Raw genomic sequence first — 57,671 nt, 5'->3', positions numbered from 1 at the left:
GACCGCCATCTGTTGGACTTCCCTTCCGCAGAACACACTTCAATATCCTACAAGTTTGTATTACGGACTATAAGCCAGCGAAGTGGTTGCGTTATTACCTATTTATCATTCCCGGATGTTTGCGCTTCTTCTGACGGCACTGTGAAATTTGAGTTGCCACAGAGACAGGTGCCGTCGGTCCCAATCGGACGTACTTCGTTGGTTGCTGTTTTCTCGATGGGGTATACCTTGCCACAGACGGTACACTGACCAACTGTCCGGGTATTCGTTTCACCAGCGGATGACTCTGTGACGGTGGGCCGCCATCTCATACGAAGACGATTTCCTCATACCGAGAATTAGATTGCTGCCGCTCTCCTGCAATTCTGTATCGTTGCAGTTGAGATCGCCTCGTATGGTCCCACAGTAGAGAGAGCACTGAGTTACCCAGATGGACGCTCTGTACAATCACTATAACGTCATGTACGTCCAGAAAGTGGGTGGGTACGGAGTGTTGAGAGGGACGTGGAGCTTATGGGTGAAGCACGGAAGAGACATCCTCAAGCCATCTGAGTGCTGTGTGTGCTGGTATGGGTGTACCAGCCTATCCACCCTTGTTCTCTTCCGCACATAGCCATTCTCCGGCCCTGGTATTGGTAATACAGCCCATTGGGTCACGTAGTGACTGAATTCGTACTACCTGGATTCCATGCCTTCCTACACGAACGGCACCCGGAGAAGAGACCACGACACAGACTCGGTCTGTCCCATAGAGTTCTCAGAGCTGTCAGCGTAACCAATATTTTCGGTGTGTGGTGGCCCCTCTGGTTTATTTCTCTACCGACTCATGCGACACAACCGCTTACAAGTGGCAGTCTCATCGTCCTCGACGTCAACATCCAAGTCGCACCTGTGGTGAGTTCGCTACTCGCCTGCGGAATCGTCGGTCACGCGCTAATCATCAACCTTCCAATGAGAAATTAACCAACATCAGGCCGATCCGACGTGCTATGTTGGTTACAAATTAGCAGCCGGCCGTTTGTGTGCCCCCAGCTAGTGAGGATGCAGTCAACAAGTGAGGCAGATACCGGTCAGCGCATTGCCCTCGAAGACACCGACCACCTAGAGTTCAACGCAGGCAGCGTCACTGACGCCTACGCCGAGATCAGCACAACTGTCGTCTGTCAGCTTCCCAGTTCTCCTTCCGTCCGAGATGTAAAGGGATACATCCTGAAAGCACTGCTTCGGCAAATGCCAGTCCTCAGTATCGAGGATATTCACGAACTCCGGCTCCTCCTCGACGTCAACGTTACCAATGACGCGTCCGTCGACGAGCAGATTGCAGCTGTATTCGAGGCCGCAGTACAGATCATCGCCAGGTGGCAACAGTCGCAGTCCGAGCAGGGGAGGTTCTCAGCATGAACACGACACTCGGCGATTTCGGCGCTGGCGGTCGCCGGTCACCTGCAGGGGACCAACTGCTCAATACCAAAGAGCGGGCTATCGATGCTGCCACTGGCGAGTGGCAATACCAAGCCCACACCAGTAATACTGTTGGTTGGCACATTCCAGAGACACCGAAGACACTTCTCCTGAAACAGAAGCCGTCTGGCTGGCAACTGGTCCGAGCGAACAAGCCCATCGGCTCTCGTGACACACTCGCCGAAGCACTCGATCTCGCCGAGCAGTACATGGCTGACCGACCGGAGGGACGTCGCCGATGACCCACATCGAGCGCGACTCCTGGTCCCGTGACGAGCGTCAACGCGTCGACGAAGCACTGCCACGGGCTCGATTCTGGCAGTCGGTCGAACCACGTAAGTTCGGGTTCTGGGAGGTTGTCGACGACACGCTGTTAGCGCACTATCCTGAGTGTCGGTTCAAGCGCGACGAGCAGGTCACGCTTGGTGACTTCCCCGGTGGTGTTCGCACGAGTGATCGCGACGCCGCTCTGCGTGAGCAGCTTCCGCCCGAGAGGTTGCTAGACTGCTCCGACATCGACCGGATCAAAGCGGGGATTTCCTGCATGGACCGTGTTGAGACAGTTCAGCAGTACATCGGCTACGAAAACACTCATGAGCAGCGGGTCGCCATCATCGAATCGCTGGTCCTACGGATCAAGGAATTGCAACAGTAGTCGAGGTAACACCCAGTTTGTCTTCTCCTAGAGGAGTGGGGAGATCCATGAACAACAACACCGACAACCCAGATCGTACAGCCAACAGCGCCACCGTCGTCTTCCCACCGGGAGCCGACTGGCCGTTCATCGATCTGATCAAAGAGACCCTCGCCACCTCGGAGTTCATCGAAATCAGGGAAGTCGGCGGAGAGACGCCCGAAACGACGATGATAATCGCCAGACAGGAGGAAAGCAATGCCTGAGGACCGGGGGTTCATCGAGGTTCACGATATTGGACCAGACGATATTCCTACTCAGGGGGACGAGCTAGCCCCAGATCAGGCAGTCGAGATCGCCGCCAACATCCACGCTCTGCTCCGCGAAGACTACGGTCTGACCGACGTGACCGGCGTCGCGACGGTCGTGAATCCGCAAGCCCATAGCCACCTATACGAATCATGGGTAGAGCCAGCATATAGTTAACCAACAGAGTCATTTTTCCGGGTCACAAGTTGGTTAACGAGAATGTGAACCATGCCCAGTAAACTACCCTACCCTACTTCGCTCGGGGGCAATGGCCCCACTCGCTCGTTGAGGGTAGAGCTTTCGCGTGGACTCCCGTTCTACGCCTCAGATGAGGCGGGAAGGTCGTACTCTCCACTCACGTTCAACGTCCCGCGATTCAAGCGCACGTCTACGGGTGCGCCTCCGTCGTCTGCGTTTTGCCGACGCCGGAGATACTGCAAGCCGATGTTCTTGGAAGCGTTGTAGTCGGCGTGGTTCTGGTAGCCGCAATCCTGACACTCGAAGTCCTCGCCGTGGCGATTATCTTCGTGGGTAAATCCACAGGCCGAACACCGCTTCGAAGTGTTCCGTGGGTCCACTTGGACGGTTTCGACGCCCTGCTCTCTAGCTTTGTATTCGACGTACCCGTAGAGGCGACGGAACGCCCACAAATGGTGCCACGACGCCTGTGGCACGTTCTCACGAATGTCGGTCAAGTCCTCGAAGACGATATGCGAACAGTCGTGTTCGACGGCTTCGGCCACGATCTCGTTGGCGACACGATGCAGGAATATCTCGAAGCGTCCGTCCTCTTTCTGTTCGACCCCTTCTATCGCGTCGTGAGCCGCCCGTGTCCCGCACTGTTGGAGGTCACCACGCCGTTGTTCATACTCTCGCTTCCAGTGGTTAAACTCGTCTGCCGACCAGAACCGTCCGGTTGAAGCGACCGCAAGTTGATTCACACCGAGGTCCACACCGAGGACTGTTCTGTGCCCGGAGGTGGGTTCGGTGTCGTCGTCCTCTTTGAGCATCGACGCATGGAGATACCAGTGGCCATCGCGCCGATGGAGCGTTGCCCGCCGAAACTTGTAGTCCTCGTTGGCGACGTACTTTGTCGGCGGTATGTCGGCATCGTCGGGAAGAATGTAGTCACACTCAATACGCCCGTCCGGTGTCGATAGCGAAACGTGGTCACGGTGGAACGTGGCACTTCGCTTGTCGTAGATGGCGGTATCCGCCGTGAACGTCGGGCAGGACGTATTTTGGTCGTTTTTGAGACGTTCGACGCCGCTTTTGATGGATTCGACGGCTTGGCGAATCCCCTTTTGGACGAGATTCGCGGTCAACTCCGTGTCCTCGCGTAGCTGGTCGTACAGTGCATCTTCGGCCTTTGCTTTCGATGTGACGTGGTATCCGTCGTCACCATGCCAGCACCACTCGCTCGCTGTGTTGGCGCAGTATTTAAACTGATCGACAGTCTCCCGCAGGTGTGGATCCGTGCCTTCGGGCGTGTCGAGCTTTATAACGGCGGTACGACGGTATTCCACGATATTTTCACATATATGGTTATAGTCACTTAATGATTGGGAGTTGGTAGGCAACAGTCTGGCGGCTGGTCGGTACCGGGTCAGCTTCTGCTCACAGGCCGCAGGCCCGTTCGCACGGGCAGAGGGTTCTCCGATCCCTCGCTGTCCCCCCACCCTACTCGCGTGTGCTTTCGCCGGGGCCGGAAGCCCGGCGCTCCTTGAGGGTGGGGACTCCGCCTCGAATTAGGTGAGCCTGAGCCGCCTACCAGTCTGCCGAAATATCTTCGGGAGGGAACGCAAAAGCAGGACGCCGAGACGCTCCGAGAACTAGCGCGGTATGCCGAAGCACTGGCCAACTATCGCGAGGCCGAAGCTGCCCAAGAGATCCAGACCCAGGCTGTCTACGAAGTTCCCGACGAGTGGGACGACGACGAGTTCGACGACCAGGTCAGGAACGCTCGTAATAAAGCCGACCTGCCACGCTCGAAAGGCACCCTCACCACGAAGGAGATCAAGGACAACCGCTACATCCATTTGCAATGGCAGGAAGGCGATTCCATCAAATCGCAGTACGTCGCACCTGTCTCGCCGAGTAACTCAAACGGAGAGTGAGAAGGGGGCACCTCAATCTATCAGCGCTCAGTAGAGAGCACCTATTCAGCAAAACTGGCAATGTATACGCCGTTGCAAGGTTCCCGTGAGCCCAGGGGGTGAAGAGAGCCGACCTTGTTATCGAATGGCAGTTTGTCAAGATGGGTGTCGGCTTCATCCCGGACTTCAGGGGTCGGAGAATCCGCCTCGTCAGATGATGAATCGATTTGATATTTAAGAAGGAAGTCAATATGTCCGACACGATGTCAAAAGAAAGAGTGTCACGGCGTGAGTACTTGCTTGCTGCTGGCGCGGCTAGCATTACTGGTGTCGCTGGTTGCTCGTCAGGCGGTGACAACAGCACTGCGGGGGAGGGAACGACTGGAGCTGAGAACAGTACGACGACACCAGCGGTTGATCAGACCGGCGAAACACGCGTCTCGTCTGGAGAGACCCGCCTCACCGTTAATGAGGTGGTAGTCACGCAGACGCTGTATGCCATCGGCGACTACAGCAACACCGTAGTGAGTCCAGAAGACGGGAAACAATTCATCCTCCTTGACGTACAGGCCAGAAAACAAACCGAAAACGGCACAGTACCGGCGAGGACAGACTACCGACTTGAGTCTGAATCGGCTTCCTACAGCATCGACAACGTCGATGTCGAAAGTCTCAACCGACCTGTGAACGCCAGTTTATATCAGGTCGGTGGCGGGTTTACAGGCCCTGAGATCGGGAGTACGACCCGTGGGTGGTTGGTCTTCGAGATTCCTGCTGACACTTCTGCTGGGACGCTGCGGGTGCGTGAGATGCGAACACAGGATGACGAACCGGTGACCTGGAAGTTACAATTTGATAACGCAAAAACGGTCACATTTGCAGAAGAGATCCAATTCCCTGAAGAGGGTGAGGTAGGCACCACCGTTGAAGCCACGGTATCGGTCAAGAACACGGGCGGCCGGACTGGTAGATATACTACCGTAGTGACGTCCGACCTTCTTTCAGACAGCCGAACGCTTGAGTATACGCTTGAAGCGGGCGAAACCAGAGATGAGAAGCTCGAACTGGCTGTTGACGGATACTATCAGGGCAGTGCTGATCTTTCGGTCGGCTCAACAAATACTGAGACTATAGATATCGTTGCACCAGAGGTACAGTTGGGCGACACGTGGACAGGTCCACAAGGTATCGAGTATACAGTCTCAGACTTGGCGCTTACTCAATCACCAGTAGTCGAGGGGTTGGAGGTAGGCGATGATCAGCAGATAGCTGTCGCTAGATTCACTGCGACAAATTCAACGACAGATCAGCAAAGTCTCCCTGAGCGATGGGAAGAGCCATTGACGATCGTAGTGGGAGACCAGACTTATACGAACATCGGGGGGCGTTCAGTCGACGGGTTGGAACTTACATCACCGGTGGAGGGGACTAGTTATCCCCGGGTTGTGTTGTCCGGTGACCCTGGGGAAGAAGAGTCAGGAATTATGATATTTTACCTGCCTGCTTCTGTTTCGAGGAGTGATATTGAGATTAGATTATCTTATAACGGAATTCGGACTGTCTGGACACTCTAGCCTCGTGACTGGTCTAACAGGGCCAAAACGGCCGTTCTAGTTCAGAGAGTTTGAGGAGCGAAGAAATCATAACAAGAGCTAGTTCTGAGACTCGGAGCCCTATTAGAGAGAGGTTAGACGTAGATTTTGAGGCGGTTTGGGAGAACAAGCGCACCTCAACACCCGTGCGGGTGTTCGGGGCGCGACTTAATTCGATGGGGCAGTCAGTGCGGTTCTCGCACAGCTCCGCTACTGTACATGTACGCTGTATTATTCCATCCAAAGTCAGCTGTTGATCGATCTAGATCTGAGAGAGCCTGACCAGAGCTGCCGTGTCGGTTTATTCTCCCGAAGCGGGTGAGGGAGCGTCCCACTGTGGGCGTTCCGCGACCACAGCATGTCAACCGACGACACCACCACCGCCAGTAGCGACGCGAGCGAGCAGACAACACCTGACGTCGAAACTTGTGCGTTCTGTGAGACGAGCCTCGAACGCGGGTCGCAACACACCTCAAATAACCGGATGGCGATCCTCTGGACCTGCCCTGAGTGCAAAGTCGGCGCACTCGCGACGGTCGAGCACTCTGGTCCCCCAAGCGACCGATGTCAAGACCGTCTCGATCACGCCCAGTCCAACGCCGTGACGGGCCTCTCAGTGTACCGCGTCGCCGCTTTCATCACCGACGGTCTCCCCACCGGCGAGTACACGATCGAACGCACTGACGAACACGAGTTCGTCATCCAGCCGCCCGAGACTGCCTCGCAGTGGGATGTGCTCCGGCTCGTCGATCGACTCTCGATTGGCCCGCTCTCGGCCGAGACGGTTGCCGGTCACGTCCGTGTCGAGGACGCCCGCTGGAGTGGGTCGGCAGACGCGATGGCCGATGGCGGCGTCATGCAAGCCCGGGTCGCAGACAGCGAGATGGAGGACTCCGACGAGGATCCCTTCGCCGTCGAAGACGACGACGAACCACGGACCGAGCGCGCAAAAACCGAGGACATGGACGTCTCGTTCCTCGAAAAGCCAGGCAAGTACGAGGTCCATTCGGCCTCGGACAGCTACTACGAGGTCGACGTGATTGCCGAAGAGTGCAGCTGTCCCGACGAGCGCGTTGATCGGTGTAAGCACATCCGCCGGGTCGATATTGAGATCCGGGCAGGCCTGGTGCCCCGCCCCGACGGAAAGTTGCCTGAACACTGAGGACTCGGCTGTCGCCTCCCCAGACGTCCGCGACGAGTCACAGCCGCAATCGCTCGTCGCGTTCAGGGCGCGTATCTGAACACACCGACTTTCGAGTGAAAGTCCCAGAGAGAACGCCTCATTCCCGTGGTTAGAGGGTTTTTCAGATCGAACACGGGGTGTCGACCGCGGTTTGTTTGCCCCGAGGGAACTGGAGGGATGGTCCCTCCTGACCCACGATGACAACAGACTCCAGTGCAGAGATGCTCGACGCCGAATCGGTTTTCGACCAGTCCAGCGAACCCACCACCGGGGCGTTGCCGACAGTGACAGTGGTCGCAACCGGCCCAGCAACGTTTTCGCGTCAGATCTGCCCAGACGACGAGGCCGAGATCGTTGCTACCCACGAGGTCAGTGAGGTGGCTATCGAGCACGAAATCAACACCGCAGACGCGTTCGAACAAGTCCTCGATCCACAATTCAAGGGTCGGGGACCAACGCTCTGCAAAAACACGATCGTCGACTGGGTGCTCGATGAACACGCGATGGACGGCTACGTTCGCGCCGGCGGCCCAGAGGCCTGGTCGCTCACCATCGAAGGTACTGTCGAGGACTGGAAAGAACTCGGATTGGCGATGGAACCAGAGGGGAATCTCCACCGGAAAGGCGGGCGTATCGAGACAGTTTGCTGGAACCTGCGGGACCTCGCGTCAGATGGATTCTCCAACGACAGCGCCGTTCTGGCCGCGCTCGATCTGATCGAGCACCACGACATCGACTGTTCATGGTCACTGTTCACCGACCTTCTCATCGAGGAGGAAAGCGACGAATAACCCGCCCGTCGCTCTCCTGTGGGTGACCGAGGACGCGACTGTTACGACGCCGGACGGTGATATTTCCCCCTAGGCAATCGGGGTCTCCGAGCTGTCCGAACACAACGGAGAGAGAATTCGGCGCGCGTTGACGCCGGGACGATATACATCCCAAAAAGCGATATCGAACTGATTATCGACCTTATCCACAGTTTCGGAGGATGGACGAAAACTCGGGTCAATTACTGTTATTCCGTGTCTATAATAGCGTAGAAATGACCGTGCAAGCGGATTTCGGGAATAGAATTCAGATATATTCCAATATTCGAGCAGGTTTCGGCCTCGAACGAGAGTGTTGCCACTCAGGAAGTTCAGACCTGGCAGACGGTTCCGTCTAATCAGGCGGGATGAGTTCTCCACAGACCAATTCGTCGCATTCCCCAGCCGTCAGAACCGGTGTATTGATCACTCTGCTCGGCATCCGTAGTTATCGAAACGATCGTGTTGCCGTCCCGACGGCAGTGCTCGTTGGACTTGGGGTTATGGGGGCCACGTTCGGCCTGAATCTCGACCAGCGATCAGGACTCGCGACACGACTGCTTTTGACAATTCTGTTCAGTGGTGGGACGTGGGGTCTCCTTACTATGGATGGCGTGAAATAACGGCATACAGAGACAATCATCTCCAATTGAGCGAGCGGGCTTCTGTGATAGATGCGCATGTGCAGTAAGCACCAGATTTGCTGCCCGTCCGGTCACTACAGTGTGTCAAGAGAGCAATCTCGAATAGTAAGTTCGGAGGCCCAGGCCTCGTGGTCATGATTGGTCTTAGCCTACGGGGTCCGCGAGCGTCCGATCACACCCGACGTGGTTCATCAACCGCGAGATGGCTATCACCTGGCTGCGGGCGAATCGGTCGGCTCGTCACACCCGGAACGGACGCCGATTTCTCCCTTGATGTCCGTCCCGTGTCCTTTTGGCCGGCGTAACTGAAAGTGAGTCCCCTCACCAGTAATGTCGACAGAAATAACTTATATCTCGGTTATACTTTAGGGAGTATGTCCCCTCCACTTTCACGACGAAGATTTTTTGTGGGAATTCCTCTGGTAGGACTGAGTCTTTCGGGCTGTCAACGACCAGACCAATCTGATAATAACACAAACCGTACTGTCTCTGAAACGCCTAATACACAGACAATGACCCCGGTTCCACGTTCCAAGTTTTCATTCGACTGGAGTGGGGCCCTTCTTCACCGAGCAGACGAATCACACCCTCCTCAAATCAGGCTCAAATTGAGCAATTCCGCCGATTTCCCAGTGGAGCTTGAGTTTGGGCCGACACCACCGTTCTCGTCGGCAGTGTCTGATAGCTCAGGGTCTTCCGATCAGCTGTTCCTCTATCATCCAGAGATGGGGTCAAATACACCTCCATCAACTCCTGTTGATGGCTGTTGGCAACTGGAATCTGACCATGGGAGAATATTGATAAACGATGTTGCCAAGATACCAAATCTTGGGCCAGGGGATACTGTCAGTAACAAATACGAGATCTACAATATGCCCGAGAACGGGGCGTGTTTCCCAGATGGGAAATACGTCTTCGAGAGTTGGGCGTTACTCCCCCAATCAGACTATCCGTATCTGAAGCTCCGGTTCGTAGTAACTATAGAACGAAACAAGCTAGAGTCAATATCGACAAAGGAACCGGTAATCGAGGGAAGATAATTCAACAGCTGAATATCATAGATTCGGCTACCTAAACCCGGTCGACGTCGGGAGTGCTGGACAGCCGGCCGGGGGAACTGCTCGGTATGCAGGTCTATTGAGCAGTTCCAGATCACGTCCGGTTCTTGGGCAAGGCCGGTCAGCACAGGTTTTTCAATAAGTACTCCAACTGCTGATCGTTGAATTTGAAGTCCTGATAGTAGTACTGCTACCCAATACCATAAGTAGCGACATTACTTATGAATCGTATAGAAAACACGCATCAGGAAATAATTATTCGCCTACCTACCACACAATAGTGTTAAAAGATAGATTGCCAAACTCATTTAATTCTAGCCAACGATTCGGGATTATCGCATGCCTGGTGATCGTGACCAGTCTTCTAGTGCCCTGGCGGTATCACGTTGGTGTCGGTCACAGAACCGTGATTGGCCTTCATGAACAGTATGGCCTCTGGCTGGCACTCCTGGCGGTGGTCGCCGGAATTGCAGTCCTCCGTGTGACATGGCGTCCTCTTTTGATTGGTCTGTTCAGTCTCGTCGGGTTCGCGAACTCCTACGTCGCGGTGACGGCCTATGACAAAATCCATGGAGTGACGCAAACGCGCATGGCCTCATGGATGGAACCAGGTTTTGGTATCTATCTATTCGGTTTTGGAACAGTCCTCGTGTTCCTCACTGTGCTCGAATTGATTCTTGAAACAGACGATCCATCTCTACCAAGTTTCGGACCCAGTAGATAGACATGTTCAGTACGCACACACATTGAGCAGTCGATTCACTGCCGATCACAGTGTAAGAAAGGCACACATCACTACGCATCCTCCGAGGTTGTGCCTTACCGACCTGTAATTCCGCCCCATCCACATCGACGACATTGAGTAACGCAGGTCACTGCGACAGATTTGTTTTCCGTCACTGAGGCGGAGGTATATAGGTGATTACGAGCAACGCTCCGGTAATGGACGATCGTGACGACCCGATGGAGCCGCGTGGCGTCGTTTACGACGACCTGCAGCGTGACAGTACCAGCAGCCGTGGCAACTATCCCGACGACATGAGTGCAGACCGCCGGACCTGTCCATCCTGCTCGCGAACAGTCCCACCACACCAGACTCAGTGTGAGTTCTGCGCCGAACACGGGATTCGGTCACCGAACGCTGCACAGGGCTCCCCAGCCGACGATGAGTGGTCCTTCGGACGGGTCGTCCTCTCGATTGTCCCCGCAGACACGGAATACATGGCCCAGGCCCTCGGTGCAGCCGCGTTTTCGCTCGCAGCAACAACCGATCTCGCCCCTGGCTGTCGAGACGCCGAGGTCAAGCCCGTGGGAGCATTCGAAACGGCGCCAGCGGAGCATCTCACTGCTGGCTGGGGTGACCTGGTCGACAGCGTCGAGACCGACACTGACACCGGCCACCGTCTGCTCGACACAGCCAGTGAGCAAACGGACTGGACTGCCGAGCAGCCACTGGCGCACCTGTTCACGGAAGACGGCACTGCGATTATGTCCCGGAGCGAGGTCCGAGACCTCCGTGAAGAAATCAGTGCAGCCGACGAGCAGTTCTGGGTCGTTCCCGGGGTTGTCAAGCGATACGACTCGACGTTGCCAGTGATTCCAGACGCGCCAACGCGCCAGTTGCAGTGTCGCGAGTGTCACGGGGACACCGAACACCGGTTTACCGGGCGATCGACGACGCGAGACAGTGGGTGGCCGGTCTGGGTCTGTACCGAGTGTCATCAGCCACGATTTGGCCGTGAACCTGACGGGACGCAGTTCGCCAGCGTGAGCGATCCTTTCGGTAATCTCGATCATTGGACCCCTGCGGATACCCACCAGCGTGTACTGACAGCCTATTTCGAGAGACACGGTCACTATCCGTGGGAGACACCAGTTGGCAATGAGGACTGACGAAGACTTCCTTGCGCGACTTCGGACGGTCACGAAGAATGCTGTAACTGACTATCGGTCGGACTTTCCAGATGCAGCTCCCATTCCAGAGACACGCACAACGGAGGTTGGTGAGGAGACTGCCAGTACAGAAGCAGTGTATGAGCGATTCGATGTCCTCACGACCTTCTACGATGGTCTTTTTGAAGTCGATTCAACCTCCGTTCGCAGCACATGGCAAAGCAACCTGGTGTACGATTGCTCCCGCAAAGAGTTGCTATCGCTGCTCTCCCCAAACCTCCTCAAGTCATTCCCCGTAACGGGCCGATATAGCCCGGATACGGGGATGATCGGCGTGAGCACCAGTCCGACCTCTTCGGCCAGAGCGTCCTCCCTTCTGGCATCGGAACTTGCCCATGCCTACCAGGATCAGTTTGATTCACCAACGTGGGACCATCCGTATTTAAGAGAGGGGTTTGAGCAAGCCGTCGCTATCAAAGCTCAGGAACATCTTGCTGCCCAATACTCTCATGACCGCTTGGACCATCTGGCGGTCAGGAACCGTGTCCAGACGCTCGTCGAGGGGTATATCACCCATGCTCTTCGGAATGGAAGAGTAGTGCCAGAGATGCTGTCCGAACTGGGTCTTACCAGTGAAGAGGTGTCGGTTCTGCGGGAAAATCTGCCCTGGCGGTTGCTGAGGGTCCTTTCACCACGATATGAATGGTCGGACGTGAAGATCGCACCGGACTATATGCTGTTTGGGTCACTTCTCCTCGTGAGTGAAACGGCTGGTATTGACGAGACGTTCTCTCGAGCGTTTCATGGGACTCATCCCTGGGAGGAACAGATCAACAGTATTCAGGAGATCGAAGCTGGAGTCCACCGGATTATACCCTGGGGAGTGCCAGTCAGATAGAGCCGTTACCAGCGGACAGGAGAACTGTATGATAGAGCGCTTCCCACGGAATTCTTGAATAGGGTACGAATGCAGCACCAGTTCTGATCAGGATTAAACCAGTCACAGAGTGGTCCGTAGAGAGAATCTTTTAAAACAAGATGTTCGGGAAGGTCACATCTTACGCTGAGTTCTTGGCTTACGATATGTGGTACTCACCGATGAAGATGGGGCCGCGTTTTCAACAGTCTAGCTGGCGGTTCACTCATTTCTATGAACGCGCGCGTTGACGCCAGACACAACCCTCGCAAGGAAGCCATCTAGCCAGCGATGCAGCCACAGCCCTGTGGCTAGCGCAGGATAGCCGATGACCATCGGAAGCACACCAAGGGATGCAGTACAGTTCCGCCCAGTCGTTTTCACCGCCTGGATCGCCGGTGACCCGATATTTGGCGAAGAGTAGCCTTGGGAGTACCACATCCACCCGAATTCCAGCGTAGGGACGGTGGGTGCGGCGATGCTGCCTCCCCCTGTCTCGCAGACGGCTCTCATTGTCAGTGTCGCCACCCCGAGGAGAATGAAGCCGCTTGCTGTTAATATCGCAGCGTCGTCACCCCACCTCCCTCGGCGTGCTCGCCAGATGACGACCAAAGCGGCTCCCGTCATGAGTCCGATGAACCACAACGGCGGGTACGCGAGCGGATGTGTCCCCTCCGCTGGAGAGGTAACAAGCAAGTACAGATACGCATACAGCACCGCAATCTGGGCGGCAATCAGGACGGTGAGCAACCCCATGACTGCAGTCGCCCGTAACAGGACTGAAGACTGGCTTTGCAACGTTGATCGTTCATCTGTCATACGAACAGGTGGAAGAGGCGATCATCTCTCCTACTCCTGAGCGACGATTCTGACGGTCCCATCCACTTGGATCCGAACACTGTATCCGTGATACTGAAAGGAGACTGGTTCGAGGCCCTCGAATTCTGGGGTTGATTCAAACAACTGGTCACACAGATCAGACTCAAGCGTCTCATAGAGCGGCGGGAGATTCAACGGCGACACATCTTCGCGGCGAGCGATTTCTGTGATGACCGTTTCACCGAGGGTCACTCGTTCGTTGGCAACCGCTGTCGTCTTGGAGTTAGCCATCATATCGGATGGTTATCATCCCCTAATATAGTTCTTTTGACAATAAATGCGAGGGTATCTCCAGTTATAATTAGTGAAAGGTGTCATACAACAGTTTACATAGCCGTTCGTCGCTCCCCCGATCCGCTCAGTAGAGGAGCCATAGTGAGCCTCATGACTATGGAAAAGGAATATAATCGCTCTGTTCACACAACTGACTAGAATGCGAGAATGGATCACTCCTCGCCTCAAAATAGCAGTCGTGGCTGCCTGTATTCTCGCTCTTGGTGGTTTCTATCTAACTGGCAATTATCTCTATAGTCCATGTCAAGATACTCTAGCGTTTTCAGCCCCTGTAGTAGACATGAATGTTTCATACGAATCTTCGACTGGCGCAATCGATGTGACGTACCACTCGGGAGATGAATTGACGGCCGAACTGACGGAGGGTCTCTCACTTGTCATCCTTGATTCAGAGACTGATGCTAAATCTACGTATTCACTTGCAAACTCATCGGCTGATTTCCCAATCACCCCTGGCAGGACGTTCCATCTCACGAATGCCACCGTCAACAATCAGCCACTGACACTAGGTGATGAAATCGTCGTTGTCCTGCACACGCATGAAACGCCGCTTCCAGGCTACTGTCGAAACAGTCGAACGGACAATACCTTGCGATTCGGAACAGGGAGGATAACTGTCGAGCAAGGCGACGTGGCGCAAAATGTATCGACAACAACTGCTCAATAAGCAGATACAGTGAGCATCGCTGCTGGCTGTGACCAATTCTATGAAACGCTATGCATCAAGATAATAGCCTGTTGTCCACTTGACTTGCCAATTGGAGGTGATGGCAGTTTTGTCTACGCCGGCAAAAGTGCCGGCGCATCATGGGTAGGTAATCGAACTGGACCCGCCGCGTCGGTGCTAAGAGGTGTTCAAAATGCATATGCTCATTTATGCACTCGTAGAGGCATCGACCCAGAAAGAGGCATTGGCCTCTGGAAAAGCAGTGTTCGACCGACTTGTGGGTGCGGACACACACTCCTGCACAGTGTTTGATTACTACGCGACATTCGATAAAAAAAAGACACGACAGTAGCCGGGAAGGCACGGTGGGACAATCTCCCGACCGCGTCGTCCATTGGTTCGGACGATGGCCAGGAATTGCTCAACCGAGGGTGGAAGGCCACGAAAAACGAATTCGAGCGCAACCTCCAGCGGGTGAAAGAGGCACTTGACGAGCTTTCCACCGAGGAGATCATGCGCGACGAGAACCTTGCCCACCACGCGTTCCATCAGGTTGGAGCGTACGATGGGCCGACGATCTTCCTGTATACCGAACACGCAACCGGAATTCGACATCGAGAACAGTTGAACCGAGTCCTTGAGGAGAGTGAGGATCTCTGGATAGTACCCGCCGATGTCCACGTCTGATCAACCATGCCACGACTCACTAATTGGCGGCGAGAGAGTCGTACCCCCACACTCGCATATCGAAATACGGAGACCGGTGCTCGAGCCATCCTGCATCGGGCCCCGGACTCTTACCGGTTCAAATGGCGCGGGGTGATCCTCGTTGACGGCTATCTGATCTGGTCTCGTGGTTTCGAGACGAAGGAAGCAACCACGTTCCGGGATGAACTCCGTGACAGACCAGCGCCCGAGTTGTGCTGTCCCGAATGTTCGAACGACGACGTCCGTGTCGGTGAAAAGTCCGCTGACGGCGCGAAAGTACAGCGATGGTTCGACTGCCCCGACTGTGGCTACGGAGCACCTTCGCGAATCATTTACGGCAACGAGCGCTGAATGATTACTCCGCATTCCCCCGCTGGGATGACCCGGCCGACGAGGCCTTCGAACGGGCGAGCTGGCAGTTCCACGGGTCGCTGGAGAATGCCCTCGCAGAACTTGTTGCGGAACCAGCGTGAGCAGTGACAGGTCAGATGATGCCAGCGGTCACGAGCAGGCCGACAATGACCAGTAGCATCGCGACCAGACCGCCCCCGACCAGGGGCGTATTCTCCATCGCCTTCTCGTGGATCGGCATCTCGGTATACTCCTCCCGAAACGCGTCGAGGTTATCCTCGTCATAGAAGTACTTCGTCTTCAGTGCGAACCGGTCGGTGACCGCACAGCCCGTACAGACCGGCTCCTGCTCGAGCCGTTCGGTCTTGATGTGGCTGGAACAAGCGATCGCCCCACAGTTCGGACAGTAACTGTAGGTCTCGTCGACGCCGCTCGTCTCGCAGTGCACACAGCTGTGGATGCCATCCTCGCTCGTCACTCGTGACGGACCCGCAGCGAAATACTCGTAGGAATAGGAGTAGTTCCGCAACTCCGTCGTGTGGCAAACTTCGGGCAAATACACCGGCTCGATCGACTGTACGGAAATATCCGAAAGATTCGGCTCACAGGTCTTGTTGTACGTGACGTTGTTGTCTCCAGTATAGGTGACCGTCGTCGTGTGGTAGTCCTGGAGCCTATCGACGGCCCACTCCTTGTACTCCGTCTGCGTCTGACCGAATCTCTGTTCGTCGACCGCATCGAACACCTCCGCGAACCGCTCCACGTCGAGGTCCACCGTCGCGTGGAGATTCTCTGTGACAAGCGACGCAACGTCGTCGTCGGCTAGCTGGGGCTGCCCGCGTTCAGCGTGGACAACAAATTGCGTCCGCTCGTTGATTCGATGGATGACACCGACAGACGTCTCGAAGACGGCGTTCGTGTCGGCGGTGACTGCGACCACCGGCCGAAACGTCACCTGCGAGTGAGGCGCTGGGAGGTCAGCAGCCCCGATGTTCTCGATATCGCGGAACGCCTCCTGGACGGGTGCGTCGACGTCGGCTGCCGGGTCGTAGGGGCGTAGCGTTTCGTCGCAGAGGATCTCGATGCGGCCGTTGTAGAGGTCCAGCCCGATTTCGTCGGCGATCTCCCGGAGGTCCTCGCCGTCCAGCAACTCGATGGGATGCGGATCGTCGTTCTGCTGGAGGCGGTCGGCGTATTCCTGAGCGGGGTTCGTGAACCGACCGGTCGTGACCACCATCCCACGTTTCGGGCCGTCGAAGTCGAACGTCGCGATCGCCGAGTGGAGCTTCTGGACGACCGGCCGTCCGACCGTTCCCGTATGCTTGCACTCCACGATGATCGCGCGCCGGGTGCCGTCGACGACCTCCTCCATGATGACGTCGCGACCCTCGTCGGCGGTTCGGTCGGCCTGGCGGACGTTCTCGTACCCGAGGTTGCGGAACACGTCCTCCATCACGTCCTCGAACTCGAACCCCGAGAGATCGTCCAAGACAGCCATTCTGAATTAATTGGACAGTTCGTTGCAACTGTCAAATACGTTTCCGAACGCAGCTCCGTCCTATTTGTCGAACCCCTGAGAGGGGCGGGGATCACCGAACCGCCCGCGAACAATGAATGAACGAGAATGTACCTGTAGCCAGTTCGGAATCGACGCTAGTAGCATCGCCCGCACAGGCCCACCGAGGCACAGTGGAGGACAGCGGCTTCCGAGTCAACAACCGAACCACCGTCCTGAACCTCGTCGGCGCATCCCTCGATATCCTCGTTGACTGCCTCGTTGTGGGGGGATTCCACAGCCCTACAGAAGAGGGTTTGTGGTTAACCAACAGAACTGAGATAATACCATAATGTGTTGGTTAAAGATTCAGTCACCAATGAGCCACCCATACCTCCATCAGAACTCCTGCTAAAGTCATCAACACGCCACGGAGATTCACCCATGTTACTTGAGTAGCCCTCCCCACGTTCGAAGTCCAAAATCGGCGAGAAACACCATAACACGTGGAATAAGGAGAGTTTTGCACATCGATGATGGGGAGGGAATTAACCCTGGGACTTATACTCCGATTGCGGTGTGTGCAATCCACGGTTTACACATCGATGGTGGGGGGTTGGGATGAATTGTGATTGAGGGAAGGTGTGAGATTAGGTTAGATTTTGAAAGGGGGTGCGTTACACATCGATGACGGGGGGCCTGTGAAAGTTATACTTCGGTGCAGGTGCGTTCTTTTAGAGTCTAAATCAGGCAAATACTAACCCTACATCCGACGTATCTGGCGGATAAACATCGATGGAGGTGTATCTTTTTAGTGCTTCGGTGAACAGCAATCGTATGGCCGATAAGAATCCGACTGACGGGGATCAATCAACACTCGATGGCGGGGGGCAGTCGGCTTGTGATGAAGAACAGCGGGAAGTTTCGGCTGCAGAGGCTGCTGGTGAGGAGCTATCCAGAGCGGATGAACCCTCTCCTGAAGACAGTGGCCAACGGTCAATTCGGGACATGCTCGACGACGAGGGGGAGACATCGGTGTTCGTCAATCGTGATCTCGTCGAGCCAGACACGATAATCGATGAGGAACGAATCGTCGGCCGTGATGATCAGCTTGAATCAGTCGTCTCGTTTCTGAAGCCAACACTCCAGGGGAACCGGCCCCCGAATATGCTGCTGTACGGTCCTGCTGGAACGGGAAAGTCACTCATCATCGGCGCAGTCACACAGCAGATCATCGAACTCTGTCAGTCGAAGGGCGAACGCTTCGGCGTCGTCGATATCAACTGCCAGCCGATCAATACGCTCGATCAAGCAGTCTACGAACTCGTCCAGACCGTCGCGAAAGATGTGGGTGCTGAGGTCGGCGTCCCTGAAACGGGAGTCTCGACGAAGCAGAAGTACAGACGGTTGTACGAACTCATCAACGACCACTACGACTCGGTCATTTTCATCCTCGACGAAATCGATCTGCTTGTTGGGCGCCGCAGCAACGACGAGCCCGCCTACTCGAAGCTACTCTATCAGTTGTCGCGGGCAAGTAACACGGACGAGATCGAAGGCCGTGTCTCGGTCGCCGCATTGACGAATGATCCGAAGTTCATGGAGGACATCGACGGTCGGGCCGAGAGTTCGTTCAACCCTCGCGACGTCTATTTTCCGGACTACGATGCGAATCAGCTGCGTGAAATCCTCGATAATCGTCGCGATGCCTTTCGTCAAGACGCGCTCGAAGATGACGTGATTCCGCTCGTGGCGGCGTTCGCAGCGCAAAGCCACGGCGACGCACGGAAGGCAATCGATCTGTTCCGTGGTGCTGGCGATCTAGCGGATGAGCGTGGTGATGGGAGAGTCACTGAGGACCACGTTCGAGAATCCCAGGAAGAAATCGACAAGGATCGCTCGCTCAAACTCGTGGAGGGACTGACCACCCAAAAGAAGATCTCACTGTACGCGACCGCGGCTGTCGCGAGTCACTCGGGTCGGACAGGGAGTTCTGTGCCGAGTCCAGTTGGGTTCAAAGTTTACCAGTGGGTAACAGATGAACTCGATGCTGATCAGATGACTCGCGAGACGTACGTCAAATACGTCAAAGAGCTCTCCACCTATGGCTTGATTTCTACCTCCCGGAAAAGCCGAGGTCGGGGCGGCGGGATGTACATGGAATTTACCTTCACGGGCGATCCCGAGGCAATGATGAAGCGGATCGTTGACGACACCCGTCTTGAGGGGATCGCCGAGCAGGAAGAACTACTTCGCTCAATCGTCAACGCGCAGCTCAAAGACTTCCACGAACAGTAATAGCAAGTTCAGTTATGTGCATACTACCGTCCCCTCCCCCCGTCATCGAAGTGTAAATCAGGGAGGTGAGATAGGCGAGAATGAGAAAGCACTCAGAAGCGGTAGCTAGCGATTCGATATGGTGTGTCCAGAGAGTCTCTGTAGACTAGAAAGCAGAAAGAAGGTCTCTTCGTTGCACCCACCCCCCGTCATCGAAGTGTAAATCCTGGAGATGTAGGGTGGTGCTCTATTTGAGGAGAGAAACAAGAGAGAGTTATTCGTCAGTAGAGAGGCTGAACACAGCCATTGAGAGACCATTTTCAGATCCTATGATAGACAACGTTACTATTCGGTTAGTCGAAGACATTTTTCTCCTAACACTCGCACTTACGCTAGTGCGGATTTGATTTATACGCTTACTACATAAAACTTCGTCAGACAATAGTGATTGCTTATGAGAATATAGCATCAGTCGTTAAAACGAGTGTGACACTCTCTACGACGCTATTCGTGGATTCAGACCCTAATGTCGATCTCACCCCCTTCCCTCATCATGGTTTTACACATCGATGACGGGGGGAGGGGGTGGCATCTCGAACTAACTCTTCGCTGACCAGTCTGGTTTCGTCACCTGTCTCTCGTGAGCTCGACCCTCATCTTTCGGAGCTTTGGTTGTTGTATTGGATCAAGAGGTCTTTCGATCACGTAATCTGGTTTCTTCTCAGAAGAGAATCGATCGTCCGGTATCTCTCTTGAATGTCAATCTTCGATAGATCTAGTTTCACTCGAATCATCGTTATTAGATACCGTTTGTCCAGCGAGAAGACCCAGCGAACTGGAGTGGCTGGTTCGGTCACTTGGACGACTCGACTACCTTTACTAACTGGCTCATTCAGCTAATCGGTGTAGCTCAGTTATAGAGTTGGTCTGATTATCTTAGCGGATCTGCTCACCCAATTAGCTATGCAACTCAGCTATACTATTCCGCTACCCTCTTTAGCTAAACTACTTAGCTGAGCTGATTGGCTGAGTTACTTAGCTATACCGTCTGACTTAGCTTTATAGTTGAGTACGCGAACATGTCGTATATGCTGGCCTACACAACGTATTCCGAAGCAGGTGGCGTGGCAAAAACCACGACCGCTGCAAACCTCGCTGTCGCGCACGCACGAGCAGGTCTGGATGTCCTTGTGGTGCCGCTCGACCCGCAGGATGCTGATCTCAGCCATCTGTTCGGGGTCGACGATAATCGTGCCGCAGACGGTGCGGACAACCTCGTCCGGCATATCGTCAACAGGCCAAAAGGTGCGTTTGAAGACCTCATCGTCGAGGCCGAACATGGCGTCGATATCATCCCCGAACACAACATGCTCGCGAACCTGGGGCAGTATCTCCGCCGGGAGAAACAACAAGCCGAAGATATGGGTGAGGCCTTCGGAATGCACTCGCAGCTCCGACGGGTGCTCAGAGACGCCAAGGTCAACGAAGACTACGATATCCTCATTTGTGACCCGCCAGCCACTGAAGGGCCGCACCTCTACAATGCGATCGACGCGACGCGGACGCTGGTCATCCCGATCCGTCCGTCACCAAAGGGCCGGACGTCAGTTCAGGGGCTGTCGTCGGTTGTCAGTGGTCTAGAGGAAAACCTCAATGCAGAGATCGGTGTCCTCGCAGCCGTGCCGAACGGGTTCAAAGATACGGCGAGTCAGACACGGGTTCTGGAGGATCTCGACTACCCGACGCCAGAGGTCATCCGAGAGCGGTCATCATTGATGGATGGCTGCTGGGAAGAGCAGTGTTCAGCGTTCACCTACGTCCGAGACCATCGCGACAGAGAGCGGGACTACGAGATCGACACGCTTGCGAAATTCGACCGATTGGCCCGCTATCTCGAATCAGAAGCGGGAATTGATGCTCCGGAGCCGCCCGAGCCTGGCGCGCTCGAATCGGAGGTGCGTGCATAATGGGGATGAAAGAGGGCCTTGGTGATGACCCATTCGCTGACGATACGGCCGAGTCAACTTCAGAATCTAGCGCTACCAATTCAGTGAAGGCCGATACCGGTGGCCAGTCTGCAAACACAGACGTTGAGCAGGCCGATACTCGGTCCGATGTGAATCCGACAGACACAGCGTCCGAATCAACGGGAAGTCGAACGCTCCCGTACATCTACAAGCGGGATGCGGTCAAGGATGGCCGCAGTCAACGGCCGGTGTTCCTTCGCGATTACAACGAAGACCGCATCCCCGAGCTTACCGACGCGGTCGAGGACGATCTTGGTGAGAGCGTTCCCAAAACAGACGTCTTGGAGGCTGCCCTGGAGACTGCAATTGAGAACCCAGAGATGGTGGCTGCAACGCTCCGAACCGACCGGTATGGGTATGACTGGGAGTGAGTCTGTCCGAGCATAATAGCACTATCTGGCCTGTTGTGAGCCAATGTTGATGTGAAAGCAGACTGCCTGGAATTCTGTATAGCGGTAATTGATTTATGAATTTGTGTATGTGCGGGATTCTGTGAGTAGAACTTTTGAGATACCATAATCTGGACGAATCGACGTTGGATACAAGTGGTCGTGATTACCCCAATAATCATGACCACTTTGAAGTGCCCCGCTGCCGTCTGGTACGCACGAATGCTGTACCCGGCTCAGAACGGTGCTTCCCCCAGGGTAGAGCCGCTGGATGCGACTGACTCTATGCAGATATTGGATCGATTGCAAGTTCCGCTCGATCGACGAAAGCTTAATCACGAATTATCTATAATTCATAACCAAGATGGCCCACTCCCCTCCCCGGTCAGGTCGACCACCCATTCAGCAGCTTCAGACGGTCGCCGACCTCCTGGACAACCCGGCACTCGCTCGGCTATACGCCCACATCTTACAACACGGCCCAGTCACCGTGTCCGAGCTCGTCGACACGCTCGACATCCCACAGGGGACCGCCTATGACTATGTGCAGAACCTCGAAACAGCCGACTTAGTGGAGAAAGCCCGTGATCAACGCCCGTACAAATACGATGCTGAGTCCATTGCACTTACGCTCTCGACGGACGGCGAAACCCAGACGATCACGCCGGCACTTATCGCCGCCGTTGCCCGCCGCGACGAGGACGAGGACATCGACGTCTACATTGAGCGCCATGGGCTTGACGGCCTTGCTGACGCCCTCGAATACGCGTACGAGTACGTCGATGGCACCGTCAACCATCGGATTGCCGCCCGGGAACTTGCCCTCTCACCGCTTGAAGCCGAGATCATTCTCCAAGCTCTCGAACCGGTCGCTACTGAATATTCCGGCGCTACTGCATGACGACGGTCTATATCGCCGATACCGGCGTCTTCGTCCGCTGTGGTGGCCCGGACAGAGACAAGTTTCAACGACTCCGTCGAGCAATTCGACAGGCAGATATCTCGTTACGTGTCCCCCAGCGCGTCTACGAAGAACTCGGGGGCGATCCAGCGGCAGACGCATACCCTTCGGGAAACATTCCCTATCCCGATGGATTCGAGGAAGGATGGATCGTCGTCGCCGACGAACTGGATTACACCAATCCGCTCGTCTCGACAGTGATGGACGAGGCACGACGGTTCATCGCCAACGAGACGGATCGCGACGAGGACATCACCGAAAAAGCGGACACGGCACTCGTGGGGCTTGCTGCACAGGTGCTCGATACTGGGCAGGCAGACCACGTTGTTCTCTTGACGACCGACAAACCAGCGGGACGGGCGGCCGAGACACTCCTCCCTCAACACGGCTTCAGCGACCGAATCGAATTCCGGTACGTCAGTGTCGCGTATCTCGAGACGATCACGGCCAACGAGTTTCGATTACGCGGCCCCGAGGTGAAGGCCGATGAGCGACGATCGTGCTGTTTCCCGTCCCGAAAGCGCCCTCGACGACAGCTTTGAGCGCTACCTCCAGGACAAGGGGAAAGGCCGTGGAGGCGACGGCGGGAATTACCGACGCAATGCGGCGCGCGAGCTCGAACGATTTGCTGAGTGGGCTACTGGCGACCGCGGTCGCGACGACTGGACAGGTATTACTCCCGACGACGTCGACCGGGAACCCGTGTTTGCGGACCTTGACGAGCGCGTGTTTCGCGAGTACGCCCGCCACCTCGCCGGTGATCGTGGGCTCAAGCAGAACACTGTACAAACCTATTATCGCTATATCTCTGCGTGGTGCGGGTGGTGCGTCAACGAGGGGTACCTCGAAGCACACTACGCCCAGCGAGCGAGCGCGACGGCGCCGCTCCCCGAGGACGACGGTCGGAAACCCGGCGACCAGCAGGCTTGGACGTCCGAACAGCGCCATACGCTCACTCGTCACGTCAACGAGGAGGCCCGCACCGCTATCGAGGCGTTCACGACGCTCCCAGCGGATACAGACGCTCAGGACCGGCAGCGAGCACGGTACAAGGCCCTGAAAGCCGCGCGTGACCGGGCGCTTGTGTTCGTACTCGCGTATACGGCTGTCCGCGTTGGCGAACTGCTCCGGGACCCGAACGACCCGCGCCGGCGTGGCGTCCGCTGGGAAGAGATATCGCTCGAGGACGGCAGTATGGACGTTTACCGGAAGAAACAGCAGTGGGACGCAGCCAGCCTGCCTGATCCGGTGATTTCGCCACTCCGGAGTTACCGGAGACTCATGGATCCGCCGACTGAGCGCTGGCCGGTGTTCCCGACGTTCGACCAGCGCACGCTTGCGACACTGGTGCAGGATGGACTGGCGGATCGAGGAACACGTCCGGATACAATCGACGAGCGACGTGAGGAATACGCTCGCGACCTCTTGTTGGCGCTCGACGCGGACTTCCGACCGCCGTCGGTCACAACGGACGGTGCACGGTCGATCCTCCAGCGACTCTCTGATGCAGCGGAGATCGATATCAACCACCAGAAGCACGACTATCTTGCTCCCCATGGCGGGCGACGAGGAATGGGTGAGGTGCTCGTCCGCGCGTTCGGGTATACCGTTGCAGCCCGTTATCTCGACAACTCGGAGGAGATGGTTCGTGAGCGCTATTCGCACATTGAGGCTGGTGAGCTAGGCGACGTTGCGACGGAGGCGCTCGAAGAGGTCGATAGTCTCGTCCAGCAGTAGATTCTTCTGACTTTGACGAGGACTGTCTGGTGACGTCTGCGCTTGTGCGCTGGTTTGTTCGTTCCTAGGTCGGGGGAGGACTCGATTGTGAGTACTGACGACACAATGACTAGAAAACAGGCTGACAAGCAATCTCCGACCCAGATCGAAGCCATCGCGGAGCAACACCGACACGCACAGGAGTCAGGCAAGGTGTTCGATGGGGGAACTGCGGGACAGCTCTGACTCCAGAGGTTGCTTCATAGACAGTCCGCAACACCCTTTTGTATTACTGACTCGAAGTAATACACTAAGAAAGTATGAGTAAATCAGAGTCTGAAAAAGTGGTGTCTGTCTCGTCACGGGGCCAGGCGACGATCCCCAAGGAGTTCCGAGAGCACCTAGGTATCGACACACCGGGACGGGTGAAGTTCGTCCAGACAGAGGAGGGCGAGATCGTCGTCCGTCCCATTCAGTCCGTTACAGACCTGCGTGGGGTCTTGGAAGGCAAGACCGACGAGCAGGATCGCTCGGCAGTCGAGCGGCTTCGGGACGAACGCAAACAGGACAAAGCCAGCGAAGAAAAGTTGCGCCAGCGCTACGGCAGTGATGATGAGGATGATGCATGACAGATGGGGACGCCCTTCCTGAGACGGTCATCTTTGACACCGAACCACTTGTTGCGTACTTCTGTAACGAACCAGGGAGTAACACCGTCGAAGCGTACCTTGAAGCCGTCGAAGGGGCGGCCGAGGGGTACATCTCTGCGATCAATCTCGCTGAAATCCATTATATCGTCCGTGCCATTGATGGAGAGGAACGTGCGGATGCTGTCGTCGATATCCTCGAAGAGAGCGGCATCCGGCGCGTCGATACCGAACAAACGTGGCCCATGGCTGCTGATTTCAAGTTTCGCTACTCTCCGGCGCTCGGCGATGCATTTGCACTTGCGACCGCGGCCCACGTCGACGGGACACTTCTCGTCGGTGCCGACGACGATTATGACGATGTGACGGATGTTCAGATTGTCCGGTTCCGAACGAACCCAGCGTAATTTTGCAATACCAGCGGAAGATATCGCAGAGACGTCTCTGTTGTTAGTACTGGTCCTATGCTGTCTGTTTGTCTTCACCGAGGCGGGTGAGGCAACCGATCATGAGTACCGACGATGCAACAACTGGAGAACAGGCCGACAAACAATCTCCGACCCCAAGTGGAGAGATCGCGGAGCAGCATCGACACGCGCAGGAGCCAGGCGAGGTGTTCGACGGCGGTCCTGCAGGACAAGGAAATACGACATTTCGATATAAAGCCAATCGCCTCAACTTATATTAAGATACAGCGCGAACTGTGTTGTATGACCGAAGACGAATCGAACTCAGAGGGCCTGATGGAACGCCAGACGACGGGGGAAGACCGCGTGCGGATGGTCGCCCGGCAGCTATCGGAGCCGCAGACGGCAAACTGGATCGCCTCTGAAGCGGGCTGGTCACACGAACCAACCAAACGCGTCCTCGAACGTCTCGTCGACGATGGAATCCTCCATCGCGACGAAACTGGCACCCACACGACGTATTACCCTGATTACCGACGCCAGGCGATGCAGGAGGCGATGCGTCTTCGAGACAGCGGGCACACTGTCGAGGAGCTCACGGATCGTCTCGCCGATATGAAGACGCAGATCCGCGACTGGGAGGACGAATTCGACGTTGAGTCACCGAACCAGCTTCGCGGGACGCTCGCTGACGAGTCTCTTGACGCAGACGAGGAAGACCGTCGCCGTGAGATTGCCCACGAGTGGGAGCACCTTCAACGGCGTCTCCAGATTGTTGGCTTCGCAATCCGTGAATGGGACTTCCTCGCCCCGACGAACGAACCCGTTGAGGCCAGTGGATAACAGATGTCGGTCCCGCATCCCGGTGGTGACCCGAACGCGAATCTCTACGCCCAGCTGAAGCGGGACGTCCTTGATCGTGTGCCACAGATTACGGCAGTAGAGTACGTTCCTGACGATATCGAGGCGAAGCAGCTGCGAGCAGTTTTCGATCCGGCCCGCCTTGACCCTCCTACAGGCCCTGATTCACCGGAACTGACCGTCAAGTGGTATCGGCAGCAGCCACACGATTGGTTCCGAATCAACTACACTGACCCGAACACGGGCTTTCACGCTGGCTGGCATCAGGACGAGGATCATCCCGATCTGGGACGGGCGCATTTCCAGTACGCAGTCGCCGATACCGAGGACCGGTGGGGCATCACGTTCGAACACGAGACTCCTTCTCTGATCCTCTGGGAAATCGTCGAAGAACTCCTCGAGGACGTTCGTCTGACCTATCAATACGCAAACGAGGAACCATGACGCTTGGAAATTAGGCAGTAACAGCGTAAGCTACGCTAGATCCACATCTTCTGCGAGTACAGGTACTGAACTGCCTGTTTGTCTCCCCCGAGGCGGGTGAGGCAACCAATCATGAGTACTGACGACACTCCGCCCGAGGACCAGTCCGACAAGCAATCCCCGATCCAAACCGAAGACATCGCGAGGCAACATCGACACGCACAGGAGTCAGGTGAGGTGTTCGACGGGGGACCTGCAGGACTACTATAGTCCTCCTCCTACCACGCATCCGAGGCGGCCATTCCTTCGTCATCATCGTCGAAGACCTCATCGGGAAGGACATCTTCGCGCGTGCGAATCTCCATGCCCTCACTGTCGGCATCTGCGTCAGTCTCGTCAGCGTCGTTGAGGTCCTCGTCGAGTCGATGCCGATGACCGATAGCGTTGTCCAGGCGCTCCCGGACGGTATCGAGGTGCTCAATCTTCCCCTGCCACCACTTCGTGCGGGATTTGACGATGCAGTCGCCCGTGTCGAACTCTTTGAGCGTCCCGGAAGTGAACGGGGTGCGATCCTTCTCTTCGTAGGCTCGTCGTTTCGAGGCGCGTCGGCCCTCGTGTTCTTTGCCCGACCGGGTGTAGGATTCTCGGACGACCGACTCGCGTACTTCGCCGACCTCGTCCTGGATGAACTCGGCGGTATCGCTATCACCAGGTGAGAAGTAGATCCCCTGGGGACAGTTCCCGAGGACGCCGGAGGGCTTGCTGTACGTCTCTTCGAGCTGGCCGATGGTCTGGACGCCGATAATCGCCTGGGTCCGCTCGGCACGGCCCCTGGCGGTGAGGTTCGGTAACTGTGTCAGTTCGGGAAGCTGATCGATCTCGTCCAGCAGCCACACTGCTCGATTGTCGCTGTCGAGCGCATACCGGATGCCCCAGTCGAGCAGGAGCTGGAACATCGGTCCGAGTGTCTCCATCTCCGTGGGGTTAGAGTCGATGATCAGTGCCCGACCGTCCGGATTTGCGATGTACTCGCGGAGTGAGAAGTCCCCGTTCTCGGCGAAGTCGCCGACAAATACCGGGTCGACGTGTTCCTGGAGCGTCTGATAGACGTTCGGGGCTGTCTTCCCGCTCTCGGGGTCGAGATGCGTCGCTTTCGAATGGAGTTCCGGCCGTCGGCGCAGGACGTGATAGATGTCTTCGGGGTCCTGCTGCAGAAACGAGACGATATCGTCGTGGCCGGGCGTCTCGATGTCGTCGTGTTCCTGGGCCTCACGATAGAGGTAGCGTAACGAAGCTTCGAAGACGTGCTGTGCAGGACCGTGGAATGGGTTGTGCCCCGACGGCTCGCCGAACAACGCGCTGGCAATCTCCGTGAACTCCCGTTCGTTCTCGATGTCCTCGAACAGGTTCCAGTGGACGTCACTGTCCTCGACGCCGATCCGGAGGACCTCAAAGCCCAGTTCGTCGTAGAACTGCTGGAAGTCATCGGCGTAGTCATGGGCGATAACGGCCGTGCCCCGATCGTAGGGGAGTTGATACGCGAGCAGTTCCATTGCTGAGGTCTTCCCGCTGCCAGTCTCGCCGATCAGCGCCGTCGAGACGTCTTGCTCGAACCGCGGTGGAAGTTCTGCGTTCGGATCTTTGTCTTCGGTGTTCGCAAACGGGACCAGAAACTCGTCGTCGCCACAGCTGTAGACGCCGCGGACGCCGAGCAGTTCCGGCGCACCGCGACGGAGATATTCACTACAGAGGATCAAGACTGTGACACCGAGATAGATCCCGGACCCACCGAGATCGGACACGATCGGAAACGAGAGCCCCGGGATCGCACCCAGCACGACCGCCACACCAGTCATCGCCGGCGCGGCGAGGTGTGCAAACGGAATTAGCGCGAGCGTCCAATACGCCCCGGCCAGCACTGCCGGTGCGAACACCATCACCCCGATCACCAGGTAGGCAGCATACACCCACCGCCAGCGCCAGTACCGCTGGCGCCAGGGGAGTTCCCGGTTGATGAACTGCGCCGGCACGAACAGCCAGCAAAGAACCACCAGGACCGGCGTGATTTTTCGATGGAGGAGGTCTTCTTGGGACTCTGCGGACTTGTCGGTGCTCATGTGTGTTACCGACCACCACGGCTCCGGTCATGGCCACGGTCCCGGTCGGGATGCTGTTCCCGGTCGGTCGAGGACGTCGTGCCTGTGTGGTCTCGCTGGGGGGTCTGTTCGCGCTGGCTCTGTTGTTCGGGGTCGAGAGCGATCTGGAGGGCTCGCTGTTCGCGTTCCTGTTCGGACTCTGCAAGGGTCTCACGCCCGGCAGCCTTCTCAGGGGCGCGCGCTTGCAGCATCGTCGGTTCTTGGAATTGCTCGCGAGCGATTTCCCGGAGGTAGGTGATGTCGTGTTTATCCATCCCGAGATCCTGTTCCGGCCCGGTCATGGCGACGTGTGCGTGCGGATTTTCGTGGTCGGCATGGATCGCGTAGACGTACTCCGTCGCGAGACGGTCATCCGAGCGGAAGGCGCTCATCGTTCTGCGAGTCCCCCGGTCAAGTTCTTGCTCGTTGTATGCGGCGTCGGGATCTGGCGAGAGAATGAGATGCCGTTCCATCCCGTGTTCCTCACTGCGTTCGACGAAGGCGGTGATCTGCTCGGGTTCGAGTTCCCGACCGGTGTGATCTTTGAGTGCGACCTTCTCGTCGTTGTCCCGACTCATGTACTCGACGAGATCCTGTGCGCCCCCGCGCTGAAAATCGGTTTTCGCCATCATGGATATGCAGGTACAGGGTATGGTGCTCAAATGTCCCAGTCACGGTCGATGTAGACGTCATCGTCGTCGTCGCTCTCTTCTTCTTCCTCGTCGTCGGTTGGCTTCCACCACGGCTCGTCGCCGGCCTCGTCGTCGGCGTCCGCTGCCGGTGAGTCAGCTGACACAGAGTCATCAGCCTGCGTCTCGGTGTCGTCGTCGGTCTTCCAAGTGTCGTCCGCTGGCTTGGCAGTCTCTGCAGCCGAGTCGGACTGGGTTGCTGTGCTGGTGTCGTCCGTCTGCGTGGCCTTTGCCTGCTGCGTCGCTGGCTCACCGAGCGCATCAGGGTCGATCCCAGCTTTGACGAGGTCTTCACGGAGCCGGCGTGCGGCGTCAGTCATTGCTTCTTTGCGCTGGGCAGCGCCAGCGTCGGTTTTCAGTAGCTCCCAGAGCGCGATGGTGTGCAGGGCCGTTTTCTGTTGGGTCTGTCTGATATCCTCGGCCGCGTCTTCGATCTCGTCGCGAGCGAGTCCGACCAGTTCTTCGAGCCGTTGTTCGACCGCGAGTTCCTCGTTTTTGTCGGCGAACAACTCCCCCTGGAGATGCTGACTGAGAATATCCTGGCAGTAGGCTGAGAGCGTCATCTCCGCATCGTCTGCCCGCTGCTGGAGGCGCTCTTTCTGTTCCGCCGTGGCATAAATCGCGATCCGGGTATCTTTCTTCGCCATGCTGTCTTTGCCTATTATTTCGGGCAGTAACAGACAAGAAATTAACTAATGCAGCAGACGGCGACTGCTGGGTGTCAGGTATCGCTCGTCAACGCGGTGCGCAGGTCAGTCTCTGTGATCGTATCACGGCCGTTGGCTGCGGCATTGTACGCAGCTTCGTCGACGGTCGCGCCGATATCGGCGGCCGAGTACCCGTCGGTCGCGGCCGCAACCCGATCGAGTGTCGCTTCCTGCACGCTGTGCTGTCGCTGGGAGAGCTGTGCTACGAGGACAGCCCGGCGCTGGGTTTGGTCGGGCATTCCAATCTCCAACTTGAGGTCGATCCGACCACTCCGGGTTGCAGCATCGTCAAGCTCCGTGACGTTGTTGGTTGCCCCGATGACGACCACGTCGGTTGTCGAGGGGATCGACGGGTCGTCGTACATCTCTGCGGTGGAGAGTTCCAGATAGCGGAGGAACTCGTTGACGACCTTGTCGTCCTCGCGGTGTTGGCTGAGACTCGCCCCACGGGTGGGAAGTACCGAGTCGATCTCGTCGATGAAGACGATGGCACCGCCATGCTCGCGGGAGAGATGGTGGGCTTCCGTAAACAGTTGGGCGACTTGCTCAGCAGATTGATTAATCCACTTTGAGAGGAGATTCCCTCCCGAGATCGAGAGCGATGGCAGGTCGGTCTGGCCCATCATGGCCTTCGCGAGGTGGGACTTGCCGGTGCCCGGTGGCCCATAGAGGAGGACGTTCGACGGCGTGAGGTCAAGCTTCTCGTACTGCTCGGCGTTGCCGACGAGCGGTCGGAGAACCTTGCGTGACAGCTCTTTCTTCTCGTGTGTGAAGCCGCCGACATCGGCGTAGGTGACCGACGAGCCGAATTGCCAGTCGAACTCGTAGTCCGTGCCAGTGTCTGGCGACTGCTCCTCCTGCTGGGGCTGGGTGCCAGTGTGTGAGTCGGTTTTGCCGGTGGTCTGCGTCTGGTGGCTGTCGCGGGATTCGCTCGTATGAGCGGGTTGTGACTGCGGCTCGCTCGATGTACTGCTTCGCGAGTGGCTCGAACGGTCAGACTGTTCGCTCTCGTTGGAATTAGATGCTGTTGGGAGCATCTGGCCGACGTACCCGACTCGCTCCCGAATGGAGCGGTGCTGGGCATCATATCGTGGGTCGAAATACGAAGGCACAAGTTTGGCTTCAAGGGGGAGCGCCAGGGCGACGAGTGCCGGTAGAGCGAGAACTGGCAGGATCAACGCCGGGGCCATCGTGTCCGGCGTGGCGTCGATCGGCGCGACTATCGTGTAGATGGTCTCGATGGGTGCACCATAGGACACCGCTGGCAGCGAGACCCAGGGGAGATACAGCAGACTCCCGAGGCCCATCCCTGCGAGGAAGGTGACCGGCTGTGTTGTCCAGACACGTGTCTGGAAGTGGTAGGCAGCGATCTTACGAAAGCTACGCTCGGTGGCGTAGAGGAGTGCGAGTGGCCCGCCAAGCAGGAGGACAACGCTCCCAAGGCCGATGCCGATTGCTTGCTGTCCGAGCAGCATGCCAATGCCGGCAATCAGTACGAGGACTAACAATCCAAGGTGAACGAGTACGTATGTTCCAACACAGAGAGCGAGCCCGGCCAGGAGGACTGCCCCGAAGTGGCTCGACAGGGGAATCAGACTGAGGTACGCGACGAGACGACGTACGAGGTGGCGGTGATGGACCATGGCAATTCGAGAAATACGCTCTCTTCCCCGATTTATTCCCATAGTTCTATCTTAGTAAATAAAAATGTTATCGGCGGCTAAATATGGTCTCGAAAGACGTGTATTCCCTCGCTGTGGCGAGCGAGTCAACCAGCGGACGCTGGCAGAAACAGACACGTTAAGGTGTTCATGGTGGGTTACTGCTCGCATTGAGTGGGGTCAGAGAGTGACTTTGATAGGCTGTCCGCCACAGTTTGAGGACGGCTCTGGTAACGAGTATTTCTGGCGACTGCTTGATGCACGATTCTTCGACGTCGTTTGGGTCGGATGATGCGTCCGGCGGTGGATGATAGTGCTCAAGACCGGGAACATGGATGAAATCGTCATCGTGTGGATGCCGGCCCCATCGGACGTTCACGTCGAGCGAGTCGGTGTAGTGGTACTTGTAGTCATTTTGTGTGGTCCACTGCACGTCGAGCCGAGCTGACTCTGCATCCACCAAGCCATCGGCAAGTTCCACTTCGAGAACTGATGGACTCAGCACGTCATCGAGGTGTGCTGAGGCAAGCGGTTCTTCATCGGTAATCAGATCACGAATCGCGATCAGTGCCGGTCTGTCGATTGCACCTCGGAGTGAATGCGACTCAGATGCCTGTGTTCCACCCATAAATTACGATGGTGACGCTTCTGGGGGCGACTGAGAGTCGTCAGTGACGAATTTCTGCGCATTTGCGATCGAGAGGGCAGCGTTCGCGAACGCGAGATTGCGACGCGTCGTTTTCCAGTCTTGTAGGGCCTCCTCGTCGACCGCCGCGTGATCGCCTGTCTCGGACAGTACCTCATTCGTGCGGGCGACTGAGAGTTCGTCTGGTGACTCGACGCCGAACTGCTCTTGATAGGATCGAACGTCCTTGCGCAGTTCTGTAATGCGCTCGCGCAGTTCATCGGGCGGGACTTCCGACAGGATGTCGGCAGCCTGCTCGACGACGAGTGACTCCGACGACCGCCGATAGTGTGTCCCGCCGGTGTCACCCGTCGACGTCGTCACGAACCCTTCGTCACGGAGTGTTTCGAGATGCTTTCGAGCAGTTTTGGGGGATGTCCGAGCGGTGTCTGCCACAGTCTCGGCTGAGACTGGGGTGTACGTTCGACTGATTACCGTTCGGACTCGCTCGTATGGTGTCGTCTGAGCCTCCCACTCCGTCCCGACCTGTTCATTGACGTCATCGAATGGCTCTGGAGGAGGTGCGTCAGTCATGATTTCCTCTACATCGCTCAGAAATATAGGTCTTTGGTAGAGTACCATATTACGGAAGAGTGAATGCTGATTTCATTTTCAAGTTACTTCAGATAGACGTGTACATGGTATCGTAACGTCAGAACGCATGTCTGGACGTGGGATTTTCATTAACCAACAGAGGATCTTCCAGGCTTCATGTGTTGGTTAAACATTTCGATTGTGATAGTTTGTGCCCCCAGGTGGCTGAGGCATCCATGAGTCACAGCCCATCGCAGCGGCACCGAAGCGTCTCGAAGACAACTGATCTGCAGGGAGAGTACGATTGTCCCGAGTGTCGGGGCTCGCTCGTTACCGATGGTAGCGAAACACGGTGTCAAGAATGTGGGTTAGTCGTCGACGAGCAGCAGATCGACTACGGGCCGGAGTGGCGGTCGTTCGAGGACGGTGATGACCGGGCTCGAATTGGGGCACCGCTTACGCAGGCTCGGCACGACCGCGGGCTCTCGACGACGATCGGGCGCGGGCACAATGCAACGGACAACTCACTGTCCGCCCGGAAGCGACGACAGCTCGCTCGGCTGCGGCGCGAACACGCACGAGCGCAGGCCGCGTCGAAGGCCGACCGGAACCTCAGAAGTGGACTCGGCGAGATCGCGCGGATTGTCTCGGCACTGGGCCTCGCTCGCAGTGCTCGCGAGCAGGCCAGTCAGCTCTTTCGGACAGCACAGCGCGAGAATCTCCTGGTCGGGCGGTCCATCGAAGGGGTCGCAGCGGCCTCCGTGTACGCGGTGTGTCGGCTTACCGGCCTCTCCCGGTCACTTGATGAGGTCGTTGCAGTCGCCCAGAGACAGCGTGGACAGGTCGCAAACTGCTATAACGTGTTGAATCAGGAACTTGATCTTCCGGTCCCACCACGACGGGCAGAGGAGTTCGTTCCGAGTCTCGCGTCGGCGGTTGGGCTGCCGATGACGGTCGAGCGCCAGGCGAGCCAGATCGCCGCCGAGGCCGACGACCAGGGCGTCGCCTGTGGCAAAGATCCATGTGGGGTGGCGGCGGCCTGTCTGAAGGTTGCGGCCGACGAGCAGGGCCTGTCCGTGACCCAGGCGACGGTCGCCGACGCGGCGGACGTCTGTATTCCCACTGTCCGCGCTGGCCAACGGGCGATTCAGGCGATGCTGGATCGGTGATCACGACAGGGCAGTTTGTTCCTCCCCAGTCGAGTGGAGGATTTGATCATCTTAATTCAGCGCGGAAACCCCGCCTTTCCGTGAGTGAGGAGTATTCCGACACCTGTCGGAACCGAGGAACGAACAGGGCGGGGAGGAAGCGCGTCTGGCTGGGAATCAACTGCACTTTTAGCTATTCTTAAATACCAAAAACATATTTTTCACTTTAACAAAACATAACTATTACTGTGGAGAAAGATGTATACTATCGAACGCGGAAGTGACCTTTACCAGCGCGTCAAAGCGTATTCGCAGGAGAACAGCATTCGCCACCTCCGCGCCTACCGCGAACTGATCGAGAAAGGACTCGCAGCCGATGGCAACAGCGACTAAAACACTCCAGGCTACGCTTGCGCCCCCGACAGCCCACAAAGAGCACAAGCTTCAGGAGACGCTATCGGCCTACCGGAAGGCACTACACGAGTCGTTCAACGCCGGCTGTGAAACGCAAAATGCGGTTAACGATATCGTAACGTCCTACAATCTTAGCAGCTACGCCAAAGACGCGCTCAAAAACTACGTCCCTGGACTGGTCGATGACGCCGACGAACTCGACGACGACCACCCCGCCCGATTCACCGAGCGGGGCTTCAGCCTGGATCACAACCCAAAGAACACTATCGAGTGGTACGTCAAAATTCCACATCACGAAGACTACCACCTCTGGCTTCCTGTGCGGATCAACCCTGCACAACAAGAGCTGTGGCACGATCTACTCGACGAAACTGCCGACGTGGGACAGTTTCGCCTCCAGCGTCATGGAACGACCTGGGAATTGCACGTCACAGTCGACTCCGAGGTGGCGGAATCGGACTATGAAGCTACTGACAAAGAAGTAACACCAGTCGGCTTCGACATTGGCGAAGCACACCTGCTCGCGGGCTGTGCCTGCGAGCAGGGCGCTCCGACCGACCCATTGCTTATCAACGGTGGCCGCGCTCGCCACCTCCGCAAAGAGATGTTCACGACACTCAAGCGCCTCCAGGAGCGCGATGCAGCCCAGTGGCGGATTGACGACCGATTCGACCACTACCTGAACGCACTCACTGACATCATCGAGAAAGCGTCTCGGCAGGCTGTCGAGTACGCTCAACGCTTCGAGAAGCCAGTCGTTGTGCTGGAAGACCTCGCAGACATCCGTGAAGACCTCGATTACGGAGTATGGATGAACCGCCGGTTACACGCCTGGGCGTTCGCTCGGCTCCAACAGCGTATCGAGGACAAGGCACGAGAGGCTGGTATCCTGGTCGAATACGTCGAACCAGCCTACACGAGTCAGATCTGCCACGAGTGCGGCCACGTCGGGTATCGGAACGGCGACGAGTTTCGGTGTACGAACGACGAGTGTTGGGTCACGGAGTACCACGCAGACATCAACGCGGCGGTCAACATCGCTGACCGCCATGACCCGTGGGGTGAGAGCCTGCCGCTGAAACCGGCGGGCGATGACATCCTTCGGGATGGGAGCGCCTGTGACAGCGCCAGGACCCACCACGAGACGAGCTTACCACAGCAGATGAGTCTCTCGGCCTACCAGTCCACCGGGTCGGAACCCACTGCCAGCTTCGAGTAACTGCTTCGCTGGCATTCCCATGATGGGAAGCCGCGCCGTCGCCGGGCTTCGCCCGGCTGCTTGAGGGATCTTCGATCCCTCTCCGTTGACGACGCGGAGGATGTCACGATGGGGCTGCGTGTCGCGCCTGTGGCCGCGGTGATGCCGTCGCGTCACGCTCCCGGCGTGCATACGATACGACGGTCAAGTACCACGTCTGCCGGCGCTGTGAGGCATACGGGGCATCGCTGCTCCGAGCCAGACCCGGTAGGGCAGCGTTGGTGCGTTCGCTTGGCGACGTCCAGATCTTTGACCTTTCCGACGCTGTCAACGCTCGCTTCCGTGGTACCTTTTGACATCTTCCCGTCTTGAGTACCCCCTGTCCCATGGGAAGCGAGTAGTGGTAGTTCTCCTACGCCTCTGACTTGTTTGACTCCGTGTAGTTCCAGTTAGGAGTCCCACGCTGGATCCTGGGTTAGCTTATGTGCGGAACAGGTGCAATACCACGCCGTTCACGGCGTGGATACGCGCCGTCACTCCGTGGAAGAGACCACCGCTCAAATGCCCACCCCGAGTTTCCCATGGTGCCGTTTAAGTGACAGGCCGCCGTATTAGAGCGTAGGAATCGGGTGGCACGGATCGGATTCCGTCCCGTCCTTCGGAGGTGGCCTGTCCACCCGCGTAATGAGACAATATCCGAAATGGCAGTCAGTGAACGCACATTCCAGAAGAGTGTGTCTGTGCCAACTGCTCAACACACGAACGACGATACCCCCGACTCTGCTGACGCCTGCTGGCGCCCCCGTGGCACAAACAACACTGGGACGCCGTAGACGGCCGAGGATAGGGGTACCGGCGGCTTGGCACTGCCAGCAGTCCACCACATCGACGTTGTGGGACTACCCGTGCCCGAAAGATGTGGTAGTCCGGTGACTGGACTGCACACCTGAAACTCCCACCGCTCGGGATTCCTCCGCGTTTACGCGGAGGAGGATGTCAATTCAGGTGCTCAGCCTTTCCCTCAAGGAATTGCCGATGGCGGAGAGTAGGCAGGGGAGTTCACTTTGGCTGTATGTGTAGTTTGGTTTTCCGAGTGTCCGCTTCCTCCACGGGGTCAAGCCCCGTGGCGTCCACCCCGTACCACCTGTGAACGGGGTTTCGTGGGGTTTTGCAACCCAGGACGATGCTTTTTAAGAATATACCAATATAATATACTTACTGAGCATTGCAGTTCACGGGTAAGCCCACCCGACTCCCTCCACCATGCCTCCATGCAACCGTCGTCGATTCCTCACGCTCGGCACCACAACAGTGGCCACAGCCCTTGCAGGCTGCTGGGGTACAACAGACAGCTTGACCTATGCTGACTGGATTCCGGCAACGGATGGTAGCATACTGACCGCATATCTCGATCTTACGATTTCCCAGAAATCATCACAGATTGATCCACTACTGCCCTTATTTCTCCCATCGAAGGACAGCTCAAGCGCCACTGGAGTTGCTCCGGACTTCTCTGCACTCAATCAGATCGACGAGCCATTGCTCAGGTTACCGCTCCAAACGGGTGGACAGCTCATTGGGGTGTCAGGTCTCTCACTGACTGCGTCCGGCCTCAGCTATCTAGTCGATCCGACGCAGCCAACAGAGGGAGTCACGGAACTGTTCCGAGTGAATGACACCGTCGTTGGAACGGGAACTATCGACGTTTCCAAAGCCGACGAGTCCCTCCGTGCTGGCCGCGAGGATTTCCTCGGTGAAATGAAATACGATGTCGTGAGCGAGGGTGGCAACTATACAATTTACCAACCAACACTAGATGTCACCGGGGCCGTTGCAGTGAGCGAGTCAGCTGTCCTGGTGTCTGATTCTCAACGAAAGGTTCAGACTGTCATCGAGACGTGGCAAGGTACCCACGATCGTGCTGTTGAGGAGAACGACACGGTGAAGTGGTTGTTCGATACGATCAGATCTGGAGACATGGTCGTCGGCTGGCTGGGGCCGGTCCACCTCCAAGATTTCTACTGGGAACGTATGGACGCGGAGCCGGCGACCGAGATCGTCTCACAAAAGGACGATGTCCTTTCATCTGTAACTTTTTCCCCCGAAGGTCGCAGGATAACTGCAGAACTGGCGCTCCAAGATGATGGCATAGCCAGTCTGACAGAACGTCAACTGCAGACGAAACTCGGCATCTCAGGTACCGAAACCGAGATGGCAATCGACGGAACGCGGTTGTCTGCAACGACCTCATACACGGACGATGATCTCGACATCGAGTATTTCGAACGCACGGAACCCACTCCGGAGACCACAGAGACTCCCCAGAAAAGCCCGTCTGAAGCTGCGGCCGACGCGATACCAGATAACGCATTCGAGTTTTCCCACGACGAGGACAAAGGGACAGTTCGCGTTACTTTCGCTAAGAAATTCGATGCGGACAAGGTGACGGTCAAAGCCGTCGAATCTGACAGTGAAGCCTCGACTACGACGCCGGACCCAGTCTCCTATCTCAACGTCTATCTCGCACCTGACGGTGACGAAGTCGTCGTGACTGTCACTGTGGATGGAGAGACATTCGAAGTCGCCCGAAAAGTATTCCCTTCGTCTCATTAGCAAAGACACATGCCCGCGCCGGTTTCCGGGAAAAATGGTCACGGAGGAGACTACTAGCGGTGGACCTCATCGGTCTGATCAGCCGACGGCAGAGGTACAGTGATATCGTCACTGTCGGAATGGATTCTCCTGGACGTCGAATCGACGTTCACAGGGGAAATTGCAAATGGCGTTGCCCCCTTGTCCGCTGGTTTCATTCGATATCAAGCGGGAACTGATCATGTTCGTTTGGGGCGTCAAGAACGACACTCGTGTTTGATTCGTTGATCTCGGGGTCACTGAGCAGGTCTTTAATCGTCGCGTTCATGTCATCTGTATCTGTGAACTTCCCGATAGCAATGATATCATGGTCGCCAGTCACCTCATAGACGCTCGTCATCTGCTGGTGGTTGCAAAGCGTCTGGGTGACGTCCACGAGTGCTGAGCCCTCCACTTTCAATTGCAAGATTGCCGTCACATCATACCCAAGCTGTTCGTAGTCGACCTGTGGCGAATAGCCCTGAATAACGCCAGTGTCTTCGAGTTCAGTGAGGTGATTCGAGATGGTAGTCACAGACACGTCAAGATCAGCAGCAAGGCTGCGGAGACTTGCCCGCCCGTCGCCGAGGAGCGCATTCACCAACTTCCGATCTAGGTTTTCATACGTCATAAGTCTCCTATAACTAACATCAATATTATAAGCTTGTGAAAGGGGCTTACTATGGTAGTGGGGCATCCGCCTGCCTTCCGATCACCTGTTGCTGTTACCGGTCTGAAGTGACATCCTCCGTGAAGCGTATCTCGAGTAAGAGAATAAATCAGAACGCGGCAGGGCTGCGCGTACGGTTCATAGAACGTGACGCGCGATCTCCCGCTGATCTATGCGGCTCTTTGGGGTATGTCTGGTCCGAAGTGGTGCGACCTGCTCATAGACGAACTGAGACCGGTGTTTTCACTCGAAACTCGGCGTGTGGACGTCTCGGCTGGGGGGTGGAAGCGGTGGCAGCAGTCGGGCAGTGCCAAGTGATGAACCGACTTCCGCTAGTGGGAACGCGCCATCGCGGCGCACTCAGGGCTCCAGACGATACTTGTATGAAAATTACGCCTGAATGGGGTTTTGGGACATGCAATCAAAATCAACTGGGATGCTCAGTCACTACACTTCCCGCATCGCCTCTGACTGGGTCCAACGGAACCCCTGTAGGTTTGATGCCACATTCTACCCCTGCCTAAGCAGTGACATGGTCTGCTTTACCCCCATCAGAAACGGTTTTACTGCTAAATCACACACAAATTATTTAAATATCACATGTGGCAATGTGAGGCATGGACTCTTTTAGTGGGGCCCAGATACCCACACTTCTTGACAATATCGATGCTGGGTTGCTGATGCATCATCTACAATCAGGCCGGATTCTAGATGTAAATGACCGAGCAGTGGAACTCATCGGCTACACGCGCGATGAATTTCGGCAGATGACGGTGGACGATTTCAGTGCTGACGCAGCTCACTATTCTCAGGACGAAGCGCTCCAACGCATCAGAGCTGCTGCGGATGCTCCCCAGCGGTTTGAATGGCAAATTCAACGAGCAAACGGAGAAATACGATGGGTCCAGGTACGACTGACGCAAGGTGTTCTTACCGACTCCGACCACGTGTTCGCTGAATTGCGTGATATCACGAGATACAAAACGCGAGAACGACAGCTCCGGCTAGTCAACCGCGTCATCCGGCATAACCTTCGCAACCAGATGAACGTCGTGATGGGACACGCCGAACATCTCAGTGCCGCTCTCGAAGCAGAAACTCTCGAACGAAAGGCAGCGTTGATCGTCGACGTCGCGGACGATGTCGGCTCACTCAACGAGACGATTCAGCAGATCGAAACGGTCGTCGATGGTGATTCCCTCGATCGAGAACCCAAGGGTCTCTGTGTCCTCGTTGATTCAGTGGTGTCGGAGTTTTGCGACCGATATCCGACTGTTGAACTCTCCGCTGACTGCGACTGCGAGGTGTGGGTCACCACTGATATGGAGGTTCAGTACGCGCTGGAACACGCCATCGAAAACGCAATCGAACATAATGACGCCGACAGCCCGACAGTGACTGTCTCTGTGTCTGCTCAGCCGGATACTGCAGGCGTAGCCGTCCAAGTAGCGGATAATGGGCCACCAATCCCGCAAATGGAAATTGACGCACTCGATCCGACCCTCGACACGACGAGCACCTACCACGGGAGTGGGATCGGCCTCTGGGTGATGGAGTGGGCGATGGAATCGCTCGGTGGAGAGCTTTCGTTTGAAGCGAACGAGCCGCGAGGAAATGTCATCTCGTTTCATCTGCCAACAACCGAGCCACCGACGTGACGGCCCTGGCGTCGCCCATCGGGGGTACCGGATCGAAAAATAGCGGCAGATATGCACATTCGGGCTAATTCAATCACGGATGTTCGGGAGACCGTCGTCTTTGCCAACGTCGTCGGGCGTGTCGCCTCCTACGCGTGACTCGCGTGGAGACTACCCGGTACCCGCACGTGTGACTGCAGGTACGATATCGATGTGAGTGGGTGCCTCCAACACTATAGTGGGAGGGGAGTGCCACAGGATAGAACTTGGGGTGGAGCCTTCACAGCAGATCACTGGCACTCCATCTCGAAGCGGGCGGCTAGTAGACTTAATACCACGTCAGATGCGCGTCTGACGGTTTGTGGGACAGTGTCCCGATTTGCACTGGGCTGTGGCAGCAGTATCTAGAGGTTGTGGTTGTCACTCGACGGTTTCGACGTTCGTAATCTCGAACCGTGCTCCCCCGTTTTCGCCGTCTGTGATCCGGATATCCCAGCCGTGGGCCTCAACGATCTCCTTGACAATACTCAGTCCGAACCCAGTCCCATCGTCGGCAGTCGTGTGGCCAGGTGCAAACACGTCATCGCGTTTGGCTTCGGGAATGCCGGGCCCCGTATCTTCGACGTAGAACCCATCATCGAGCGGCCCAACACGAATCGTGACCGCCTCCCCAGTATGTTCGACGGCATTCCGGATCAAGTTCTCAAAGAGATGTCGTGTTCGTCTGTTATCCGCTTGAATCGCTGTTTCAAGCAGATTCTCGAACGTCGCCTCTCCTGTGTCTACCACGTCCCAACATTGATCGACGAGAGACGGCAGATCCACGCGTTGGAGGTCGGTGACGACCCGACCATCGCGGGCCAGCGTCAATGTATCATCGATCATCGTCTCCATCCGCTCGTGCGCATCTGCAATTTTATCAGTATATGAGAGATCCTCAGTCTCGGAGACTGTCTCGGTGTACATCTGAGCGACGTTGAGCGGATTACGCAGGTCGTGGGACACAATGCTCGTAAAGCGGTCTAAGCGCTCGTTTTCACGTTCGAGTTTCTGATACTGTTCCTGCTGTTGCTGCTCAACGTTGAGTCCGTAAATCGCATGGGCAATCGTGTCGCCGAGTTCACTAAGCACTGCCTGTTCGCGCGCTTGAAATGCGGCCGGGCGGTCCGAGTAGATATTTAACACCCCATATCGTTCCTCGACAAGTTGGATCGGGATCGCAGCACTCGAGCGAAACCCGTACTCCAATGCTGTTGATCGCCATGGATCATACTGGGGATCTGTCCGAATCTGTTGAATGGTTTGGATCTCTCCTGACTGAATCGCCTGTGCCGTTGGTCCCTTGGATAGCGTCTCATCATCCATCGAGATCTCGATCGCATCTAGATACGAGTTAGCGACGCCAGCGGACGTCACTGGGATCACCGTCTCGGTGTCAGGGTCCAACACACCGACCCACGCAAACGTGTAGATCTCAGACGCTGCAAACTCGGCACAAATAGCATCGAAAAGTGCCTCCCGGTCCGGGGCTTTGACGACGTGTTCGTTGATCTGTCGGACAGTTTCGAGAATCCGTTTCGTGGTCTCGTGTTTTTCAAGCCACCGGCGTCGGCGGTCGTCATAATACCCAACAACGAGTCCACCAGTCGCTCCACCTGCCAGTGAATTCACGATCACATTGAATGAGTGGATAATAGTCACGCCGTGCGCCGCTTCATATTCAATGACGAGGACTGCCATCCCTGCTGCGCTGAGCATTCCTAACACCATCCATCCGACGAGCCGCCAGACAGAATCGACTGGCAGGTTGCCGGAACCAAGCATGCCACCCACACTAACGATTCCCAGGGAGAGGATGAGCGGTGGAACAACACCAAACAGGACACCCCGGGCCGGTTCGTTCGGGATGTGTGCCGCTGCAGACGCAATCGAAGCGAGGCCAACGCAAAGAATGATCGCAGATCCGAGGATTCGGGGGAAACGATCGTTCATCCGTGCTGTCCTTATTACAGTCTGCTAGCACCGACACAAGTATAAAAGAATTGATTAAAATTTAGTAAGGATAATCTGGCTGATTAGTTTTAATCACGGCAGCTCTCACGGTGATCTAGGGACAAATGGGGCGAACTACGTTGAGGGTACTACCGAACAGGATAGGCGAGTTGCTGTCCATCACTCTGGGATGATCTTCCGGTTGAACACCTAATCGCCTGCACAAACAGCCTAGTGGTTAGGTGTGACATTCAGCGGTGAGCGGCTGTCACAGATTGTGTGCGATGTAGCGGTTGATCTCGTCGACCCGGTCTGGATCGAACGTCCAGAAGCCATCCCAGAGTCTGGGTTCGATTTCAAGCGCGACCAGCGCGGCTGCCTGCTCTGCGTGTGCTTCTGGTGGTGCGTGGACCACAAACCACGCGTCTGTGAACTCGTCCGTATAGCCGCCATGTGTGATGAGGCCCAGGTCTTCCGACGGTATCCAATCCGGGACGCCGTAGACGTGGGTCTGCACACCCGATGCCCCCAGCGTCTGATAGACGGAGTGAGTGCCGCTCTCGTCGTTGATCCGTGAGAGGTGCTGGAACGAGGCCCGGTGTCGCCCAGCGTTAGTCTGCCAGGCCAGGCGTTCGATATATCTGGAGATGACGATCAGGAGGAGCTTCTCGTTGTTGGATTCAGGATAGCCCTGCAGTCGAAACGGAATCTCATCGAGGCCGGCGAGGACGTCGGGCAGTTCGAACGTGTCGAGCGTCTTCGTCCCGGTTTTGTACAGGTCGGAGTTGACCAGGAGAATCGTCCGTTCGAGTTGCGAGAGCGGTGACGACGCCAGAATCTTGCCGCTGTCGTCGTCGACCAACACGACGGTATCGGCGTCAGTGTCCGGGAGCGTCGCGTCGGTGACGTCAACGCGCTGGTCCTGGAACGTCTCTTCGAGTATCGTCTGTAACTGTCGTGGCGCGTCGCGGTTGGCGACGAGGAGTGTGCGTGACGGCGCATCGAGCTCTGTGAGAAATCGTTCCAGCGACATCCGATCTGGTCCAGGTATGTATGATCAGTCTGGCTGACCATATAGTGCTAGCGGCTGGGCCACGGTTCGATCTCACAGCGTGTCATCGGTTGCTTGTACGTAGTGTAGTCTCCCTCGCTGTCACGTAGGCCGTGAATCGGAGTGACCGGCGTCCTCGTTGGGCAGGCACGGCGATCTCGCACAGAGAGGTGACTGACTGCGGCCGCGTCAGCAGGCCCCATCCAGACGGGTGACAGACCACTTAGTCGGCCGCCCACATTGCCGTCGACTGTGTGGGCGGAGACAGCACGGATCGCAGACGGGTGGGGAAAGGAGCCTTGGTCACGGGAGCACCCACGGAAGACCGGTGTTGGTGGATAGATACAGGTGCTGTGATGGTTGGCGATGTCGTCCCGTGACACGACCCGCTAGGGGAAGGGATGATGAAAGCATGCGGTGTGTTCTCGCTCTCTGGGAATCGAACCAATCATAATACACGTTCCCTGACTGGGTTCGACTGCTGTTCGTTGCCAGGTCATGGGGTCGGTTGCCACCCCAACCGACTCGACTGTGACGTCTCCCTCGTGTTTCGAGAGCTGCTGGACCAGCGGTCCGTCGTGGACGCCGACTTCTCTCTTCCGACGGCTGATCGGTGTGTAAGAGCGTCCAGTCTCGTGGTCGTCTTCCTCGCTGTGGTTCACCCCCGATTTCGGTGGTTTCGAGCGGCTCTGGCCCTGTCGTCGGATTTCATATTCGGTTTTGGGTCCGCCAGTACTGGCGAAATCGGGTATGAAAACCGAGTATGACTGTGTCGCAGTTCGGGTCGCGAGAGCGGGTTGTCGGGCCGCCAGTGCTGTGTGGCGGGCGATCCCCGTCGACCGACGCGTCGTGTGAGTGTCCCCGGGTCGACGCCGATACGTGGATCGTGAGACCCGACGCGTGCGACCGGAATTCCCGACGCACCCGCCCCGCAGCAAGAGGGGCGGTCCTCCCGGGCGGTCGTCCCTCTGACGGTCGCGCGGCGCTCGGCCAGGTCCAACGGGCCTCGCGCAAGTCGAGACCGCACTCTGTCGGCGGCTGGGTGGTGGCAAAGACCGTTCAGGCCTGTCCCTCGGTGTTGTGGTGAATACTTTTGTCACATGCGTGTAATTAGCGTATCAGGACCATGACTGTCCTCCGTGAACTGCGGACTGATCTCCACCACAGGTGGGAGGCGACCACGCTCGGCTTTGGGGTGCTGTTCGTGGCGCTCGTGGGTATTCAACTCTGGAAGCTGCTGGTCATGGAGACTGTACAGGTCATTGTAGATGGCTTTGGCTTGGGTTCAGTCCCGATGGGCACCACGTCGGCGCTGGTATCGCTCGTCGGACCTGGACTAGGGGCACTCGTGTACGTTCGGTATCGAAAGCTCGACCTCGGAACGTCGAGGCCTCGGAACGGGACGTGGCCGATTGCCCTGGCGGTGATCTTCGCGCCGGCGCTACTCGCTGCTGCCGTCTCTGCCGTGGGGAACGCCATGTTCGGCGTGTCGCTGAGTGCGATCACACAACAATGGGTTAGCCCGCAGGTCTCCGCAGAGTTCGTGCTGCTGCACCTCGTCCAACCGGACGTCTTCCGCGGGATCGGGGAAGGCCTCCTGATCTGTGGGGTCATCTACGAGTCTGTTCGCAGTTTGGTTGGAGACGACGACGCGACCGGCTTAGCAGCCTTGTGTATCGGCTACTATTGGCTCATGCCCTGGGCACCGATCGACACCATCCCACCGAGTCTCACCGACAGCATCGTCTTCGCGATGACAGTCCTGCTCACCGTTGCGTTCGGGGTGGCCGTGGGCGTCCTGTATCAGACACTGGCTGACACCCACCAAACGAACACACTGTCTCGCCGTCACATCCCCGTTTTCGGGGTTGCCTTCGTCAGCATCCTTAGTGTCACGTCTCGTCTGACCACGTTCCCGCACAACGTTCACCATCTCCTCTGGATTCCAGTCCTCGGCCTTGCTGTTCTCGGCTACGCTCGGACGCGGTCGGTGTGGGTGGCCGTCCTCTCACTCGTGGCCTATCAAGTCGCAGTCCACGCGATCGTCTTGGTGGAAGCCACACTTGGATTGGCCGTCGTGTGATTCGCTCGATAAAGGGCAACGCTCTCTAATCACGTTGGGAACCGATGGCTGAGTCACTGCCTCCTTCGGATGCGACCGGCGGGTAGTAGTAGCCGATTGCGATCATGGTCGTCGCCACCGAGACGACGAGGAGATCCGCGAGCCACCCCGGATACACGCCTGTCAGTTTCACGGCGCTCAGCGGGACGACCCAGCTCATCGCAAAGGCCAACAGCGACCCACCGAGCAGCCGCGTTCGAGCAGACTGGAGGAATGCGGCACCGAACGTCGCGACGCCTACCGCGAAGGCAGCCAGTAGCGTGAAGAAGACGACGTCGACACTGACTGGGAGGACGGTCACCTGGGGGATCGGCGCCCCAGCGAGCGCCAGGCCACCCCACGCGACCAGGACGACGGTCCCGACCGGGAGCGCCGCCACGAACGTAATGCCGACGAGCGCCGACGTCGGGGTGCGGGCAACGAGGTAGCGATACGATCCGAGCACCACCAGCGGGACCAGGGCGAACCCGATTCCGAACGGGATCGACGTGACCAGCCAGGAAAGCGGCACGCCGCCCAGACTCGCCCCGTAGAGCCCGCTCACGGCCTCGACGATGAGGACGGCACCTGCAATTGCCAGGAGCCGGCCGGTCCAGATCTCGATCTCGTCCGATCGGTATCTAGCGAGGGACATGCCTGCACTTCAACACGTTCTCGGATAAATCTGCGGTCGTGGGGGGTGGGAAGATGCGGCCCAGTTCCCTGTTCGCCTCATCACTGATGCCGTGAATCGGCTTAATCTGGTAGAATGCGGGATGGCCGGATTGAGTACCCGATGTTCCGCTCTCCGTTGATCAGTACAGGAGATAGACATATAGCTCAGTAAAATGAGGTCGACTATTAGTTGGCGAGTTCCGGATACTCTAACTGGAGCTCACCATCGAGCGTGTAGTCACTGCTGAGAAATTCACTGCCTGCGAGGTCAATTGTCACGTGGATATTGAGCTGTGTAGCCGTTTCTGATTCTGGTATGACAATAAGATCGAGTGTGCTAATCGTTTCATCGGCCAGGTCGTCCAAATCGGTGATCTCAATCACCGTTCCGAGAGCTTGGTCAGGCGTATAGAGTGAGAGCGATGGTGGTGGAGAGCTATCTCCTTCAACTGGCGAAATGACAGCGACCTTTGCGGGAGATTCCGTTGCTATTTCTGGCATCCATATTCTCAGCTTGATGGATTTTATATTTGTTCCGTCTCGGTGTGGAATTTCTGTTGAGAGGTCGATTCGATTGGATACTACGCTTCCATCGACACCGAAATCGCCTACCTCTTCATCATTCGACGTAAAAATGAGACCCTTCTTTCCAGGTGACTCAGTATGCACAGTCGGGTCCGAGAGGGTTTGGTTTCCTGCTATCGTATTACAGCCTGATGTTGCCATAATTCCAGCACTGCATATTGACGCGAGGTACGTCCGTCGTTTCATAGAGACACCAAACAGGTCTTCCTGTAAAAATGGACTTGGGCGCTTTTGGTCTACCTCTGTGGCAACTGATGGTAACTACGCATGCACAGTGAGCACCGAGTATGCTGCCCGACCGGTCAGTACAGGCCATCAATCCAGCAGACAGGTGAGTTCGTATCAGTAGACGATTTTGATTTATGATTACAGGTGCCCGGAATCCCACAAGTAGAGAAGAGTATATACAGAAAAGAATACAATAACCTGAATTAGCCTCGGTAGGCTCCCTGGTTCAGGACTCTCTTCGAAGGGCACGATCGCGATAGTGGCGACAATGAGCGAAATGAGGAGAGACAGTATGTTCTTACCAAATGCTCGGACCATGCTCGTATCTCTCTCCATGTATTGCTCTAACCAAATACGCGCAAAAACACCTGCTATGTGATGTTTTTCTAACCGTCGGCACAGTGCATTTCTCGGTGGTCAATCCGCAGGCACAGTGAGCAGCGCTGGTCTGCACGTCCTGCGCCATGTGGGTGACAGCTGCCGGCAACCCGTCCCCACCGCCCGCAGCAGGAGGTCGATCCCTTGGGTCGGTCTCACGGCCCTCGCGGGCGTCGAGCCCGCACTCTGTCGGCGGTTGGGCGGTGGGGAGTAGTGTGGGGTGTCGCTTCGGAGGTTCGCGCTGTGGTGGGCCCCGATGCTGGCGAGGTCGGACGGGGCAGGTGCGACTGGAAGCGCACAGCTCCGCCGGGACCGTCAGTCGTATCGGAGTCGGTCAGTACAGGTGAGATACACATCAGAATATCTCGCGTTTGAATCACATCTCGTCAATTACAGCGAGTATCGCGCAGCCAATTATGACTGTCACCCCTGGAAATAGGACCATTAATACGGTTTCTGCCAATGGTTCTGAAATTAGGTGAACGCCAAAAAGCCAGTAAAAAAGGGCACCGAGGAACGCAAAAACTGGAGACCCTACATAGACGTACCACCTATTGTTCCACGTCTTGGAACCGAGTAGTTTTCCAACCAAGACATTCCGCATACAATAGTAGATAGATCTCTGTCAAAAATGAGTTTCGCTAAGTAAGCATGCACAGTGAGCAGCGACGGTTCGATTCCCCTGCACCACGTCAATGACAACCGACCGCCCTGCCGCCCCGCAGCAGGAGGGGCGGTCCTCCCGGGCGGTCGTCCCTCTGACGGTCGCGCTGCGCTCGGCCCGGTCCGGCGGCCCTCGCGCAAATCGAGATCGCGCTCCCTCCCAGTGGCTGAGCAGTGGGCATCGGTATGGGGTGTCACTTCTGAGGGCCGCGCTGTGGTGTGCCCCCGATGCTGGCGTGGTCGGGTGGGGCAGGTGCGACTGGCAGCGTACAGCTCCGCCGGGACCGTCAGTCGTATCGGAGTCGGTCAGTGCAGACTGTCGACCAATCACAAAGTACACTTGTGCAACAATTCCTCCTCCGTATGACGATGGAAAGAAACGAATTGGTCCAAGTCCTTACCCTCTGGTTTGTGGTGTTGATTTTCATTCAGACAGGATCTGGGGCCCCAGACAATCAGATCCGAGAAGCTATCGGAATCTTCGCAGTATCACTGATCCTTCTCCTCCCGCTGTGGATCATCATCGAACTTGCCTCGGGTTTCCTTGCGGGAGAGGGATTAGGTGAGAAAGACGTTCAGTTCGCTGGCGCAGTGAGCATGTTCCAGATCACATCCGGTTCATGGGCGAGGCCGGTCAGTACAGAAGAGGAATTCAGTGCCCGTGACCGAGAAATCATAACGATTACAACCAAATTCGTCACTTATTCAGACCATGAGTGAGGGCTCAGTGCCGAAGCTAGTTGTCGACGAGAAAGTCGAGATAGCTGTGTCCTTGATGGGAATTCTAGCGGTCTGTGCAGCCACCTACTACGTGGGAAAGACTGGGAACTGGGAACCGCTGTCCGCGATATCTATTGGACTTGCACTCATCGTCTTGTTCGTCACGTCTGAAGAGTAAGCACACGCAGTGACCACCGGCGTCTGCATTCCGCGCTCACTCGACGGGTGGGTGGGCACCAGCGTGCTCGATACCGTGCGTCCCGCCGGCTGTGGCAGGGCTGCATGTGATCGCTGTCCGTGGCTGCGGGCACGGCGCTGGCCCGTTGGCTGGGTGCTGTTGGTGTGACGGCCGTCCGTGAGTGCCGTCGCTGGCATCCGTGTGTGAGCCGGCCTCGGAGTTTCACTCGGTACGGGGGGTGTTCTGGTCGGTGTGTTTCGGGACCACTGACTCTCGTGAAATGTGGGGGGTGGTGTGTGCCTGGCGGGTCCGGCGCGAGCAGTGCATCGGGACGTCCCCGTTGGGTCAGCCCGGTGTGGTCTTACCAAACAAGCCGTGGGGAGTCCCCTGTCGTGTTTGGTAAGATCGGTAGTGCCGGGCTCGTCTGGTCTGGGGAGCCGTCGCTTGCTGGTGGCGGCTCGAATTGGGGTCAGCGGGAGTGTGTGATGACCTCTAAGAGTAATTTGCCGACGATCAGGGGGTCGGTGTCCGAGTTGTGGAGTCTCGATCCACCCTCCCCCAAAAATTTCCCGACATGCCGTGTTGTTTCAATCCCGTCGTGGGTTTTCTCCCTGCTTCGACCGAGTTGCGCCTTGACCTGTCTGGGCTGCATCCCGTTTCAATCCCGTCTTGGGTTTTCTCCCTGCTTCGACAGGAGATAACGCCACAGTAACACGTGTCCGTCGCCGATACGTTTCAATCCCGTCTTGGGTTTTCTCCCTGCTTCGACAGTTTCGTGACGCCGAGGAAGGGATCGAGTAATGCTGTTTCAATCCCGTCTTGGGTTTTCTCCCTGCTTCGACATTTGCAAATTCTTCTGGAAATTCGTCTTAATGCGAGTTTCAATCCCGTCTTGGGTTTTCTCCCTGCTTCGACTTTCTTGCGTGTGTGGTTGCGGTCCAGCCTCGACGATGTTTCAATCCCGTCGTGGGTTTTCTCCCTGCTTCGACGAGTGCTCGCATCCGAAGCGCGCTTCGCGCTGGACGTTTCAATCCCGTCGTGGGTTTTCTCCCTGCTTCGACGACGTACGGCACGTCCGGGACCGGCGAGTTGAAGTTTCAATCCCGTCTTGGGTTTTCTCCCTGCTTCGACTGGACCTCAACATTTTCCTCCGAACCACACGCTTTGCAGTTTCAATCCCGTCTTGGGTTTTCTCCCTGCTTCGACCGTCGAGTACCGCATGATCCTCGAAGACGAACTGGAGGTTTCAATCCCGTCTTGGGTTTTCTCCCTGCTTCGACGGACCTGATCGACGATCAGGGTGTCATCGCCGGGTAGTTTCAATCCCGTCTTGGGTTTTCTCCCTGCTTCGACGCAGCGATAGCGCACTGGAACGTGACCTCGGTCTGTTTCAATCCCGTCTTGGGTTTTCTCCCTGCTTCGACATCACCGTCCTGGACGTCCACGGGCAGCCAGTGTTGCTGTTTCAATCCCGTCTTGGGTTTTCTCCCTGCTTCGACCAAACAACTGCCCGGCTCCGTCGACGACCTGAAAGAGTTTCAATCCCGTCTTGGGTTTTCTCCCTGCTTCGACCTCGTCGATCACTGGCCGGTATGAGCAAAAGATCAAAGTTTCAATCCCGTCTTGGGTTTTCTCCCTGCTTCGACCCTGACGGGACTGCGCCTGACGTCGGCGACGATGGAGTTTCAATCCCGTCTTGGGTTTTCTCCCTGCTTCGACCCGAGCGAAGGGGCTGGACACCGTCCTCGACGTGTTTCAATCCCGTCTTGGGTTTTCTCCCTGCTTCGACATCTCTGGGTCAACGAGACGCGAATGCGGGGACAGGTTTCAATCCCGTCTTGGGTTTTCTCCCTGCTTCGACCTCGGCACACATGAGAATCGGGAACTGCATTAGCGTTGTTTCAATCCCGTCTTGGGTTTTCTCCCTGCTTCGACCGAGCAGGCCGACGAGCGCGGGCGCGAGTAGCACAGTTTCAATCCCGTCTTGGTTTTTCTCCCTGCTTCGACTTCGACCTGACAGACATTCACGGCAGGCTGGTCACAGTTTCAATCCCGTCTTGGGTTTTCTCCCTGCTTCGACAATCTCGGAGCACACGCTTCTTTCTCGACGAGATCGGGTTTCAATCCCGTCTTGGGTTTTCTCCCTGCTTCGACGACTTCGGCGACGAGGTGCGCTCACGTCTCAACAGCCGTTTCAATCCCGTCTTGGGTTTTCTCCCTGCTTCGACGATACAGTGACGGTGGGTTCTGCTGTAAGCCACGTTGTTTCAATCCCGTCTTGGGTTTTCTCCCTGCTTCGACGACCGCAAACGCTGAGACGCCGTCCTCGGGAATCTGTTTCAATCCCGTCTTGGGTTTTCTCCCTGCTTCGACGGCTGGAACGCGGGGCCGTCGCCGGCTTCGACGTACTGTTTCAATCCCGTCTTGGGTTTTCTCCCTGCTTCGACCCGCCTGCGGAGCTGACCTCGACGAGCTGCTCGATCGGTTTCAATCCCGTCTTGGGTTTTCTCCCTGCTTCGACGACAGCCCCGTTCCAGTCACGGCCCGGAAGGTCGAGTTTCAATCCCGTCTTGGGTTTTCTCCCTGCTTCGACTTGGCCGAGACGGTTCACTGGCGCGTCGAACTGTTTCAATCCCGTCTTGGGTTTTCTCCCTGCTTCGACCTTAGGTTCCGGACGCCACTGATACGCCGATACGAATCGTTTCAATCCCGTCTTGGGTTTTCTCCCTGCTTCGACGTAGGCGAGCGGCGGCGCCGTGAACCCGTACAACTCGTTTCAATCCCGTCTTGGGTTTTCTCCCTGCTTCGACCGACACGGTCGTTCTCGCTGTCGGCGACGAGGATGGTTTCAATCCCGTCTTGGGTTTTCTCCCTGCTTCGACACGATCGATCGATCACGCTGACGCGCCCACCCGATCTGTTTCAATCCCGTCTTGGGTTTTCTCCCTGCTTCGACCTGCAACCGCTGTTCTTGGCCTTGGTCCAGGAAACGTTTCAATCCCGTCTTGGGTTTTCTCCCTGCTTCGACGCTACGTGCCGACGCGCGACTCGACCCCCGAGCACGGTTTCAATCCCGTCTTGGGTTTTCTCCCTGCTTCGACAAGGCGATTCAGAACTCATACGAAAAATTGCTGATGTGTTTCAATCCCGTCTTGGGTTTTCTCCCTGCTTCGACGCCTGCCGAGGTCGCTGACCAGTCTTTCGCTTAGTTTCAATCCCGTCTTGGGTTTTCTCCCTGCTTCGACGGGACGACGTCCATCTCTTCGTGCTCGCGCACGAGGTGTTTCAATCCCGTCTTGGGTTTTCTCCCTGCTTCGACTTCGTGGCTGGTCGTCAGCGCCGCGGGAGAGTGTCAGGTTTCAATCCCGTCTTGGGTTTTCTCCCTGCTTCGACGCCCCTCGACGTCGTCGCTCTCAGGCGGGTCCGCATCGTTTCAATCCCGTCTTGGGTTTTCTCCCTGCTTCGACGACGCGGATGAGCATCTTCCCGGTGTCGTCGAGGCGTTTCAATCCCGTCTTGGGTTTTCTCCCTGCTTCGACACCCGTCCTCGCGGCCACGAGTCACAAAGTCGGCGTGTTTCAATCCCGTCTTGGGTTTTCTCCCTGCTTCGACCTCCGGCGGCGCGTGCCCTCGGTCGGGACGAACCCTTGTTTCAATCCCGTCTTGGGTTTTCTCCCTGCTTCGACAACCCAGACCAGACGACCGAGGAGTACCACCTACGCGGTTTCAATCCCGTCTTGGGTTTTCTCCCTGCTTCGACGAGGACTTGCGTCAGCGTGTCGTCACCCTGGCCGTGTTTCAATCCCGTCTTGGGTTTTCTCCCTGCTTCGACGACGCAGGAAGACTTCGCGACGGTCGGCCAGTCAGGTTTCAATCCCGTCTTGGGTTTTCTCCCTGCTTCGACGTATCCATCTTCACGTCGTGGGCGACCGCCTCGATGTTTCAATCCCGTCTTGGGTTTTCTCCCTGCTTCGACGTCACGCCCGCGGCGTCGGCCACCGTATCCTGTGTCCACTGTTTCAATCCCGTCTTGGGTTTTCTCCCTGCTTCGACTGCTCCAGGCCGACCGGAAGGGCATGGTCGTGGAGTTTCAATCCCGTCTTGGGTTTTCTCCCTGCTTCGACGCGTTCGTCACGGCCGCCGTCACCGGCATGTTCGCTATGTTTCAATCCCGTCTTGGGTTTTCTCCCTGCTTCGACCTCTCGCGAGACTGGGTCCTCGCAAACTTCAGCGAGTTTCAATCCCGTCTTGGGTTTTCTCCCTGCTTCGACGTCACCCCCCAGCCTGTCGGCCCATTCAGCAATTACCTGTTTCAATCCCGTCTTGGGTTTTCTCCCTGCTTCGACCGCTGTATCCTTCCCAACGAGTATCGCCGTCATCTGAGTTTCAATCCCGTCTTGGGTTTTCTCCCTGCTTCGACCTGACCGCTGGCGGACTGTTGAGTCGCACGCGTGGCGGGTTTCAATCCCGTCTTGGGTTTTCTCCCTGCTTCGACATACTCGTAAAGAGCACCATCGCGCCGGTCAAAAAGTTTCAATCCCGTCTTGGGTTTTCTCCCTGCTTCGACAGGGGGTTGAAATACAGCTATAGCGGTCAAAAACCTTTCTCACCTGCGCATTTTGCCAGCCGACTACGTCGACCTGGGCTGTACACGGACTTCAAAAAGGTCCACGTAGTTACGACCCGTCCCGCAACAGCAATTGTCCGGTCAGCGTCACCGCAGCATACTTCGTTTTCCCTTCTTTCCAGGTCTCGACGATCCCCTCGTCTGCAAGTGCTCCGACGTGCCGGGTGACAGTACTCTTCGAGTGTCCTGTTCGCGCAGTGACTTCCGGAATCGAGAGCCCACCGTCTACGGCCGCGATCGTCTCCAAGGTCTCGACCGTCGGGTCAGGAGTGGTTGCCGTCAACCGGGGCAGCGACCACTCCTGCACCGTCCCATCGAGATCGCTGAAGAAGAGCGCAGCAGAGAGCAATCGAACGTGCGTGATTGCAGCCACGACGAACGGCACTAGCACGTCCCTGGCACCACCACCGAGCGTGACGATACACTCCCCCTCTGCAGCCTGAATGAGATCACTGCACTCCAGCACAGCCGTCGAAAACTCCGTATGGGAAATCCGTTCCGTGGTCAACGAAATGTCCGGTTCGATCTCCTGAACCAGCCGCTCGACGTCGTGTATTGCTTCGACTGCCCGTTCGTGATCTTCCGCCACGTCCGGTCGTATCAACACGACCTGATCACCGGAGTCGATGCCGCGGCTCAACAGCGGTCGCGTGACACTGGTGCTGTTGAAGCCGATCGGTGAGATGTACGTCCGCATTACCCGGTTATTGTGCTGACCCACCTAAGTAGTACTGTTGCACAGAACTGGGATTAACACACGTAAAATTTTGATTGCATGAAATTGAAATCATCCCACTGATGGGCAATATTTATTGGATGGGTGGGACAACAGGTGTAACAGAGACGTGATATCCGACCAAGCAGTCCAGTCGACTAATGCGTTGCGCCGGATCGACGTGACGGCGCATCCCAGGTCACGGTTCCCCGTTCCCGTGTCCGACGGCTATTCCGTGTATTCGGCCCTCCTTGGTGTGTTGGAAGACGTCGATGCGGAGGTGAGTGCCCACGTCCACGACTCACCGCTCGGGAGCCTGCACAACAGCGGGCTTCAAGGTGTGTTCGCGGATAGCGACCGGGACTTCCACAAGACGCTGCTTCCTGATGAAGAGTACCAGTTGACGCTGGGCATCGTCGACCCGGCCGATTCCGAGATCTTCCAGACGCTCGTGAACGCGCTCGTCTTGCAGGGAGATACGATCGAGCTCAGTCACGGCAGCCTCCAGGTCGATAGTTTCGAGAGCTCGAATACGACGCACGAAGAGCTGGTTGCAGCAGCCGGCGAGTACGAGGACCCCACGATCGAGTTGTGTTTTCAGACGCCGACGTGCATCGAGTTGGCGGGTGACGTTACGACAATGTTCCCCTCCAGATGGGCGGTGTTCAACTCACTGCTAGGGAAGTGGAATCGATCGTGTCCCGAGGAACTGCAGCTGGACGTGGAGAAATCAGCGGTCGAGTCCCAGGCGATCGAAAAACCTGATCCGGAACAGCAGGACGGATACTGTTTCGACACGCACAGCCTGCTCGTTAATCGCGTCGAAAACGACGACGGAAAGACCCGAAATCTCTTTAGCCAGGGATTCACGGGGACCTGCGCGTACGAGTTCAAAAACGCGGATGAGAGCTTGCGGAACGCGTTGGTTGCGGTGGCACTGTTCGGGGAATACTCTGGTGTGGGGAGTTCAGTTGCGAGAGGCTGTGGCAATGTGGAGGTGACAGTTACTAATGGCGGATAACCGCTCGGAAGAAGAGGTGTTAGACTCGATTCTCGGAAATCTTCACTCTCAGACTGGTGATGAGGCCGGAATCGAAGGCTCGATAGAAGAATCCATCTTGGAGGACTTCCGGACGTCAGTAGATCCAAAGATCGTCGACGCTGGATGGGGCTTCGAGACCGCCAAAAGCGTTGAACACGGGAAGACAGATCAATCGCTCCTCAATCACGTCCGAAACGGCGTATTCGTTCTGGCGCAGATGAACGATGTCGTTCGGTCGCTTGGGGGCTACACTCTTGACGAAGCGGATCTTCGGGCTGCAATCGCGTTGTTCACCATCCATGATATACACAAACTAGACCCTGAGCGAGACGCAGATCCAAACAGCCGCTTCGACATTCCCACCGAGGAAGTCCAACGGTATGTCGATAAGTTCGGGCTCGCCGATTTCGCACCGGATCTCACCCCCAAAGACTTCCGCTCGTGTGCGATTGATCATCACGACGACTGGACGGCCAATCACGATCAAACGACGCGTCGGTTTGACGATCTGCGCCCGTTCGTACGCGTGGCAGACGGCCTGGCCTCATGTGATACTCCAGAAGCGGCGACAGACGGCTCAGTTCAGACAGCGATAGACCGTGCATATCTCAAGTCGGACTTCGAACTTCGCCGCCACGTCCTCGACGATGTGAAAGGAATCCTGACGAACCTCCTCAACAGCGCGATTTCCGAATGTCTCGGTGCGTTCGAATACCACCCGCTGGCTATCTATCAGGATGGGTGTGTGTATCTCGCTTCTGAGGAGGCGGAACGACCTGAACTCGATCAGAACCTCGTCAAGGAGATTATAGATCAGCTTAAGGAAAACGTACAACAATCACATCCTGCCTTTTCATCGCCGAGTGATCTAAGATCGAACCTGTCTACACGTTATGCCAAGGATTTCTACGGAATCAATGATCAGGACTTCTTTTATGCGGGTTCTGACACTGTTCTCGCTGCTGTGGCTCAGGAATCTATCTCAGATGCTGATCCAAATGATGAGCCAACAGAGAATATGGCAGAAACAATGCAGGAGCTTGAGAAGTACATCCCATCTGATATTGAGCGTTCCCGTCGACCAGTCGGGCTTGCAAGGTTTGTATATACTGTACGCCGTTCTTTCGTTGATCCCATAATTTCAGACTCGGAGTCTCGACTGGAAGCGACATGTGATATCTTATCTGTCTCTGATGAAATCTTGGAGGGGTTGCTAGCCGCTTCTGAGGACGATGAAGACGATGAGGTGGATCTATCATTGACTGCTGGAGGGAGATGGGACTACGCCTATGGGATTGGGCAATTTTTGCTAGATGAGGGTCTGACTGATCCTGTTGATTTGAAAAAGAGGGCTAGTTCAGGTCTTAGTCGATATGATGAAAATTGGGCTGATATCGTCGAGGAATCCCATGCGGGGAATCTTCGATCGGAACTCGCAGCGTATGTCTCTGATGTGGTGTCGATCGACGGACGACCGCTGCCAGCGAGTGATAATGAACTCAGTGATCCCTTCGAAGAGTACCACTCAACCAGGCGGGGAAAGACGTGCGTCCTCTGTAACAGGGGTACCACGAGTACGCGAAAAAGCGACCTCGAGGCCCCGAAGTCGCTGACGACGCTCCAGGCCGGGTATTCAAATCACGTACCCGTGAATGCCGGGAAGCCTGATGATCTTCTCGCATGCATTCCCTGCCAGATCGAACTCTCCCTGCGGGAGACCGGGGCGTCTGAAAGGGAAGGCGGGAGACTGTTCGTCCACTTGGTTCCGGACTATTTCTACACCCCGCTATCGTGGCGCTCTTACAGCGACGTGATGAGTCAGTTCAGTGGAGAAAGCAAAATCGAACTCGGACGGTTGGCTGAAGCGGTACTATGGCTCACCGGCGACCTTGATGTGGCGGACGTCGATG

General features: G+C 56.6%; 50 protein-coding genes, 2 pseudogenes and 1 CRISPR repeat array (1 of these 53 running past the window's edge). Of the genes and pseudogenes, 35 read left to right on the top strand and 17 right to left on the bottom strand.

What is annotated here, in order from left to right; all coding sequences use genetic code 11:
• Positions 1-1,041: 1,041 nt before the first annotated feature.
• The 5 genes from MU553_RS22130 to MU553_RS22110 are packed head-to-tail and all read left to right on the top strand — an operon-like array spanning position 1,042 to position 2,581.
• On the top strand, positions 1,042-1,401 hold the full coding sequence (locus MU553_RS22130) for a hypothetical protein (RefSeq protein ID WP_247381705.1): 360 nt from the start codon (positions 1,042-1,044) through the stop codon (positions 1,399-1,401).
• The gene (locus tag MU553_RS22125; RefSeq protein WP_247381703.1) at positions 1,398-1,703 is read left to right on the top strand and encodes a hypothetical protein; all 306 of its coding nucleotides are present in this window, start codon (positions 1,398-1,400) and stop codon (positions 1,701-1,703) included. The genes MU553_RS22130 and MU553_RS22125 overlap by 4 nt, the downstream gene beginning before the upstream one ends.
• Positions 1,700-2,116, top strand: a complete 417-nt coding sequence (locus MU553_RS22120; protein ID WP_247381701.1) for a DUF8129 domain-containing protein — start codon at positions 1,700-1,702, stop codon at positions 2,114-2,116. Before MU553_RS22125 ends, MU553_RS22120 begins: the two co-directional genes overlap by 4 nt.
• 47 nt (positions 2,117-2,163) lie before the next feature.
• Complete coding sequence (locus tag MU553_RS22115; protein ID WP_247381699.1) at positions 2,164-2,361, top strand: hypothetical protein; 198 nt, start codon at positions 2,164-2,166, stop codon at positions 2,359-2,361.
• Positions 2,354-2,581 carry a hypothetical protein gene (locus MU553_RS22110; protein WP_247381697.1) on the top strand — a complete coding sequence of 76 codons (228 nt, stop codon included), beginning with the start codon at positions 2,354-2,356 and terminating at the stop codon, positions 2,579-2,581. The genes MU553_RS22115 and MU553_RS22110 overlap by 8 nt, the downstream gene beginning before the upstream one ends.
• Before the next feature lie 140 nt (positions 2,582-2,721).
• On the opposite strand, the gene MU553_RS22105 is transcribed toward MU553_RS22110, so the two are convergent.
• Both MU553_RS22105 and MU553_RS22100 read right to left on the bottom strand, forming a co-directional pair.
• A complete protein-coding gene (locus MU553_RS22105; RefSeq protein ID WP_247381696.1) occupies positions 2,722-3,930 on the bottom strand; it encodes an RNA-guided endonuclease InsQ/TnpB family protein in 1,209 nt (402 codons plus the stop codon).
• 306 nt (positions 3,931-4,236) lie between these two features.
• The gene (locus MU553_RS22100) at positions 4,237-4,443 is read right to left on the bottom strand and encodes a hypothetical protein (protein WP_247381694.1); all 207 of its coding nucleotides are present in this window, start codon (positions 4,441-4,443) and stop codon (positions 4,237-4,239) included.
• A gap of 308 nt (positions 4,444-4,751) precedes the next feature.
• Here MU553_RS22100 and MU553_RS22095 point away from each other — a divergent pair, with 308 nt between their 5' ends.
• From MU553_RS22095 to MU553_RS22070, 7 genes and pseudogenes are all read left to right on the top strand, one after another.
• Positions 4,752-6,074 (top strand): hypothetical protein, encoded by a 1,323-nt coding sequence (locus MU553_RS22095; RefSeq protein WP_247381693.1) that lies wholly within the window; start codon positions 4,752-4,754, stop codon positions 6,072-6,074.
• Between the two features lie 101 nt (positions 6,075-6,175).
• A pseudogene (locus tag MU553_RS23920) lies at positions 6,176-6,286 on the top strand (IS6 family transposase); the annotation flags it as partial.
• Positions 6,287-6,450: 164 nt separating this feature from the next.
• Positions 6,451-7,254: a hypothetical protein gene (locus MU553_RS22090; RefSeq protein ID WP_247381692.1), complete on the top strand. Its 804-nt coding sequence runs from the start codon at positions 6,451-6,453 to the stop codon at positions 7,252-7,254.
• A 218-nt stretch (positions 7,255-7,472) separates the two neighbouring features.
• Entirely contained in the window at positions 7,473-8,066 is a 594-nt protein-coding gene (locus MU553_RS22085; RefSeq protein WP_247381691.1) for a hypothetical protein, read from the top strand.
• A 1,294-nt stretch (positions 8,067-9,360) separates the two neighbouring features.
• Complete coding sequence (locus MU553_RS22080; protein ID WP_247381690.1) at positions 9,361-9,768, top strand: hypothetical protein; 408 nt, start codon at positions 9,361-9,363, stop codon at positions 9,766-9,768.
• 960 nt (positions 9,769-10,728) lie between these two features.
• Positions 10,729-11,679 carry a hypothetical protein gene (locus MU553_RS22075; RefSeq protein ID WP_247381689.1) on the top strand — a complete coding sequence of 317 codons (951 nt, stop codon included), beginning with the start codon at positions 10,729-10,731 and terminating at the stop codon, positions 11,677-11,679.
• On the top strand, positions 11,669-12,577 hold the full coding sequence (locus MU553_RS22070; RefSeq protein ID WP_247381688.1) for a hypothetical protein: 909 nt from the start codon (positions 11,669-11,671) through the stop codon (positions 12,575-12,577). Before MU553_RS22075 ends, MU553_RS22070 begins: the two co-directional genes overlap by 11 nt.
• Positions 12,578-12,817: 240 nt before the next feature.
• Here MU553_RS22070 and MU553_RS22065 read toward each other — a convergent pair whose 3' ends face one another.
• Entirely contained in the window at positions 12,818-13,351 is a 534-nt protein-coding gene (locus tag MU553_RS22065) for a hypothetical protein (RefSeq protein WP_247381687.1), read from the bottom strand.
• 93 nt (positions 13,352-13,444) lie between these two features.
• Positions 13,445-13,708 (bottom strand): HalOD1 output domain-containing protein, encoded by a 264-nt coding sequence (locus MU553_RS22060; protein ID WP_247381686.1) that lies wholly within the window; start codon positions 13,706-13,708, stop codon positions 13,445-13,447.
• A 199-nt stretch (positions 13,709-13,907) separates the two neighbouring features.
• On the opposite strand from MU553_RS22060, the gene MU553_RS22055 reads away from it, so the two are divergent.
• From MU553_RS22055 to MU553_RS22045, 3 genes and pseudogenes are all read left to right on the top strand, one after another.
• Positions 13,908-14,435 (top strand): hypothetical protein, encoded by a 528-nt coding sequence (locus tag MU553_RS22055; RefSeq protein ID WP_247381685.1) that lies wholly within the window; start codon positions 13,908-13,910, stop codon positions 14,433-14,435.
• Positions 14,436-14,628: 193 nt separating this feature from the next.
• Positions 14,629-15,122 (top strand): annotated as a pseudogene (locus MU553_RS22050) (DUF7995 family protein).
• Between the two features lie 6 nt (positions 15,123-15,128).
• Positions 15,129-15,494, top strand: coding sequence for a zinc ribbon domain-containing protein (locus tag MU553_RS22045; RefSeq protein ID WP_247381683.1), 366 nt, complete (start codon positions 15,129-15,131; stop codon positions 15,492-15,494).
• A gap of 133 nt (positions 15,495-15,627) precedes the next feature.
• Here the strand turns inward: MU553_RS22045 and MU553_RS22040 are convergent, their stop codons facing one another.
• Positions 15,628-16,992, bottom strand: a complete 1,365-nt coding sequence (locus MU553_RS22040; RefSeq protein WP_247381681.1) for a restriction endonuclease — start codon at positions 16,990-16,992, stop codon at positions 15,628-15,630.
• A gap of 1,005 nt (positions 16,993-17,997) precedes the next feature.
• Here MU553_RS22040 and MU553_RS22035 point away from each other — a divergent pair.
• The 10 genes from MU553_RS22035 to MU553_RS21990 all read left to right on the top strand — a co-directional run bounded on the left by MU553_RS22035 (position 17,998) and on the right by MU553_RS21990 (position 26,718).
• The gene (locus MU553_RS22035; protein ID WP_247381724.1) at positions 17,998-19,287 is read left to right on the top strand and encodes an orc1/cdc6 family replication initiation protein; all 1,290 of its coding nucleotides are present in this window, start codon (positions 17,998-18,000) and stop codon (positions 19,285-19,287) included.
• 1,067 nt (positions 19,288-20,354) lie between these two features.
• On the top strand, positions 20,355-21,233 hold the full coding sequence (locus MU553_RS22030; protein ID WP_247381679.1) for a ParA family protein: 879 nt from the start codon (positions 20,355-20,357) through the stop codon (positions 21,231-21,233).
• Complete coding sequence (locus tag MU553_RS22025; protein ID WP_247381677.1) at positions 21,233-21,664, top strand: DUF7970 domain-containing protein; 432 nt, start codon at positions 21,233-21,235, stop codon at positions 21,662-21,664. The genes MU553_RS22030 and MU553_RS22025 overlap by 1 nt, the downstream gene beginning before the upstream one ends.
• A 382-nt stretch (positions 21,665-22,046) precedes the next feature.
• Positions 22,047-22,583 carry a MarR family transcriptional regulator gene (locus MU553_RS22020; RefSeq protein WP_247381675.1) on the top strand — a complete coding sequence of 179 codons (537 nt, stop codon included), beginning with the start codon at positions 22,047-22,049 and terminating at the stop codon, positions 22,581-22,583.
• Entirely contained in the window at positions 22,580-23,185 is a 606-nt protein-coding gene (locus tag MU553_RS22015; RefSeq protein WP_247381672.1) for a PIN domain-containing protein, read from the top strand. Before MU553_RS22020 ends, MU553_RS22015 begins: the two co-directional genes overlap by 4 nt.
• Positions 23,130-24,380 (top strand): tyrosine-type recombinase/integrase, encoded by a 1,251-nt coding sequence (locus tag MU553_RS22010; protein WP_247381670.1) that lies wholly within the window; start codon positions 23,130-23,132, stop codon positions 24,378-24,380. Before MU553_RS22015 ends, MU553_RS22010 begins: the two co-directional genes overlap by 56 nt.
• Before the next feature lie 299 nt (positions 24,381-24,679).
• Positions 24,680-24,988 (top strand): AbrB/MazE/SpoVT family DNA-binding domain-containing protein, encoded by a 309-nt coding sequence (locus MU553_RS22005; protein ID WP_282594425.1) that lies wholly within the window; start codon positions 24,680-24,682, stop codon positions 24,986-24,988.
• Positions 24,985-25,413, top strand: a complete 429-nt coding sequence (locus tag MU553_RS22000; RefSeq protein WP_247381666.1) for a PIN domain-containing protein — start codon at positions 24,985-24,987, stop codon at positions 25,411-25,413. The genes MU553_RS22005 and MU553_RS22000 overlap by 4 nt, the downstream gene beginning before the upstream one ends.
• A gap of 303 nt (positions 25,414-25,716) precedes the next feature.
• A complete protein-coding gene (locus tag MU553_RS21995; protein WP_345893429.1) occupies positions 25,717-26,256 on the top strand; it encodes a DUF7342 family protein in 540 nt (179 codons plus the stop codon).
• Positions 26,257-26,259: 3 nt separating this feature from the next.
• Complete coding sequence (locus MU553_RS21990; protein ID WP_247381663.1) at positions 26,260-26,718, top strand: hypothetical protein; 459 nt, start codon at positions 26,260-26,262, stop codon at positions 26,716-26,718.
• A 257-nt stretch (positions 26,719-26,975) separates the two neighbouring features.
• On the opposite strand, the gene MU553_RS21985 is transcribed toward MU553_RS21990, so the two are convergent.
• The 6 genes from MU553_RS21985 to MU553_RS21960 form a co-directional block, all read right to left on the bottom strand.
• Positions 26,976-28,814: a type IV secretory system conjugative DNA transfer family protein gene (locus tag MU553_RS21985; protein ID WP_247381661.1), complete on the bottom strand. Its 1,839-nt coding sequence runs from the start codon at positions 28,812-28,814 to the stop codon at positions 26,976-26,978.
• 5 nt (positions 28,815-28,819) lie between these two features.
• Complete coding sequence (locus MU553_RS21980) at positions 28,820-29,464, bottom strand: relaxase/mobilization nuclease domain-containing protein (RefSeq protein ID WP_247381659.1); 645 nt, start codon at positions 29,462-29,464, stop codon at positions 28,820-28,822.
• Positions 29,465-29,490: 26 nt separating this feature from the next.
• Positions 29,491-30,168, bottom strand: coding sequence for a hypothetical protein (locus MU553_RS21975; RefSeq protein WP_247381657.1), 678 nt, complete (start codon positions 30,166-30,168; stop codon positions 29,491-29,493).
• Positions 30,169-30,242: 74 nt separating this feature from the next.
• On the bottom strand, positions 30,243-31,703 hold the full coding sequence (locus tag MU553_RS21970; protein ID WP_247381655.1) for an ATP-binding protein: 1,461 nt from the start codon (positions 31,701-31,703) through the stop codon (positions 30,243-30,245).
• Between the two features lie 334 nt (positions 31,704-32,037).
• Positions 32,038-32,517 (bottom strand): toxin-antitoxin system TumE family protein, encoded by a 480-nt coding sequence (locus MU553_RS21965; protein WP_247381653.1) that lies wholly within the window; start codon positions 32,515-32,517, stop codon positions 32,038-32,040.
• Between the two features lie 3 nt (positions 32,518-32,520).
• A complete protein-coding gene (locus tag MU553_RS21960) occupies positions 32,521-33,108 on the bottom strand; it encodes a DUF7342 family protein (RefSeq protein ID WP_247381722.1) in 588 nt (195 codons plus the stop codon).
• A gap of 236 nt (positions 33,109-33,344) precedes the next feature.
• Between MU553_RS21960 and MU553_RS21955 the strand changes: the two genes are divergently transcribed.
• From MU553_RS21955 to MU553_RS21945, 4 genes are all read left to right on the top strand, one after another.
• Positions 33,345-34,277: a transcription initiation factor IIB gene (locus tag MU553_RS21955; RefSeq protein WP_247381652.1), complete on the top strand. Its 933-nt coding sequence runs from the start codon at positions 33,345-33,347 to the stop codon at positions 34,275-34,277.
• Between the two features lie 237 nt (positions 34,278-34,514).
• Positions 34,515-34,649 carry a hypothetical protein gene (locus tag MU553_RS23700; RefSeq protein WP_282594424.1) on the top strand — a complete coding sequence of 45 codons (135 nt, stop codon included), beginning with the start codon at positions 34,515-34,517 and terminating at the stop codon, positions 34,647-34,649.
• Positions 34,633-35,889: an RNA-guided endonuclease InsQ/TnpB family protein gene (locus tag MU553_RS21950; RefSeq protein ID WP_247381651.1), complete on the top strand. Its 1,257-nt coding sequence runs from the start codon at positions 34,633-34,635 to the stop codon at positions 35,887-35,889. Before MU553_RS23700 ends, MU553_RS21950 begins: the two co-directional genes overlap by 17 nt.
• Positions 35,890-37,131: 1,242 nt before the next feature.
• Positions 37,132-38,481, top strand: coding sequence for a hypothetical protein (locus MU553_RS21945; RefSeq protein ID WP_247381650.1), 1,350 nt, complete (start codon positions 37,132-37,134; stop codon positions 38,479-38,481).
• Between the two features lie 193 nt (positions 38,482-38,674).
• Here MU553_RS21945 and lrp read toward each other — a convergent pair whose 3' ends face one another.
• Positions 38,675-39,130 carry an HTH-type transcriptional regulator Lrp gene (lrp, locus tag MU553_RS21940; protein WP_247381649.1) on the bottom strand — a complete coding sequence of 152 codons (456 nt, stop codon included), beginning with the start codon at positions 39,128-39,130 and terminating at the stop codon, positions 38,675-38,677.
• A gap of 656 nt (positions 39,131-39,786) precedes the next feature.
• Between lrp and MU553_RS21935 the strand changes: the two genes are divergently transcribed.
• Entirely contained in the window at positions 39,787-40,827 is a 1,041-nt protein-coding gene (locus MU553_RS21935) for an ATP-binding protein (protein ID WP_247381648.1), read from the top strand.
• Between the two features lie 399 nt (positions 40,828-41,226).
• Here the strand turns inward: MU553_RS21935 and MU553_RS21930 are convergent, their stop codons facing one another.
• Positions 41,227-42,798, bottom strand: coding sequence for an ATP-binding protein (locus MU553_RS21930; RefSeq protein ID WP_247381647.1), 1,572 nt, complete (start codon positions 42,796-42,798; stop codon positions 41,227-41,229).
• A 268-nt stretch (positions 42,799-43,066) separates the two neighbouring features.
• The gene (locus MU553_RS21925) at positions 43,067-43,831 is read right to left on the bottom strand and encodes a histidine kinase (protein ID WP_247381646.1); all 765 of its coding nucleotides are present in this window, start codon (positions 43,829-43,831) and stop codon (positions 43,067-43,069) included.
• Between the two features lie 1,144 nt (positions 43,832-44,975).
• Here MU553_RS21925 and MU553_RS21920 point away from each other — a divergent pair.
• Complete coding sequence (locus MU553_RS21920) at positions 44,976-45,932, top strand: hypothetical protein (RefSeq protein ID WP_247381645.1); 957 nt, start codon at positions 44,976-44,978, stop codon at positions 45,930-45,932.
• Between the two features lie 25 nt (positions 45,933-45,957).
• On the opposite strand, the gene MU553_RS21915 is transcribed toward MU553_RS21920, so the two are convergent.
• Both MU553_RS21915 and MU553_RS21910 read right to left on the bottom strand, forming a co-directional pair.
• A complete protein-coding gene (locus tag MU553_RS21915; RefSeq protein ID WP_247381643.1) occupies positions 45,958-46,605 on the bottom strand; it encodes a hypothetical protein in 648 nt (215 codons plus the stop codon).
• 206 nt (positions 46,606-46,811) lie between these two features.
• On the bottom strand, positions 46,812-47,396 hold the full coding sequence (locus MU553_RS21910; RefSeq protein ID WP_247381641.1) for a DUF8121 family protein: 585 nt from the start codon (positions 47,394-47,396) through the stop codon (positions 46,812-46,814).
• Between the two features lie 1,452 nt (positions 47,397-48,848).
• On the opposite strand from MU553_RS21910, the gene MU553_RS21905 reads away from it, so the two are divergent.
• Both MU553_RS21905 and MU553_RS21900 read left to right on the top strand, forming a co-directional pair.
• The gene (locus MU553_RS21905; protein ID WP_247381638.1) at positions 48,849-49,199 is read left to right on the top strand and encodes a hypothetical protein; all 351 of its coding nucleotides are present in this window, start codon (positions 48,849-48,851) and stop codon (positions 49,197-49,199) included.
• Positions 49,192-49,377 (top strand): hypothetical protein, encoded by a 186-nt coding sequence (locus tag MU553_RS21900; protein ID WP_247381636.1) that lies wholly within the window; start codon positions 49,192-49,194, stop codon positions 49,375-49,377. Before MU553_RS21905 ends, MU553_RS21900 begins: the two co-directional genes overlap by 8 nt.
• Positions 49,378-49,961: 584 nt before the next feature.
• Positions 49,962-53,944: direct repeats of the CRISPR family, unit length 37 nt; unit sequence GTTTCAATCCCGTCTTGGGTTTTCTCCCTGCTTCGAC.
• Positions 53,945-54,053: 109 nt separating this feature from the next.
• Here MU553_RS21900 and csa3 read toward each other — a convergent pair.
• Positions 54,054-54,701: a CRISPR-associated CARF protein Csa3 gene (csa3, locus tag MU553_RS21895; RefSeq protein WP_247381634.1), complete on the bottom strand. Its 648-nt coding sequence runs from the start codon at positions 54,699-54,701 to the stop codon at positions 54,054-54,056.
• A 184-nt stretch (positions 54,702-54,885) separates the two neighbouring features.
• Here csa3 and cas6 point away from each other — a divergent pair, with 184 nt between their 5' ends.
• Together cas6 and cas10d are read left to right on the top strand one after the other, a co-directional pair.
• The gene (gene cas6 / locus MU553_RS21890) at positions 54,886-55,740 is read left to right on the top strand and encodes a CRISPR system precrRNA processing endoribonuclease RAMP protein Cas6 (RefSeq protein WP_247381632.1); all 855 of its coding nucleotides are present in this window, start codon (positions 54,886-54,888) and stop codon (positions 55,738-55,740) included.
• A protein-coding gene (gene cas10d / locus MU553_RS21885) for a type I-D CRISPR-associated protein Cas10d/Csc3 (protein ID WP_282594423.1) crosses the window boundary here: on the top strand, positions 55,730-57,671 show its 5' portion. Its footprint extends 566 nt past the window's final position; 1,942 of the gene's 2,508 nt are visible here — the first part of the coding sequence; it begins with the start codon at positions 55,730-55,732; the stop codon falls past the right edge of the window. Before cas6 ends, cas10d begins: the two co-directional genes overlap by 11 nt.

The sequence above is a fragment of the Halorientalis brevis genome (assembly GCF_023077655.1).
Note: the sequence above shows the minus strand (reverse complement) of the source record. Positions and strands in the feature narration are given on the sequence as shown.

What these genes read in the sequence shown, in the direction of transcription:
- MU553_RS22100 (WP_247381694.1), bottom strand. Translation starts at nt 4,443, where the DNA reads ATGGATGTAGCGGTTGTCCTTGATCTCCTTCGTGGTGAGGGTGCCTTT.
- MU553_RS21990 (WP_247381663.1), top strand. Translation starts at nt 26,260, where the DNA reads ATGTCGGTCCCGCATCCCGGTGGTGACCCGAACGCGAATCTCTACGCC.
- MU553_RS21970 (WP_247381655.1), bottom strand. Translation starts at nt 31,703, where the DNA reads ATGCTGCTCGGACAGCAAGCAATCGGCATCGGCCTTGGGAGCGTTGTC.
- csa3 (WP_247381634.1), bottom strand. Translation starts at nt 54,701, where the DNA reads ATGCGGACGTACATCTCACCGATCGGCTTCAACAGCACCAGTGTCACG.
- MU553_RS22000 (WP_247381666.1), top strand. Translation starts at nt 24,985, where the DNA reads ATGACAGATGGGGACGCCCTTCCTGAGACGGTCATCTTTGACACCGAA.
- MU553_RS21905 (WP_247381638.1), top strand. Translation starts at nt 48,849, where the DNA reads ATGGAAAGAAACGAATTGGTCCAAGTCCTTACCCTCTGGTTTGTGGTG.
- MU553_RS22020 (WP_247381675.1), top strand. Translation starts at nt 22,047, where the DNA reads ATGGCCCACTCCCCTCCCCGGTCAGGTCGACCACCCATTCAGCAGCTT.
- MU553_RS22005 (WP_282594425.1), top strand. Translation starts at nt 24,680, where the DNA reads ATGAGTAAATCAGAGTCTGAAAAAGTGGTGTCTGTCTCGTCACGGGGC.
- MU553_RS22090 (WP_247381692.1), top strand. Translation starts at nt 6,451, where the DNA reads ATGTCAACCGACGACACCACCACCGCCAGTAGCGACGCGAGCGAGCAG.
- MU553_RS22075 (WP_247381689.1), top strand. Translation starts at nt 10,729, where the DNA reads ATGGACGATCGTGACGACCCGATGGAGCCGCGTGGCGTCGTTTACGAC.
- MU553_RS21930 (WP_247381647.1), bottom strand. Translation starts at nt 42,798, where the DNA reads ATGAACGATCGTTTCCCCCGAATCCTCGGATCTGCGATCATTCTTTGC.
- MU553_RS21980 (WP_247381659.1), bottom strand. Translation starts at nt 29,464, where the DNA reads ATGATGGCGAAAACCGATTTTCAGCGCGGGGGCGCACAGGATCTCGTC.
- MU553_RS22025 (WP_247381677.1), top strand. Translation starts at nt 21,233, where the DNA reads ATGGGGATGAAAGAGGGCCTTGGTGATGACCCATTCGCTGACGATACG.
- MU553_RS21915 (WP_247381643.1), bottom strand. Translation starts at nt 46,605, where the DNA reads ATGTCCCTCGCTAGATACCGATCGGACGAGATCGAGATCTGGACCGGC.
- MU553_RS22045 (WP_247381683.1), top strand. Translation starts at nt 15,129, where the DNA reads ATGCCACGACTCACTAATTGGCGGCGAGAGAGTCGTACCCCCACACTC.
- MU553_RS21960 (WP_247381722.1), bottom strand. Translation starts at nt 33,108, where the DNA reads ATGACTGACGCACCTCCTCCAGAGCCATTCGATGACGTCAATGAACAG.
- MU553_RS22120 (WP_247381701.1), top strand. Translation starts at nt 1,700, where the DNA reads ATGACCCACATCGAGCGCGACTCCTGGTCCCGTGACGAGCGTCAACGC.
- lrp (WP_247381649.1), bottom strand. Translation starts at nt 39,130, where the DNA reads ATGACGTATGAAAACCTAGATCGGAAGTTGGTGAATGCGCTCCTCGGC.
- MU553_RS23700 (WP_282594424.1), top strand. Translation starts at nt 34,515, where the DNA reads ATGTATACTATCGAACGCGGAAGTGACCTTTACCAGCGCGTCAAAGCG.
- MU553_RS22095 (WP_247381693.1), top strand. Translation starts at nt 4,752, where the DNA reads ATGTCCGACACGATGTCAAAAGAAAGAGTGTCACGGCGTGAGTACTTG.
- MU553_RS22030 (WP_247381679.1), top strand. Translation starts at nt 20,355, where the DNA reads ATGCTGGCCTACACAACGTATTCCGAAGCAGGTGGCGTGGCAAAAACC.
- MU553_RS21955 (WP_247381652.1), top strand. Translation starts at nt 33,345, where the DNA reads ATGAGTCACAGCCCATCGCAGCGGCACCGAAGCGTCTCGAAGACAACT.
- MU553_RS21965 (WP_247381653.1), bottom strand. Translation starts at nt 32,517, where the DNA reads ATGGGTGGAACACAGGCATCTGAGTCGCATTCACTCCGAGGTGCAATC.
- MU553_RS21920 (WP_247381645.1), top strand. Translation starts at nt 44,976, where the DNA reads ATGACTGTCCTCCGTGAACTGCGGACTGATCTCCACCACAGGTGGGAG.
- MU553_RS22015 (WP_247381672.1), top strand. Translation starts at nt 22,580, where the DNA reads ATGACGACGGTCTATATCGCCGATACCGGCGTCTTCGTCCGCTGTGGT.
- MU553_RS22070 (WP_247381688.1), top strand. Translation starts at nt 11,669, where the DNA reads ATGAGGACTGACGAAGACTTCCTTGCGCGACTTCGGACGGTCACGAAG.
- MU553_RS22130 (WP_247381705.1), top strand. Translation starts at nt 1,042, where the DNA reads ATGCAGTCAACAAGTGAGGCAGATACCGGTCAGCGCATTGCCCTCGAA.
- MU553_RS21945 (WP_247381650.1), top strand. Translation starts at nt 37,132, where the DNA reads ATGCCTCCATGCAACCGTCGTCGATTCCTCACGCTCGGCACCACAACA.
- MU553_RS21975 (WP_247381657.1), bottom strand. Translation starts at nt 30,168, where the DNA reads ATGGCGAAGAAAGATACCCGGATCGCGATTTATGCCACGGCGGAACAG.
- MU553_RS22110 (WP_247381697.1), top strand. Translation starts at nt 2,354, where the DNA reads ATGCCTGAGGACCGGGGGTTCATCGAGGTTCACGATATTGGACCAGAC.
- MU553_RS22035 (WP_247381724.1), top strand. Translation starts at nt 17,998, where the DNA reads ATGCTCGACGACGAGGGGGAGACATCGGTGTTCGTCAATCGTGATCTC.
- MU553_RS21910 (WP_247381641.1), bottom strand. Translation starts at nt 47,396, where the DNA reads ATGAAACGACGGACGTACCTCGCGTCAATATGCAGTGCTGGAATTATG.
- MU553_RS22115 (WP_247381699.1), top strand. Translation starts at nt 2,164, where the DNA reads ATGAACAACAACACCGACAACCCAGATCGTACAGCCAACAGCGCCACC.
- MU553_RS21925 (WP_247381646.1), bottom strand. Translation starts at nt 43,831, where the DNA reads ATGTCGCTGGAACGATTTCTCACAGAGCTCGATGCGCCGTCACGCACA.
- MU553_RS21985 (WP_247381661.1), bottom strand. Translation starts at nt 28,814, where the DNA reads ATGAGCACCGACAAGTCCGCAGAGTCCCAAGAAGACCTCCTCCATCGA.
- MU553_RS21935 (WP_247381648.1), top strand. Translation starts at nt 39,787, where the DNA reads ATGGACTCTTTTAGTGGGGCCCAGATACCCACACTTCTTGACAATATC.
- MU553_RS21950 (WP_247381651.1), top strand. Translation starts at nt 34,633, where the DNA reads ATGGCAACAGCGACTAAAACACTCCAGGCTACGCTTGCGCCCCCGACA.
- MU553_RS22065 (WP_247381687.1), bottom strand. Translation starts at nt 13,351, where the DNA reads ATGGGGTTGCTCACCGTCCTGATTGCCGCCCAGATTGCGGTGCTGTAT.
- MU553_RS22125 (WP_247381703.1), top strand. Translation starts at nt 1,398, where the DNA reads ATGAACACGACACTCGGCGATTTCGGCGCTGGCGGTCGCCGGTCACCT.
- MU553_RS22055 (WP_247381685.1), top strand. Translation starts at nt 13,908, where the DNA reads ATGCGAGAATGGATCACTCCTCGCCTCAAAATAGCAGTCGTGGCTGCC.
- MU553_RS21900 (WP_247381636.1), top strand. Translation starts at nt 49,192, where the DNA reads ATGAGTGAGGGCTCAGTGCCGAAGCTAGTTGTCGACGAGAAAGTCGAG.
- MU553_RS21995 (WP_345893429.1), top strand. Translation starts at nt 25,717, where the DNA reads ATGACCGAAGACGAATCGAACTCAGAGGGCCTGATGGAACGCCAGACG.
- MU553_RS22010 (WP_247381670.1), top strand. Translation starts at nt 23,130, where the DNA reads ATGAGCGACGATCGTGCTGTTTCCCGTCCCGAAAGCGCCCTCGACGAC.
- MU553_RS22085 (WP_247381691.1), top strand. Translation starts at nt 7,473, where the DNA reads ATGACAACAGACTCCAGTGCAGAGATGCTCGACGCCGAATCGGTTTTC.
- MU553_RS22060 (WP_247381686.1), bottom strand. Translation starts at nt 13,708, where the DNA reads ATGATGGCTAACTCCAAGACGACAGCGGTTGCCAACGAACGAGTGACC.
- MU553_RS22040 (WP_247381681.1), bottom strand. Translation starts at nt 16,992, where the DNA reads ATGGCTGTCTTGGACGATCTCTCGGGGTTCGAGTTCGAGGACGTGATG.